Annotated in this window: 56 protein-coding genes (2 of these 56 only partly in view); 34 read left to right on the top strand and 22 right to left on the bottom strand. The window is 67.7% G+C overall.

The genetic code is table 11. The features are described 5' to 3' along the window. Positions 1 to 167, bottom strand: partial view of an ArsR/SmtB family transcription factor gene (locus ACFWFP_RS23515; RefSeq protein ID WP_378632642.1) — the 5' portion only. The gene continues 166 nt to the left of window position 1, outside the view; the window shows 167 of its 333 coding nt (coding positions 1-167); the start codon lies at positions 165 to 167; its stop codon lies off the left edge, out of view. 93 nt (positions 168 to 260) lie between these two features. Here ACFWFP_RS23515 and ACFWFP_RS23510 point away from each other — a divergent pair, with 93 nt between their 5' ends. The 7 genes from ACFWFP_RS23510 (at position 261) to ACFWFP_RS23480 (ending at position 7760) form a co-directional block, all read left to right on the top strand. Then, positions 261 to 1844, top strand: a complete 1584-nt coding sequence (locus tag ACFWFP_RS23510; RefSeq protein WP_379298330.1) for an ABC transporter substrate-binding protein — start codon at positions 261 to 263, stop codon at positions 1842 to 1844. Beyond that, positions 1844 to 2836, top strand: coding sequence for an ABC transporter permease (locus ACFWFP_RS23505; protein ID WP_379298373.1), 993 nt, complete (start codon positions 1844 to 1846; stop codon positions 2834 to 2836). The genes ACFWFP_RS23510 and ACFWFP_RS23505 overlap by 1 nt, the downstream gene beginning before the upstream one ends. Beyond that, entirely contained in the window at positions 2829 to 3734 is a 906-nt protein-coding gene (locus tag ACFWFP_RS23500; RefSeq protein ID WP_379298328.1) for an ABC transporter permease, read from the top strand. The genes ACFWFP_RS23505 and ACFWFP_RS23500 overlap by 8 nt, the downstream gene beginning before the upstream one ends. 76 nt (positions 3735 to 3810) lie before the next feature. After that, positions 3811 to 4737, top strand: coding sequence for an ATP-binding cassette domain-containing protein (locus tag ACFWFP_RS23495; RefSeq protein WP_379298326.1), 927 nt, complete (start codon positions 3811 to 3813; stop codon positions 4735 to 4737). Then, entirely contained in the window at positions 4737 to 5378 is a 642-nt protein-coding gene (locus ACFWFP_RS23490; protein ID WP_379298324.1) for an ABC transporter ATP-binding protein, read from the top strand. The genes ACFWFP_RS23495 and ACFWFP_RS23490 overlap by 1 nt, the downstream gene beginning before the upstream one ends. A 52-nt stretch (positions 5379 to 5430) precedes the next feature. Continuing rightward, positions 5431 to 6828, top strand: a complete 1398-nt coding sequence (locus tag ACFWFP_RS23485) for an FAD-binding protein (protein ID WP_379298322.1) — start codon at positions 5431 to 5433, stop codon at positions 6826 to 6828. Between the two features lie 212 nt (positions 6829 to 7040). Next, positions 7041 to 7760: a hypothetical protein gene (locus tag ACFWFP_RS23480; protein WP_379298320.1), complete on the top strand. Its 720-nt coding sequence runs from the start codon at positions 7041 to 7043 to the stop codon at positions 7758 to 7760. Between the two features lie 47 nt (positions 7761 to 7807). On the opposite strand, the gene ACFWFP_RS23475 is transcribed toward ACFWFP_RS23480, so the two are convergent. Continuing rightward, on the bottom strand, positions 7808 to 8947 hold the full coding sequence (locus ACFWFP_RS23475) for a cytochrome P450 (protein WP_379298318.1): 1140 nt from the start codon (positions 8945 to 8947) through the stop codon (positions 7808 to 7810). 181 nt (positions 8948 to 9128) lie between these two features. Between ACFWFP_RS23475 and ACFWFP_RS23470 the strand changes: the two genes are divergently transcribed. Genes ACFWFP_RS23470 through ACFWFP_RS23445 form a run of 6 tightly spaced genes read left to right on the top strand, consistent with a single transcriptional unit; the run spans position 9129 to position 14724 of the window. Then, on the top strand, positions 9129 to 10157 hold the full coding sequence (locus ACFWFP_RS23470) for a 3-oxoacyl-ACP synthase III family protein (RefSeq protein WP_379298316.1): 1029 nt from the start codon (positions 9129 to 9131) through the stop codon (positions 10155 to 10157). A 6-nt stretch (positions 10158 to 10163) separates the two neighbouring features. Beyond that, positions 10164 to 11030, top strand: coding sequence for a hypothetical protein (locus ACFWFP_RS23465; protein ID WP_379298314.1), 867 nt, complete (start codon positions 10164 to 10166; stop codon positions 11028 to 11030). After that, positions 11027 to 11386, top strand: coding sequence for a hypothetical protein (locus ACFWFP_RS23460; RefSeq protein WP_379298312.1), 360 nt, complete (start codon positions 11027 to 11029; stop codon positions 11384 to 11386). The genes ACFWFP_RS23465 and ACFWFP_RS23460 overlap by 4 nt, the downstream gene beginning before the upstream one ends. Positions 11387 to 11444: 58 nt before the next feature. Beyond that, positions 11445 to 12464, top strand: a complete 1020-nt coding sequence (locus tag ACFWFP_RS23455) for an NAD-dependent epimerase/dehydratase family protein (RefSeq protein ID WP_379298310.1) — start codon at positions 11445 to 11447, stop codon at positions 12462 to 12464. Next, a complete protein-coding gene (locus tag ACFWFP_RS23450) occupies positions 12461 to 13213 on the top strand; it encodes a glycosyltransferase family 2 protein (RefSeq protein ID WP_379298308.1) in 753 nt (250 codons plus the stop codon). The genes ACFWFP_RS23455 and ACFWFP_RS23450 overlap by 4 nt, the downstream gene beginning before the upstream one ends. After that, positions 13210 to 14724 (top strand): class I adenylate-forming enzyme family protein, encoded by a 1515-nt coding sequence (locus tag ACFWFP_RS23445; RefSeq protein ID WP_379298306.1) that lies wholly within the window; start codon positions 13210 to 13212, stop codon positions 14722 to 14724. Before ACFWFP_RS23450 ends, ACFWFP_RS23445 begins: the two co-directional genes overlap by 4 nt. Positions 14725 to 14804: 80 nt before the next feature. On the opposite strand, the gene ACFWFP_RS23440 is transcribed toward ACFWFP_RS23445, so the two are convergent. Beyond that, complete coding sequence (locus ACFWFP_RS23440; RefSeq protein WP_379298304.1) at positions 14805 to 16085, bottom strand: hypothetical protein; 1281 nt, start codon at positions 16083 to 16085, stop codon at positions 14805 to 14807. Between the two features lie 233 nt (positions 16086 to 16318). On the opposite strand from ACFWFP_RS23440, the gene ACFWFP_RS23435 reads away from it, so the two are divergent. From ACFWFP_RS23435 to ACFWFP_RS23425, 3 genes are all read left to right on the top strand, one after another. Continuing rightward, positions 16319 to 16999, top strand: a complete 681-nt coding sequence (locus ACFWFP_RS23435) for a DUF4352 domain-containing protein (RefSeq protein ID WP_379298302.1) — start codon at positions 16319 to 16321, stop codon at positions 16997 to 16999. Positions 17000 to 17109: 110 nt separating this feature from the next. Continuing rightward, positions 17110 to 17388 (top strand): hypothetical protein, encoded by a 279-nt coding sequence (locus ACFWFP_RS23430; RefSeq protein ID WP_056813016.1) that lies wholly within the window; start codon positions 17110 to 17112, stop codon positions 17386 to 17388. Beyond that, on the top strand, positions 17385 to 17708 hold the full coding sequence (locus tag ACFWFP_RS23425; RefSeq protein ID WP_378916768.1) for a hypothetical protein: 324 nt from the start codon (positions 17385 to 17387) through the stop codon (positions 17706 to 17708). The genes ACFWFP_RS23430 and ACFWFP_RS23425 overlap by 4 nt, the downstream gene beginning before the upstream one ends. Before the next feature lie 81 nt (positions 17709 to 17789). On the opposite strand, the gene secA is transcribed toward ACFWFP_RS23425, so the two are convergent. Next, the gene (gene secA / locus ACFWFP_RS23420) at positions 17790 to 20585 is read right to left on the bottom strand and encodes a preprotein translocase subunit SecA (RefSeq protein WP_379298299.1); all 2796 of its coding nucleotides are present in this window, start codon (positions 20583 to 20585) and stop codon (positions 17790 to 17792) included. Positions 20586 to 20812: 227 nt separating this feature from the next. On the opposite strand from secA, the gene ACFWFP_RS23415 reads away from it, so the two are divergent. From ACFWFP_RS23415 to bluB, 6 genes are all read left to right on the top strand, one after another. Further along, positions 20813 to 22225, top strand: a complete 1413-nt coding sequence (locus ACFWFP_RS23415) for a wax ester/triacylglycerol synthase family O-acyltransferase (protein WP_379298297.1) — start codon at positions 20813 to 20815, stop codon at positions 22223 to 22225. A 10-nt stretch (positions 22226 to 22235) separates the two neighbouring features. Beyond that, the gene (locus ACFWFP_RS23410) at positions 22236 to 22781 is read left to right on the top strand and encodes a DUF6912 family protein (RefSeq protein WP_379298371.1); all 546 of its coding nucleotides are present in this window, start codon (positions 22236 to 22238) and stop codon (positions 22779 to 22781) included. Positions 22782 to 22881: 100 nt separating this feature from the next. After that, positions 22882 to 24039, top strand: coding sequence for a ferredoxin reductase (locus ACFWFP_RS23405; protein WP_379298295.1), 1158 nt, complete (start codon positions 22882 to 22884; stop codon positions 24037 to 24039). A gap of 142 nt (positions 24040 to 24181) precedes the next feature. Then, positions 24182 to 25585: a fatty acid desaturase family protein gene (locus ACFWFP_RS23400; RefSeq protein ID WP_379298293.1), complete on the top strand. Its 1404-nt coding sequence runs from the start codon at positions 24182 to 24184 to the stop codon at positions 25583 to 25585. A gap of 94 nt (positions 25586 to 25679) precedes the next feature. After that, positions 25680 to 26924: a fatty acid desaturase family protein gene (locus ACFWFP_RS23395; protein WP_379298291.1), complete on the top strand. Its 1245-nt coding sequence runs from the start codon at positions 25680 to 25682 to the stop codon at positions 26922 to 26924. A 14-nt stretch (positions 26925 to 26938) separates the two neighbouring features. After that, on the top strand, positions 26939 to 27583 hold the full coding sequence (gene bluB, locus ACFWFP_RS23390) for a 5,6-dimethylbenzimidazole synthase (RefSeq protein ID WP_379298289.1): 645 nt from the start codon (positions 26939 to 26941) through the stop codon (positions 27581 to 27583). A gap of 48 nt (positions 27584 to 27631) precedes the next feature. Here bluB and hpf read toward each other — a convergent pair whose 3' ends face one another. The 6 genes from hpf to ACFWFP_RS23360 form a co-directional block, all read right to left on the bottom strand. Continuing rightward, the gene (hpf, locus tag ACFWFP_RS23385; RefSeq protein ID WP_379298369.1) at positions 27632 to 28261 is read right to left on the bottom strand and encodes a ribosome hibernation-promoting factor, HPF/YfiA family; all 630 of its coding nucleotides are present in this window, start codon (positions 28259 to 28261) and stop codon (positions 27632 to 27634) included. Positions 28262 to 28516: 255 nt separating this feature from the next. Then, positions 28517 to 29161: a ComF family protein gene (locus ACFWFP_RS23380; protein ID WP_379298287.1), complete on the bottom strand. Its 645-nt coding sequence runs from the start codon at positions 29159 to 29161 to the stop codon at positions 28517 to 28519. A 33-nt stretch (positions 29162 to 29194) separates the two neighbouring features. Next, positions 29195 to 31012, bottom strand: coding sequence for an MtrAB system accessory lipoprotein LpqB (gene lpqB / locus ACFWFP_RS23375; RefSeq protein WP_379298285.1), 1818 nt, complete (start codon positions 31010 to 31012; stop codon positions 29195 to 29197). Continuing rightward, positions 31009 to 32892, bottom strand: a complete 1884-nt coding sequence (gene mtrB, locus ACFWFP_RS23370; RefSeq protein ID WP_379298367.1) for an MtrAB system histidine kinase MtrB — start codon at positions 32890 to 32892, stop codon at positions 31009 to 31011. Before mtrB ends, lpqB begins: the two co-directional genes overlap by 4 nt. A 70-nt stretch (positions 32893 to 32962) precedes the next feature. Continuing rightward, entirely contained in the window at positions 32963 to 33640 is a 678-nt protein-coding gene (gene mtrA, locus ACFWFP_RS23365; RefSeq protein ID WP_056813049.1) for an MtrAB system response regulator MtrA, read from the bottom strand. Positions 33641 to 33717: 77 nt separating this feature from the next. Then, positions 33718 to 34365 carry a dTMP kinase gene (locus ACFWFP_RS23360; protein WP_379298282.1) on the bottom strand — a complete coding sequence of 216 codons (648 nt, stop codon included), beginning with the start codon at positions 34363 to 34365 and terminating at the stop codon, positions 33718 to 33720. A 108-nt stretch (positions 34366 to 34473) separates the two neighbouring features. On the opposite strand from ACFWFP_RS23360, the gene ACFWFP_RS23355 reads away from it, so the two are divergent. Next, the gene (locus tag ACFWFP_RS23355) at positions 34474 to 34674 is read left to right on the top strand and encodes a hypothetical protein (protein ID WP_379298280.1); all 201 of its coding nucleotides are present in this window, start codon (positions 34474 to 34476) and stop codon (positions 34672 to 34674) included. A 60-nt stretch (positions 34675 to 34734) separates the two neighbouring features. Here ACFWFP_RS23355 and ahcY read toward each other — a convergent pair whose 3' ends face one another. The 9 genes from ahcY to cofD all read right to left on the bottom strand — a co-directional run bounded on the left by ahcY (position 34735) and on the right by cofD (position 42891). Then, positions 34735 to 36219, bottom strand: coding sequence for an adenosylhomocysteinase (ahcY, locus tag ACFWFP_RS23350; RefSeq protein WP_379298278.1), 1485 nt, complete (start codon positions 36217 to 36219; stop codon positions 34735 to 34737). A 58-nt stretch (positions 36220 to 36277) separates the two neighbouring features. Further along, complete coding sequence (locus ACFWFP_RS23345) at positions 36278 to 37435, bottom strand: alkane 1-monooxygenase (protein ID WP_379298276.1); 1158 nt, start codon at positions 37433 to 37435, stop codon at positions 36278 to 36280. A 131-nt stretch (positions 37436 to 37566) separates the two neighbouring features. Further along, positions 37567 to 38226: a TetR family transcriptional regulator gene (locus tag ACFWFP_RS23340; protein ID WP_379298274.1), complete on the bottom strand. Its 660-nt coding sequence runs from the start codon at positions 38224 to 38226 to the stop codon at positions 37567 to 37569. Further along, positions 38223 to 38405 carry a rubredoxin gene (locus tag ACFWFP_RS23335; protein ID WP_379298273.1) on the bottom strand — a complete coding sequence of 61 codons (183 nt, stop codon included), beginning with the start codon at positions 38403 to 38405 and terminating at the stop codon, positions 38223 to 38225. The genes ACFWFP_RS23340 and ACFWFP_RS23335 overlap by 4 nt, the downstream gene beginning before the upstream one ends. Next, positions 38402 to 38575: a rubredoxin gene (locus ACFWFP_RS23330; RefSeq protein ID WP_379298271.1), complete on the bottom strand. Its 174-nt coding sequence runs from the start codon at positions 38573 to 38575 to the stop codon at positions 38402 to 38404. Before ACFWFP_RS23330 ends, ACFWFP_RS23335 begins: the two co-directional genes overlap by 4 nt. Then, a complete protein-coding gene (locus ACFWFP_RS23325) occupies positions 38572 to 39810 on the bottom strand; it encodes an alkane 1-monooxygenase (protein WP_379298269.1) in 1239 nt (412 codons plus the stop codon). Before ACFWFP_RS23325 ends, ACFWFP_RS23330 begins: the two co-directional genes overlap by 4 nt. Positions 39811 to 40007: 197 nt before the next feature. Beyond that, positions 40008 to 40541, bottom strand: a complete 534-nt coding sequence (locus tag ACFWFP_RS23320) for an NUDIX hydrolase (RefSeq protein ID WP_379298267.1) — start codon at positions 40539 to 40541, stop codon at positions 40008 to 40010. After that, entirely contained in the window at positions 40538 to 41908 is a 1371-nt protein-coding gene (locus ACFWFP_RS23315; RefSeq protein ID WP_379298265.1) for a coenzyme F420-0:L-glutamate ligase, read from the bottom strand. Before ACFWFP_RS23315 ends, ACFWFP_RS23320 begins: the two co-directional genes overlap by 4 nt. After that, entirely contained in the window at positions 41905 to 42891 is a 987-nt protein-coding gene (gene cofD / locus ACFWFP_RS23310; protein ID WP_379298263.1) for a 2-phospho-L-lactate transferase, read from the bottom strand. Before cofD ends, ACFWFP_RS23315 begins: the two co-directional genes overlap by 4 nt. Before the next feature lie 562 nt (positions 42892 to 43453). Between cofD and ACFWFP_RS23305 the strand changes: the two genes are divergently transcribed. The 9 genes from ACFWFP_RS23305 to ACFWFP_RS23265 all read left to right on the top strand — a co-directional run bounded on the left by ACFWFP_RS23305 (position 43454) and on the right by ACFWFP_RS23265 (position 52900). After that, positions 43454 to 43687, top strand: coding sequence for a WhiB family transcriptional regulator (locus ACFWFP_RS23305; RefSeq protein WP_133733920.1), 234 nt, complete (start codon positions 43454 to 43456; stop codon positions 43685 to 43687). Between the two features lie 122 nt (positions 43688 to 43809). Continuing rightward, positions 43810 to 44292: a metallopeptidase family protein gene (locus ACFWFP_RS23300; protein WP_266292638.1), complete on the top strand. Its 483-nt coding sequence runs from the start codon at positions 43810 to 43812 to the stop codon at positions 44290 to 44292. 80 nt (positions 44293 to 44372) lie between these two features. Beyond that, positions 44373 to 44750: a DUF3499 domain-containing protein gene (locus ACFWFP_RS23295; protein ID WP_084472805.1), complete on the top strand. Its 378-nt coding sequence runs from the start codon at positions 44373 to 44375 to the stop codon at positions 44748 to 44750. Positions 44751 to 44802: 52 nt separating this feature from the next. Next, positions 44803 to 46182: a phosphomannomutase/phosphoglucomutase gene (locus tag ACFWFP_RS23290; protein WP_379298261.1), complete on the top strand. Its 1380-nt coding sequence runs from the start codon at positions 44803 to 44805 to the stop codon at positions 46180 to 46182. Positions 46183 to 46318: 136 nt separating this feature from the next. Further along, positions 46319 to 47539 (top strand): tobH protein, encoded by a 1221-nt coding sequence (locus ACFWFP_RS23285; protein WP_379223435.1) that lies wholly within the window; start codon positions 46319 to 46321, stop codon positions 47537 to 47539. Beyond that, complete coding sequence (gene manA / locus ACFWFP_RS23280; protein ID WP_379298259.1) at positions 47539 to 48759, top strand: mannose-6-phosphate isomerase, class I; 1221 nt, start codon at positions 47539 to 47541, stop codon at positions 48757 to 48759. The genes ACFWFP_RS23285 and manA overlap by 1 nt, the downstream gene beginning before the upstream one ends. Before the next feature lie 161 nt (positions 48760 to 48920). Continuing rightward, positions 48921 to 50711: a zinc ribbon domain-containing protein gene (locus ACFWFP_RS23275; RefSeq protein WP_379298257.1), complete on the top strand. Its 1791-nt coding sequence runs from the start codon at positions 48921 to 48923 to the stop codon at positions 50709 to 50711. Between the two features lie 55 nt (positions 50712 to 50766). Further along, positions 50767 to 51681: a cation diffusion facilitator family transporter gene (locus tag ACFWFP_RS23270; RefSeq protein WP_379298255.1), complete on the top strand. Its 915-nt coding sequence runs from the start codon at positions 50767 to 50769 to the stop codon at positions 51679 to 51681. Positions 51682 to 51946: 265 nt separating this feature from the next. After that, positions 51947 to 52900 carry a cation diffusion facilitator family transporter gene (locus ACFWFP_RS23265; RefSeq protein ID WP_379298253.1) on the top strand — a complete coding sequence of 318 codons (954 nt, stop codon included), beginning with the start codon at positions 51947 to 51949 and terminating at the stop codon, positions 52898 to 52900. Here the strand turns inward: ACFWFP_RS23265 and ACFWFP_RS23260 are convergent. Continuing rightward, the gene (locus ACFWFP_RS23260) at positions 52891 to 54360 is read right to left on the bottom strand and encodes a phytoene desaturase family protein (protein WP_379298251.1); all 1470 of its coding nucleotides are present in this window, start codon (positions 54358 to 54360) and stop codon (positions 52891 to 52893) included. The genes ACFWFP_RS23265 and ACFWFP_RS23260 overlap by 10 nt on opposite strands. Before the next feature lie 122 nt (positions 54361 to 54482). Next, positions 54483 to 55070 carry a TetR/AcrR family transcriptional regulator gene (locus ACFWFP_RS23255; RefSeq protein WP_379298249.1) on the bottom strand — a complete coding sequence of 196 codons (588 nt, stop codon included), beginning with the start codon at positions 55068 to 55070 and terminating at the stop codon, positions 54483 to 54485. Between the two features lie 109 nt (positions 55071 to 55179). Here ACFWFP_RS23255 and ACFWFP_RS23250 point away from each other — a divergent pair, with 109 nt between their 5' ends. Together ACFWFP_RS23250 and ACFWFP_RS23245 are read left to right on the top strand one after the other, a co-directional pair. After that, positions 55180 to 55596: a DUF4267 domain-containing protein gene (locus tag ACFWFP_RS23250; RefSeq protein ID WP_379298247.1), complete on the top strand. Its 417-nt coding sequence runs from the start codon at positions 55180 to 55182 to the stop codon at positions 55594 to 55596. A gap of 74 nt (positions 55597 to 55670) precedes the next feature. Continuing rightward, positions 55671 to 55889 (top strand): DUF4287 domain-containing protein, encoded by a 219-nt coding sequence (locus tag ACFWFP_RS23245; protein WP_379298246.1) that lies wholly within the window; start codon positions 55671 to 55673, stop codon positions 55887 to 55889. Positions 55890 to 55902: 13 nt separating this feature from the next. Here ACFWFP_RS23245 and ACFWFP_RS23240 read toward each other — a convergent pair whose 3' ends face one another. Next, positions 55903 to 56333, bottom strand: partial view of a cation:dicarboxylate symporter family transporter gene (locus ACFWFP_RS23240; RefSeq protein WP_379298244.1) — the end only. 934 nt of this gene lie beyond the right edge of the window; the window shows 431 of its 1365 coding nt (coding positions 935-1365); its start codon lies off the right edge, out of view — the gene reads right to left on this strand; it ends in the stop codon at positions 55903 to 55905.

Here is a 56333-nt window from a genome sequence, read left to right as displayed (position 1 = left end):
TCGCCGACGCTGATGCCGGGTGAGCGGTGCAGGCACAGCAGGATTTCCAGGCGACCGGGGTCGGACAGCAGGTCGAAGCGCTGCGCCCATTCCCTGATCTCGACGTCGCCGATCGCGCGACGGCCGAGTTCGACCGGCGACCCGTGCAGTGTGCGTGGCTCTCCCATGGCGGTGCCCAGCTTAATCGCCGAGTGGACAGGACGGCACCGCCCGCGACTATTATCTGTTCATCTGTTCAGATAAACATGTAGGGATGATGGATGCGCACTCGGCCGCTGTTCGCTGTAGGGGCCGCGTTGGCGGTCGTGCTGACCTCGTGCGGAGCACCCGACAGCGGGTCCACCGACTCACTGGTGCTCGCCGATGCGTACGAGCTGGGCGGATACAACCCGGTCGCGGGGTACGGCGCGGCCGGTGAGGCCAAGGTCTACGACGGATTGCTGCGGCTCACCGGCGGCACCGGCATGCCCGGTTTCGAGCCCGCCCTGGCAACGGCATTGCCGACGCCCGACGCCGACGCGACTGTCTGGACGGCGCCGCTGCGCCCCGGTGTGCGGTTCAGCGACGGGTCCGCGTTCGATGCCGCCGACGTGGTGGCGACCTACCGCGCGATTCTGGATCCGGCGTCGGCCTCGGAGGTGCGATCGTCGTTTTCGATGATCGACCGGGTCGACGCTGTCGATCCGCTGTCGGTGCGGTTCACCCTGCGCCATCCCTATGCCGCGTTCCCGACCAAGCTGCTGATCGGGATCGTGCCGTCGGAATCCGTCGCGACGCCGGGACCCGCGACCGAATCGCCGCTCAATACCGCCCCGATCGGCACCGGCCCCTATCGGCTCACAGCATTGGAGCCGACAAGGGCGGTGTTCGAGGCGAACGACAGCTATTGGGGTGGCGCGCCTTCGGTCAAGCGGCTGACGGTGCTCTACGTGCCCGACGACAACACCCGCGCGCAGCGGATGGCCGGCGGTGAACTCGACGGAACGTCACTGCCGCCCCTGCTGGCTGCCACGTTCGAACGGACAATGTCGGTGCAGGCCAACACTTCCGCGGATTGGCGCGGTGTGTCGATGCCCGAGCGCGATCCGGTCGCCGGTGACCCGGCCGTCCGGCTGGCACTGAACTACGCGGTGGATCGCCAGGCGATGATCGACAACATCCTCGGCGGCTACGGCCGACCGGCCTACACCCCCTTCGCCGAGGTCTACGGCGAATCCCACAACCCGGCAGTCTCTTTCGCCTTCGATCGCGGGCGTGCCGAGCAGGTCCTCGATGCCGCGGGATGGCGGGCCGGCGCCGACGGCGTGCGCGCGAAAGACGGTGTGCGCGCGCGCTTCACCGTGATGTACAACTCCACCGACACGGTGCGCCGTGACCTCGCACTGGCTTTCGCCTCCGACGCGCGGCGGGTGGGCGTCGAGGTCGATCTCGAGGCACTGTCGTGGGATCGGATCGAGCCGCGCATCGACCAGGCCGCGATCCTGCTCGGCGGCGGTAGCGAGCCCTACGATCCCGACACCCAGGCCTACAACACCCTGCACTCGCCGCTGCTCGACCCGGGCGCGGGCAGCCCCTACGACAATGCGAGCAGGCACGCGAATCCCGCGATCGACGCCCAGCTCGACATCGCCAGGCGCAGTACCGATCCCGCGGTGCGCGCCGCCGCGTACCGGGAGGTGCAGAGCCGGTACGCCCAGGATCCGAGCTACGTCTTCCTGGTGCATCTGGATCACACCTATGTGGTGAAGGATTCTTCCTGGACGATGTCGGGGCCGATTCTCGAGCCGCACGCGCACGGCGTCACCTGGGGGCCGTGGTGGTCGCTGCATACCTGGACCCGCTGATGGGGCGCAGTCGCGTTCGCGGACGCGGCCTCCGGGCGATGGTCGGGTGGCGATTGGTGGCGTTGATTCCGGTGCTCGCCGCGGTGTCGGCCGCGCTCTTCGCCGCGGCGGCGGTGTCGCCGTTCGATCCGCTGGTCGGCTATCTCGGCGCTCGCTACGAGACGACGAGCGCGGCGGATCGGGCGTTGCTCACAGATCGACTCGGGCTCGACGCCTCGTGGTACCAGCTGTACGGACGCTGGATCGGCGACCTGTTCAGCGGCGATCTCGGCGTGTCCCGCGGGTTCGCGCAGCCGGTGAGTACCCTGCTCGCCCACCGGATTCCGTGGACGGTACTGCTGGTCGTGGTCGCGATGAGCGTGGCGGTCGCCGTCGCGCTCGGCGCGGGCGTCTGGGCCGGTATGCATCGCGGTGGGGTGCTCGATCGGCTGGTCACCGCGTCGTGTGTGGTGATGCAGGGGCTGCCGCCGTTCGTGGTGTCGCTGGCCGCGATCGGGGTGTTCGCGGTCGGACTCGGCTGGTTGCCGCCCGCCGGGCTCACCGACGCCGGGGCCGAGGTCGGCGTCGGCCAGGTGGCGCGACATCTCGTGCTGCCCGTCGCCGCGTTGGCCGTCTCGCAGGTGCCGTGGTTGTTGCTGGCGGTTCGGGAATCGGTGTCGGGCAACCGCGGTGAGGACTTCGTGGTCGGCGCCGCCACACGCGGCATCGACACCGCGACGATCACCCGCAGGCACATCCTGCCGGCCTCGCTGGCCCCGTTCGTGACGATTCTCGGCGCGCGACTGCCGGAGGTCGTGGTCGGGGCGGTGCTGGTGGAGGAGATCTTCTCGTGGCCGGGGATCGCGGGCGCGTTCGTCCAGTCGGCGAAAGATCTGGATATGGCACTGCTGGCCGTTCTCACTGTCGGTACGACCTGCGCGGTGATGCTCGGGTCGCTGCTCGCCGATGTCGCGGTGGTGCTGCTCGATCCGCGGGTGCGCGCCGATGGGTGAGCGGTATCGCCCGCGCGCTCGCGACCTCACGCGCGAAGCTGCCCAGCGGCGGCGCGGTGCCGGCTGGGCGTCGGCGGGCGGTGCGCGGCGGCTGTGGGTCGCGCTGGCGGTACTGGTCGCGGTGGTGCTGTACGCGGTGATCGTGCCGTGGATCGGGGGGGTCGACGATCGGCTGACCGACTTCGCGAGCGCGCGGCAGGCGCCGTCCGGGCAGTGGTGGTTCGGGACCGACTCGGCCGGGCGGTCGCTGTTCGTGCGCATCGCGGCGGCCTTGCGGACCTCACTGGTGGTCGCGGCGTGTGCGGCCGCGGTGTCGACGGTGATCGGAGTGCTGGTCGGTGCGGTCTCCGCGCTGGCCGGTGGGTGGGTGGATCGGGTGATCATGCGCTGCGCCGATACCGCGAACGCGCTGCCGCATCTGCTGCTCGGGATCGTGATCGTGGCGCTGTTCCGGGGGAACGCGCTGGCGGTGGTGTTGTCGATAGGGCTCACGCACTGGGTGCAGGTGGCGCGGATCGTGCGGGCGGAGAGCTTGAGTCTGCGCGAGCGCGAATACGTCTGCGCCGCAGTGCTCGCGGGCGCGAGTCGCACTCACCTGCTGGTCAAGCATCTGCTGCCCGCCGTCGCTCCGCAGGCGTTGATCGCGGTGGTGCTGCTTCTCCCGCATGCGATTTGGCACGAGTCGACCTTGTCGTTCCTCGGGTTCGGACTGCCGCCGCACGAACCGAGCCTGGGCACGCTGCTGGAGGAGGCCCGCACGTCGCTGCTGCTGGGCGGGTGGTGGACGCTGGTTTTCCCCGCTGGATTCCTGGTGCTGACGACGGTGGCGGTCGCTGTCGCGGGATCGTCACTGCGCGGGTTGCTGGCCCCACCGAAACCCGCACGGATGCCGCGATGAACCGAGCACGGCGGGACTCGCCGGTGCCGGAATGCCATGGCCGACGTCGCGCTGCGGCGACCGCACAGGAGGCCACATGAACAGCGCGAGATCTCACGAGTCGGATACCTGCCTGTCCATCGACGCGCTGACCGTCCGCATTCCGGTAAGTCGCGGTGCCGTGGTGCACGCGGTGACCGACCTGTCTCTCGACATCGCGGCCGGCGCGATCACCGCGCTCGTCGGCGAATCCGGTTGCGGGAAGTCGATTGTCGCCAGTGCCGTGATGGGTGTGCTGCCACGCGAGGCCATCACCACCGGGTCCGTTCGCCTGCGACTCGGCGGTGCGGACCCGGCCCCCGAACCTCTCGACATCCTCGCCGGCCACCTGCCGTATCGCGGCCGCCACATCGCCCTGGTTCCCCAGTCCCCGAGCACCTACTTCTCCCCCGTACGGACCGTCGGATCCCAACTCGCGGAGACGATCACCGCGCTCGGCACCGCGCACACCCCCGCCGACCTCGTCGAGCGCGCCGGGCTCTCCGCCGCCGCGCTCGACCTGTTTCCGCACGAACTCTCGGGCGGCATGGCCCAGCGGGCAGCCGTAGCGGCCGCCTTGGCGGGTGACCCCGAGGTGATCATCGCCGACGAACCCACGTCCGGACTCGATCGCGCACGCACCGACCAGATCGCAAAACTGTTGCGCGAGTGCGCCGATGATGGTGCCGCGGTCCTGCTGATCACGCACGATCTCGGGCATCTGATCCGCGCGGGCATCGCCGACACTGTCGCGGTGATGTACGCGTCACGCCTGATGGAGGTCGGCCCCGGTGCGCACGTGCTCGACGATCCGTGGCACGACTACACCCGCGACCTGCTCGCCGCCCTGCCCGAACGCGGACTGCACCCGCTCCCCCATCCCCCGCGATCGCTGACGAATCTGTCCGAGATCTGCCCCTACGCGGGTGGCCCGACGCAGTTGATCCCCCAGCTGCCGCGCATGATTCGCCGACGGAGGTCCTGATGCTGATCGCCGACTCCACGACCGCGGGCTACGGCTCGCGACCCGTCATCCGCGGGGTCGACCTGCGGATCGCCCCGGGCGAGATCGTCGGGATCACCGGCGACTCGGGATCGGGGAAAACCACGCTCGCGCGAACCATGGCCGGGCTGCTGACGCCCACCTCCGGCACCGTCACCGTCGACGGACAGGCGCCCCGCCGGGCTCGCGGCACCCTCGCCATGGTCTTTCAATCCCCGCGTGCCGCAACCAATCCCCATTTCACCGTCGCCCAGATCATCGCCGAACCCGCCCGCATCCGCCGCACCACGGTCCCCGATCTCACCGCGCTGGCCGCCACCGTCGGTCTCACCCCCGATCTCCTCGACCGCCGCCCCCACGCCCTCAGCGACGGCCAGCTCCAACGCGCCTGCCTGGCCCGCGCCCTCGCCCAGAACCCCCGCTACCTCATCCTCGACGAAGCCACCGCCATGCTCGACGCAGCCACCACCGCCACCGTCATCCGCCTGGTCATGACCCGCGCCGAAGACAACCTCGGCGTCCTCCTGATCAGCCACGACGAGCCCCTCCTCGAGGCCGCCTGCACCCGCATCGCCACGATGCACGAAGGCACACTCACCCCACGACAAGCATCTCCCCAATAACCCCACGATTACCTCAGGCTGCGCACAGGAACCGGTTTTAGCGTGAGCCCCTGTGACATTCACGCCACCGAACCCAGTCAGCGCGTGCCGCAGCCTCAGCGGTTGGGCCCGCACCGCACCGACCGTCGCCGAAGTGCTGCGCACCCCCGACATCGCGGTGATCGCCGAGCGGGTGCGGACCGCGGGGCCGCGCGGGGTGATCGCGCGCGGGCTCGGACGTAGTTACGGGGATCCGGCGCAGAACGCGGGCGGGCTGGTGGTCGACATGACCGCGCTGGACCGGATCCAGAGCATCGATCCCGACAGCGGGATCGTCGAGGTCGACGCGGGCATCAGCCTGGACACGCTCATGCGGGCGGCGCTGCCGTTCGGGCTGTGGGTCCCGGTGCTTCCGGGTACCCGGCAGGTGACGGTCGGTGGGGCGATCGGGGCGGATATCCATGGCAAGAACCATCATTCGCAGGGCAGCTTCGGCAATCATGTGGTGTCGATGGATCTGCTGACCGCCGACGGCTCGGTGCGCACCCTGACGCCGGAGGGGCCTGACTCGGAGCTGTTCTGGGCAACAGTCGGCGGGATGGGGCTCACCGGCATCGTCGTCGGCGCGCGAGTTCGGTTGAAGCACACCGAGACCGCGTATTTCCTCGTCGACAACGACCGCACGCGCGATCTCGACGAGACGATGGAATTGCTGACCGGCGGTTCCGACGATGGGTACGACTATTCGATGGCGGTGCCGGACACCATTTCCACCGGCGCGAAACTCGGGCGGGCCGGATTCAGCCGGGGCTCGCTGGCCACTCTCGATCAGTTGCCATCGAGATTGCGTAGCAAACCCTTGAATTTCGATGCCCCACAATTGTTCACAGTGCCTGATATCTTTCCGAACGGCATGGTCAATTCGGTGACAACCCGGATCGCCGCCGAGGCCGCTCATCGCCTGTTTCCCCGGCGGGCGCGTGGCCGCGTCCAGAATCTGACGCAGTTCTATCACCCGCTCGACCTGCTCGGTGAGTGGAATCGGGCATACGGCAAGCGCGGGTTCTTGCAGTATCAGTTCTCGATGCCGTTCGGGGCCGAGCAACAGCTGGCCGACGCAGTGCGCACCATCGCCGAATCGGGGCACCACTCGTTCCTCAACGTCTTCAAGCGGATGGGAGCGAGCAACCCGGCGCCGCTGTCGTGGCCGCATCCCGGATACATGCTGAGCTTGGACTTCGCGCTCACCAGCGGACTCGACCGGTTCTGCGTCGACCTCGACGAGCGGGTGCGGGCGGCGGGCGGACGCCTGTACCTCGCGAAGGAATCCCGGACCACACCGGAGATGATCGCGACGATGTATCCGCGGCTCGACGAATGGCGTCGGGTCAGGGACCGCGTCGACCCGGATCGGGTATTCGCCTCCGACCTCGCACGGCGGTTGCACCTGGTGACAGGACTTCGTCATTGATGTGCTTCAGATCACGACGGGTGAATGGCGAGTGAAAGCTGTTAACAGCTAATCGAATTCACCGGCAATGACGCACATCACTGTCCGTTTTGAACTCTTAAGACTTTTTAAGTTACATTTCAGCAACAAACAGTTGGACACTTGATCATGGGTGCTCGATCGAGGGCCTGCGCTCCCCAGGGAGCATCGCCATTGAGGGAAAGACTGCATTCATGAACATCAGCAAGGTTGCCGCAACCTCCGCACTCGTCATCGCCGCGCTCGGCGTTGCCACCGGCACGTCGCACGCCGCACCGGCGCCTGCGCCCGCGCCCGTAGCGGCCTTCCTCGACGGCGTGAACCAGGGCGTGAACCAGGTACTGCCCGGCATCAACTGGAAGACCGGCATCGAGGGCGACGCGGTCGTCGTCGAGACCGACGCGGGCTCGCTCACCACCGAGAACAACCAGTTCCAGGTGCGCGACAACCAGGGCAACATCGTCGCCGCGCTGCCGCTCGCCTACACGATCGACGACCTCGAGTACCCGATCGACGCCGCCATCGACGGCACCCGCGCCACCCTGACCCCGCGCACCGACGCGGCCTCGGCCCGCCCGTCGACCCTGCTGAAGGACGTCGTCCGGCAGGACGCCTTCGACGACGCCGTCGGCGCCGCAGCCACCCAGTTCGGCATCATCACCGCCATCGGCACCCTCGTCGGCACCCTCACCGGTGGCCTCGCGGGCTGCGCCATCGGCGGCGTCGGCGGCCTGGTCCTCGGCGTCCCGGTGCTCGCCCTCGGCGGCGCCACCGGCCTCGCGGGCTGCCTCGCCGGTGCCGCCGTCGGCATCCCGCTGGGTGCGGCCGCGGGCCTGGTGCTCACCGGCGTCCCCGCCGCGATCGCCATCGGCATCGGCTTCCACAACCGGATCAACGCGCCCGAAAACCAGTAGCGGCAGTAGCGACGGCCCCGCCCACCCGGACGGGGCCGTTGTGCTGTTCAGCGCGCGAGGCGGATACGCAGCGTCTCGTAGGTGGGGATGAAAACCTTTCTGCGATAGCGGCGTTCGATGATTTCCCACGGGCGACCGGCCGCGGTCAAGGCTTCGAGTAGCGCGGTGAGTTCGGAGTGGACGAGCTGGGCGCCCAGGCACAGGTGGCGCCCGCCGCCGAACCAGAGCTGGCGGGTTTCGGGGTTGTAGTCCCGGTCGACGCGGAACTCGCCCGCGGCGTTGTTGATGGTCCAGGTGAGGATCTTGACGTGTTCGCCCGCGCGCAGGTCGCGGTCGGCGACCCGGACGTCCGCGGTGACCGAGCGGCCGACGAGGTAGGCCGGGCTCGTGACGCGCAGGGTCTCGCGGACCGCGTCGGGGAGGCGGTCGGGAGCGGCGAGCAGGGCGCGGTGCTGGTCGGTGTCGTGCATGATCGCGACCATTCTGGTCATGGCGCTGGCGAGCGTGTCGGTGCCCGCGACGGCCATCAGGATCGCCAGGCCACCCGCGTGCTCCACGTCGAGGCCCAGTTCGCGGCAGCGGCCGAGGGTGGTGTCGGGATCGGCGCGGGCGTACGCGTCGGGCACGTTGACGGCGAGCTGGGTGGCCAGCTCACGGGCGCGGGCCAGCGCCACCGGGTCCAGCGTGGTCGAGGCCATCGTGCCGAAACCCAGGTTGACCAGCTCTTCGACATGATGGAACAGGCGAAGGAACAGCGCGTCCTGATCGTCGGTGTAGTCGCCGCCGATGGCCGCGGCGATGTCTTCGGGGCGCATGCCGACCAGGTCGGAGACGCTGCGGCCGACCAGGATCTGCGCGCGGGCGGCGATGTCGACGGTCTGCCCCGCCGCGAGCCGTTCCCGCAGGTCACGCAGGTCGGGGCCGATCACGCGCTCGACCAGCGCATCGGTGTGGCTGAGGGTGAACAGGTCTCGCACCTTGGTCCGCAGGTCGGTGTGGCCTGGACCTTCGAACAGATCATCGACCCAGTCGCCGATGACCTGTGCCCACCAGTGCCCGGCCGCGCCCTCGGACACGATGCTGAAATGGGTGCTGTCGTTGTAGATCTGGCGCGCCACCCGGGGATCGGCGACGAACCAGCCGAGTCGGGGAACCTTGCGGATCGGCCGCGCGAACCGTCCCAGCACCAATAATCCAGGCAACCAGGGTTGACCAGCGGCGAGTAAGGTTAGTTCATGGCGTCGGGCAGAGCTCCACACCCCGGCAGAATCTAATCGAGTCGGCCCGATTAGTGAAGGTCTGTGGCTAGGATCGGCGAGATGCGCTGGTGGTGATCTGTGCATCACGCGATATCTGGAAGTGAACAAGATGGTGAGTTCGACAATCGAAGCCGTCGGCGCGTATCTGCCGACCAGAGAAGTGACGACGGCGCAGTTGCTGGCTCAGCTGGCCGTCGACGCGCCGCTGGATCTGGAGAAGGTCAGCGGAGTCACGGCGCGCAGGGTGCGCGGCGAATCCGAGGACTCGTTCACCCTCGCCCTGGCCGCCGCCCGCAGCGCACTGGACAATTCGCGCTACGACGCCACCGACCTGGACGTGATCATCTCCTGCTCGATCACCCGGACCCGCGGTGAGGACTTCTGCCTGGAACCGTCGTTCGCCCTGATGCTGCGCACCGCGCTCGGGGCGAACCGGGCGATCCACTTCGACGTGTCCAACGCGTGTGCCGGGATGATGACCGGAGTTCTCCTGCTGGACAGGATGATTCGATCCGGCGCGGCACGGCGCGGCATGGTGGTATCCGGGGAGTGCATCACGCCGATCGCCGATACCGCGGTGCGGGAGATCTCGCAGAAGTACGACCCGCAGTTCGCCTCGCTGACTGTCGGCGACGCCGGCGCGGCCGTGGTGCTCGACGGCACCGACGGGCCTGGCCTCGACTACGTGGAACTCAACACCAGTGCCGCTTTCGCGAAGCTGTGCCTCGGCATGCCCAGCGATCAGGGGCCGGGAGTCGCGCTCTACACCGACAATCGGGCGATGCACAACGAATCCCGGTACCTGCTGTGGACCTCGCGGCAGCTGGAGTTCCTGGCCGCCCGCGGGTCCAGCTTCGCCGAGGAGGGCTACGACTACCTGATCCACCACCAATTCAGCGGCCCCGCCGTGGAATTGATCAACAAGATCGCCGAGCGCGAATTCGACGCGGCGATGCCGCCGGGCCTCGCGGTGCTGGACAGATACGGCAACACCGCCTCGACCTCACATTTCGTGGTGTTGCACGACGCGCTGCGGCGGGGACTGATCGCGCCGGGGTCGAAAGTACTGCTGGTACCGGCGGCTTCCGGGGTGGTCGCCGGATTCTTGTCGGTGACAATCGGTGATCTGCGGGTATAGGACAGTATGGGAATCATCATTTCTTCGGCAGTGACGCGCAGCGGCGGAGTCAGCTCGGTGGGCCAGGCGGCCGACGCCGCGCGCGAGGCGTTGACGGGAGCCGGTTGTCCGCCGGAGCAGGTCGACGCACTGATCAACGTGGGGGTCTATCGCGATGCGAACCTCGTGGAACCGGCGGTCGCGGCGCTGATCCAGCAGGCCGCGGGGATCGGGTTGGACTATCGGCGCGGTGACGTGCCGTGTTTGTCGTTCGACCTGATGAACGGCGCCTGCGGGGTGGTGAACGCGATCGGGGTGGCCGCGTCGCTGCTGGCGGATCTGCCCACAGGGCACGTGGTTGTCGTGTCAGGTGACGCGCATCCGTCGGGTCTGGCCGATGTGGAGTTCGCGTTCGAGCCGGTCGGGGCGGCTTTCGTCCTCGAGAATTCCGCCGAAGCCGCGGGTTTCGGCGGAGTCCATGTGAGCGCTGGTGACGTACTGCCCGACCCGCAGGGGTACGTGAAGCTGTCCGCGATGGGAGCCGAGGGGCGATCCTCGCTGACAGTGGAATTGCTCGCCGGGACAGCCGAACTCGTCGAGCACGCCGCTGTCGCGGCGCGAGAAGCGCTGGCGGCGGACGGTATCGACGCCGGACAGGTGGTGCTGCTGTGCGGTAAGCCGACGGCGGATTTCGCCGGCGAATTGGCAGCCCAGCTCGGCGTGGGCGCGGTGGTGACCGACGACTTCGCCGCAGACGCGCACACGTCCGCGTTGACCGCCGCGTTCGTGGCGGCACGTGCAGCGGGACTGGCCGAGCGACCGTTGCTGTTCGTCGCCGCCGATGGTGGACCCACCGCGGCGGCAGTGACCTATCGAGGGGTTGGTGTGCGGTGACACGGTCTCTGCATGTTGTTCCGGATCCGGTGAACGCGCCGCGACATGGTCGCCATCGCGCGGCGGCCGACACGTCGATCGCGGTGCCCAGCTCGGGAACGGTGCTGGCCCTGCGGTCGATTCCGGTGATCGGCTGGCTGTTCCTGATCGTCGGCGTCGTGCGGCCGTTCCGGGCCCGGTGGTTGCGGGTGGCGTTCTGGATCGATGTGGTGCTGAGCGTCGGGGTGCACGCCGCGCAGATTCCGGCGGCCCGGAAAGTGGCCGCCGAACGGGGGATCTCGGGTCGTCGGGCGGCCGTGATGACCATGCTGCTCGGGGCTACCTGGTGGAAGACGCTGGGCGAGGGCGAACAGTGACCGAGGCGGCACCGTCCGGCCGCGGCTCGCGACATCGTCGACGGGACAGCGTAGCGCGATGACAGTGCTGGTGACCGGTGCGAGCGGGTTCGTCGGCGGCGCGATCGTGCGCGGGCTGGTGGCGCGTGGGGTGCCGGTTCGGGCGATGGTTCGGAATCCGGCGTCGGCGCCGTCCGGTGCCGAGGTGGCGGTGGCCGATCTCGCGGACGCGGGTTCGCTGGCCGCGGCGGTGGCCGGGGTACGCGCGGTCGTGCACACAGCGGCCCTGCTCGGTGAATTCGGCAGGCCCGCCGAGTTTTTCGCGGTGAACGTGGCCGGTACCGATCGGCTGATGCAGGAAGCCGCGGCGGCCGGAGTGCGACGGTTCGTGTTCATCGGAAGTCCGAGCGCGTTGATGGCGCCCGATGGCGGGGATCAGGTGGGGATCGACGAGACCATGCCCTACCCCGCGCGATATCTGAACAGCTATTGCGAAACCAAGGCTGTTGCCGAGCAATTGGTGCTGGCGGCCGATACACCGGAGTTCACGACCTGTTCGTTGCGACCGCGGGCGGTGTGGGGACCCGGCGACCGGCACGGGCCGATCGTGCAGATGCTGGCGAAGTTGCGGGCGGGGCGGCTGCCGGATCTGTCCGGCGGGCGCGATGTCCTGGCTTCGCTGTGCTACATCGACCACCTCGTCGAAGCCGTCGCTCTCGCGCTGACGGCCGAGAAAGTCGGTGGGCGTGCGTATTTCATCGCCGACACGGAGCCGGTGCCGGTGTGGGCGACCCTGGATGCGGTGGCCGCACGGTTCTCGTTGGCCGGACCGCGCGTGCGGGTGCCCGCGCCGGTGCTCGGCGGGGCCCTGGCGGCGATCGAAACACTGTGGCGGATACCGGCGGTCGCGCAACGGTGGACTCCCCCGCTGTCGCGGTACGCGGTCGCCCTCGTCACCCGTTCGGCGACCTATGACATCTCCCGCGCCTCCCGGGAACTGGGCTACCGACCGGATGTGCCGTTCACGACCGGCCTGGACAACTTCCACCGCTGGGTCGACCAGGTCGGCGGACTGGACCGGCTGCTGGAGGACGCGTGAGCGACCTGTGGGTGGTGATTCCCGCCTTCGACGAGGAACGCGGCATCGGCGCGACCCTGGATGCCATCGCAGCGCAACAGGACACGGATTTCACGGTTGTCGTGGTCGACAACAACTCCACCGACCGCACCGTCGAGGTGGTACGGAACTTCGCCGCCGCCCATCCGCTGCCGCGCATCGTGGTGATCGACGAGCAGCAGAAGGGCACCGGCGCCGCCGCCGACACCGGGATGCGCTACGCGATTTCCCGGGGCGCCACCTACCTCGCGCGCACCGACGCCGACTGCCTGCCCGCCCCCGACTGGACACAGCGGATCAAGGCGGGGTTCGGCTCCGGGCTGCGGCTGGTCAGCGGTCAGCTGATTCCACGCACCGACGAAGGCGTTTCCTGGATCGACCGCACGATCATTCGGGTGGCATTGGAAGTGGCGTCGGCGTTCGGCAAGGTGCGCTCGGGCAATCGGGATCCGAAATATCTCGGACCGTATGTGATGACGCCGGGGTGCAACATGGCCATCACCGCCGAATTGTATGTCGCCGCAGGCGGATTCCCACGCACTGCGATCGAGGATCTGCACGAGGACCGGGCGCTGGTCAACGCGGTGCGCACGATCACCACCGACTACGGTCTGCGCCGTGATGTGCGGGTGCACGGCTCGAATCGGCGAGTGCGCGCCTGGGGTATTCGCAAGACGCTGGCCTGGTACGCCGATCATCGGTATCGGCCCGACGTGGTCGATATCCGGTGACCGACTTTCTCGCCCGCCTTGCCGCGCAGGCCGACCGGATTCCGGAGGCGTCGGCGCTCGGCACGGTCGGCAAACGTGCGCTCACCTATCGGGAACTGGTGGATTCCCTCGGCAGGGTGGCACACAATCTCGGTGAGGCGGGGTTCGCGCCGGGCGATCGCATGCTGTTCTCGATCCGGCCGAGTGTGCCGTCGGTGATGTTGATCTTCGGCGTGATCGCAGCGGGCGGGACGATCGTGTTCGTCGACCCCGGCGTCGGGCCGGAGCTCTTCGCCACCCGGGTCGGCCAGGTCGAACCAGCGTGGGCCGCAACGGAATCACTGCTGTATGCGGTGAGTGGTCCACTGGCCGGATTCGGGCGAAAGAAGGGGCTGGAACTGCCGCGCTTCGGCGCGCTCGACGTTCGCCATGTTCACAGCGGAGTGTGGTTGCCCGGTACGCCGTTCGGGTCGATTCCGTTGCGGCGGTTCACCGGTGACGCACGCGAGACCGCTCTGCCTAACGCGGATCCCGATGCGGCGGCGTTGATCGTCTTCACCTCGGGGACGACCGATGATCCGAAAGCCGTTGTGCACACGCGTGCTTCGCTGAGCGCGGGACTCGCCGCGATGGGCGGAAACACCAGCCTCGCGCCCGGCGCGTTCCTGCACACCGAGCAGCTCATGATGGGGCTGCCGGCATTGATGGCGGGGGCGCGGTGGGCGATGCCGCGCTACCCCCGGTTCGGGACACAGATCGATCCCGTCCGATTCACGCGGAATCTGCGGAGCGCGACGCACGCGTTCTACACCCCGGCCGACCTCGCTGTCGCGCTCGACGCGATCGAAGCCGGCGACCTCGAGGCCCCGCCGAATCTACGTCAAGTGGCCCTCGGTGGCGCACCGGTCACGTCCGCACTGCTTCGCCGGGCACGGAAGTCGTTGCCCGGCACCGAGTTTCTCGCGATCTACGGCATGACGGAGATCCTGCCGGTCGCGGTCGCGACCGGCACCGCCAAGCTCGCGCACGACGGGGATCTGCTCGGCGCTCCGGTGCGGGGCGTGCGGGCACGGATCGCCGACGACGGGGAACTCGTGCTGTCGGGTCCGAACCTGTGCCGCGGGTATCTCGGCGCCGAGCCGCTGACCGAGATCGCGACCGGGGATCTCGCCCGGTGGGACGGAACGGAACTCGTCCTCACCGGACGCAAGAAGGACATGATGATCCGGGGAAAGACCAACATCTACCCGGGGTTGTACGAGCCGGTGATCACCGCCATCGACGGCGTGCGCGAGGCGATCATGGTGGGCCTGCCGGATGAGATCGGCGATGAGCGGATCGTGCTCGCCGTCGTCACCGATCCGGAGTCCGGGGACGTCGTGGCGCGTCTTCGCGCACGGCTGCCGCAGGTCATCGACACCACAGCCGTGCCCGACGACATCGTGGCGGTGGACCGAATTCCGGTCAGTGGACGGACGAACAAACCCGACAGGGCCGCGCTGCGCGAACTGGTGCGCGGATTGCTCGCCTAGACCACGTGCTACCGCACAAGGTGCGAGCCGATCGACGGCCGCTCGAGCGCCCGCCGCGCAGGACCGAACGCGCGAGCGGCTCAGCCGACGACGGACCCGATGGTGCGGTCGGCGAGCAATTCGATCTTCGCCGACGGGAGCATGGCGTCGACGTAGCAGAAGGTGATCGACATCGTGGTGCCGAAGGTGGCGACCGCGACGGTGAGGGCGCTGGCGCACGAGTTGGTGCCCGCTACGGTCACCGCTGAGATACGCAGGGTATCAGGGGTTTCCGGTGGGACGAGGCGACCCAGGTTGCTCAGGGTGACATTCCACGGGGCACGGCGATCGATGAGTTCGATGGTGCGCCTGCCGGATTCGAGGGATCGGGGGCAACCGTAGCGGATCGCGGCGAGCGCGGTCAGGTCGCTGTTCTTCAGCAGCCGCCGGTTCAGTTGGGTTTTCGCCACGCGCGCCGCGTCCCAGACAGAGTGGGCCGGGCCGTAGGGAACAAAGGCGGGGACCACCGCCGTGAACATGCCGGGCTCGTCGTCGGCCGGGGGCGGGTCGAGGCGCGAGCGGACATCGACCGGAAGGCCGATGCCCGCGACGCCGGAGGATCGGGGGGCGAGTTCACCGAGGGCATTCGCCAGCGCGGCAACCAGCGCGGCGTTGACGGTGACCCCGTGCTCGTGGCAGCGGGCGCGCAGGTCGGCCAGGGCGTCACCCTCGATCGTGCGGATCACGGTGCGGGTGCGGCGGATCGGGAGCGGTGGCGCGGTGCCGGGCAGGCCGGTCGGGCGGCGGGCCATGGCGGCGAGTTGGCCGGTGAAGTTGGTGCGCAGGCAGCGCAGGAGACGGGTGTGCGCGGGTGGGATGAGGTCGTCGGGAGCCGGGATCGGCGGGCGTGAGGCGGCAGGAACGGGAGACCCGAAGGCGTAAGCGAGGATTCGCCAGCCCAGCGACGTCATCGAGCGGCCGTCGAGCAGCACATGGGACAACACCAGGATCAGGTCGTGGTGTTCCTCGGAAGTGCCTGGGCGCCACGACAAATCGATGAGACGTCCGGGTGCCGTCGCGAGGTCGATGGGTTCGGCCAACTGCTCGTCGAAGATCGCGCGCCATTCGTCGGGGTCTTCGACGAGCCGGTGCAGGACCGGTAGGTGCGGGTCGGCGGACGGGGTGAAACGAGGGCCCTCGACAACCGTTGCCCGCAGCAGCGGAAACTCCGCGATCAGCGCGTCGGTCGCCGCTTCGAGACGGTAGGGCCCGATCGGGCCACGCACCCGCAATCGGACCACGCAATTCGCCGGCGACAACTGGTCGACGAGCCAGAACCACCGCTCCGCCGCCGACAGCGGCCGCGCGACCTCGTTGCCCATTATTCGAGCGTACGGCGTGAGCGGGCCGCCTCGTGCGCCGGTGACCGAGCCGGAACTTGTTGGCAACCACGGCCATAAACCGTCTCTCGGTATGCGTAACCCCTATATCTGCTGTTCAGAACCGGCCGATCCCGCGAACACCGGCGACGGCCGGAGCGGCGCTGCCAGAATTCGGCTGGAATCCGCCGAACGAATTCCGCACGGTGGACGACCGCCGAATCGGGAGGACTAGCTTGTCGAATCCGCAGGAACCGCCCCAGGGACAACCGAACTCTGGCAACCAGCCGCCGTATGGCGGTCAGCCCTACGCCGGTCAGCCCTACGGTGGTCAGCCGTATGGCGGTCAGCCGAACTACGGCGGACAACCGTATCCGCCACAGCCGCCCGAGAAGAAGCGCAAAGTGTGGTTGTGGGTCCTGCTCGCCGTGCTCGCGTTGATCCTGGTGATCTGCGGCGGATGCGTCGCCGTCTTCAACAAGGCGGGCGACGAGATCAACGAGAACAGCGCCAAAGCCTCCTCGGCCGCGCCTGCCGGTTCCGAAGTTCGAGACGGCAAATTCGCCTTTGTGGTCACCGAGGTGGATCCGCCGGTAGCAACCGTGGGTGACAACGAGTTCAGCCAGCAGACCGCGCAGGGTGAATACATCCTCGTCCACGTCGACGTCACCAATATCGGCAGCGAGGCTCAGTCGTATTTCGGCGACAACCAGAAGCTGATCGACACCGCGGGTAAGGAATACGCCAACGACACCATGGCCGAGGTCGCGGTCAACTCGGACCTGGCCGTCCAGATCAATCCCGGCAACAAGAAATCGGTGGTCATCGCCTTCGATGTGCCGACCGGGACCCAACCGGCGGCGATCGTGTTCCACGATTCGGCGTTCTCCAACGGAGTGCGCGTCGCGCTGAAATAGTTCACTCGCGAGACCCGATCGCCCCTACCCCGCCGTATTCCGGCGCGGGTGGGGGCGATCTCGCGTTGCCCGCACTTCCACCAGCCGTACTACATGCGTATTATGGACTTATGGGTTTCGAGTGGCCTGATTGGGCGATCGCTCACCTGATCGGCATCGAACCCAGCGAGGTTCGGCAGGTCCTCGCAGCGTCACGACGGTGGCCACGCCCGGCCTTCGACGGCCAGGTGACCGTCCTGACGGTGTGGGGGCGCACCACAGCGGGCCGCCCGTTGATCGTGGTGATGCGACAGCGGGAGGACTGGACGTGGGTGATCATCGGCGCACGCACGATGCGCGCCGAGGAACTGGCGCAATTCGAGCAGTGGGAAAGTGAGACCCGATCATGAGCGAGCCAGGACTTCCGTCCAGCAAAGAAGAACTCGCCGACTTCATGGATCGGCTGAGTTTCTCCGACGAGCCCACCGACGCCCCGCCACGCCTTCCCGTCAACGAAGACATCATGGTGACCACGTCGATCCGCCTGCCCCTCGGCCTGCACAGCCGCCTGAAATCCCTCGCCGACGAACGCCGGGTAGGTGTCTCCACCCTCCTGCGCGAATGGGCCGAAGCGGCCGTCGCCGAAATCGAAGACGAAGACCAGATGATCTCCCTGGCCGAAGCCAAACGCGCCCTCTCCCGAGTCCACCCGATTCATCGGGCGAGCTGACGCCCGGACCGGTAGACGCACAGACGACCGAAGCCCGCGCGGAAAGCGGGGGCTTCGGTCGTCTTGATCAGCCAACTCACCTCAGCGGCGGCGCTTGCCCTTCGAATCGCGGGCGGCTTCGCGGCGTTCACGGCGGGTGCCGGACTGCTGCTGGCCGCCGTATTCCTGGGCGTCGGAACGGGATTCGGCGCGGCCGTCTTCGGCGGGGCCCGAGTAGTTCATGGCTCGGGGGGCCTGGTCGCCGATTCCCTTGGCGCGCAGGGCAGGCGGGGCCTGGGTCTCCGCGGGAGTGTCCTGCGGCCGGGTACCGACCGGGGAGCGCAGGCCCTTGTCGACCGAGACGCCTTCGGGCTGGGGCTGCTGGACCTCTACCTGGAGGTTGAAGAGGAAGCCGACGGACTCCTCCTTCAGCCCTTCCAGCATGGCGGCGAACATGTCGAAACCCTCGCGCTGGTACTCGACCAGCGGATCGCGCTGGGCCATGGCGCGCAGGCCGATGCCCTCCTTGAGGTAATCCATCTCGTAGAGGTGTTCGCGCCACTTGCGGTCGAGGACCGAGAGCAGCACCTGACGTTCCAGGTTGCGCATGGCGCCTTCGCCCGCGAGGCCGTCGATCTCCTGTTCGCGCTTCTCGTAGGCGGTGTGGGCGTCGTCGAGAAGGGCCTCGCGGAGTTCGTCGCGGGTGAGTTCGCCCGCGTCGCCGGTGGCGGTCTCGCCGGTGAGTTCCTTGTGGTCCAGGGTCACCGGGTAGAGCGTCTTGAGAGCGGTCCAGAGCTTGTCCAGATCCCAGTCCTCGACATAGCCCTCGGCGGTGGCACCGTCGACGTAGGCGGTGGTCACGTCGGTGATCATGTTCTGAACCTGACCCTCCATGTCCTCGCCACGCAGGATCTGGTTGCGCTCGCCGTAGATGACGGTGCGCTGCTGGTTCATGACCTCGTCGTACTTCAGAACGTTCTTGCGGATCTCGAAGTTCTGCTGCTCGACCTGGGTCTGGGCGCTCTTGATGGCCTTGGAGACCATCTTCGCCTCGATCGGCACATCGTCGGGCAGGTTCAGCCGGGTCATGATCGACTCGAGCGCGGCACCGTTGAACCGGCGCATCAGCTCGTCGCCCAGCGACAGGTAGAAGCGGGACTCACCCGGGTCGCCCTGACGGCCGGAACGACCACGCAACTGGTTGTCGATACGACGCGACTCGTGCCGCTCGGTGCCGAGCACGTAGAGACCACCCGCTTCACGGACCGTCTCGGCATCGTCCTCGGTCTGCTTCTTCACCTGCTCGAGCGCGGAGTGCCAGGCGGCCTCGTACTCGTCGGGGGTGTTCACCGGGTCGAGGCCCTGCTTGCGCAGCAGGATGTCGGCGATGATGTCGGCGTTGCCGCCGAGCACGATGTCGGTACCACGACCGGCCATATTGGTGGCCACGGTGACCGCGCCGGGGCGACCGGCCTCGGCGATGATCTGGGCTTCCTGCTCGTGGAACTTCGCGTTCAGCACCGAGTGCGCCACACCGCGTTTGGTGAACTGCTTGGACAGGTACTCCGAGCGCTCGACGCTGGTGGTACCGATCAGGACCGGCTGGCCTTTCTCGTGCCGCTCGGTGACGTCGTCGACGACCGCGGCGAACTTGGCTTCTTCCGACTTGTAGATCAGGTCGGCCTGGTCCTTACGGACCATCGGCTTGTTCGTCGGGATCGGGACCACACCGAGGTTGTAGATCGAGTGCAGCTCGGCGGCCTCGGTCTCGGCGGTACCGGTCATGCCGGAGAGCCGGTTGTAGAGGCGGAAGTAGTTCTGCAGGGTGATCGTGGCCAGGGTCTGGTTCTCCGGCTGGATCTCGACCTTCTCCTTGGCCTCGATCGCCTGGTGCATGCCCTCGTTGTAGCGGCGGCCGACCAGGATGCGGCCGGTGAACTCGTCGACGATGATCACTTCACCGTCGCGGACGATGTAGTCCTTGTCGCGCTGGTAGAGCTCCTTGGCCTTGATGGCGTTGTTCAGGTAGCTCACCAGGGGCGAGTTCGCGGCTTCGTAGAGGTTGTCGATGCCGAGCTGATCCTCGACGAACTCCACGCCCTGCTCGTGGACACCGACGGTGCGCTTCTTGATGTCGACCTCGTAGTGGACATCCTTCTTCAGCAGCGGCGCGATGCGCGCGAACTCGGCGTACCACTTCGAGGAGGCGTCGGCCGGGCCCGAGATGATCAGCGGGGTGCGGGCCTCGTCGATGAGGATCGAGTCGACCTCGTCGACCACGGCGAAGTTGTGACCACGCTGGACGAGATCGTCCAGCGAGTGGGTCATGTTGTCGCGCAGGTAATCGAAGCCGAACTCGTTGTTCGTGCCGTAGGTGATGTCGGCGGCGTAGGCCACTCGACGCTCGGCCGGAGTCATACCGCCCAGGATCACGCCGACCTCGAAGCCGAGGAAACGGTGCACACGGCCCATCCACTCGGAGTCGCGCTTGGCGAGGTAGTCGTTGACCGTGACCACGTGCACGCCGTCGCCGGAGATGGCGTTGAGGTACGCGGGGAGTACACAGGTGAGCGTCTTGCCCTCACCGGTCTTCATCTCCGAGATATTGCCGAGGTGCAGCGAGGCGCCGCCCATGATCTGGACCTTGTAGTGCTTCTGATTCAGCACTCGCCACGATGCCTCACGGGCCACGGCGAAGGCCTCGAGCAGCAGGTCGTCGAGGGTTTCCCCGTCCGCGTAGCGCTGGCGGAACTCGTCGGTCTTGGCACGCAGCTCGTCGTCGGTCAGCGCTTCGATCTCGTCGCCGTACGCGATGACCTCATCGGCGAGGTTCGAGAGCCGCTTGACCATGCGACCTTCACCAATCCGTAGCAACCTCGTCAGTGTCAGCGCAGGCACGGGTCTCGTCAGTCCTCTGGTCGGAGTTGTGTTCAACGGCGATGGTAGTCCGCAGACCACCGTACCCGGCGGCGCGGACCCGTGCCCGACGTACCGGCGCAGTCATTACCCCAGGTCACGACGCTCGGCGAGCCTCCTTGCCCGGCACCGCGATTCACCTGCCGTGACGTAGGATGTAGCGCGTGCCCGATCAGCGCCATACGGCACCGGAAGGAGCTTCGGAGCGCGTGATCACGAGATTGACGCCGCAGGACGCGTCGTTCTATCGGCTCGAGTCGAGCAGCAACCCGATCCACATCGGCTCTCTCGCGATTCTGAACAACTCCTCCCCCGACACCGCGGGCCAGGTACTCGACTACGAACGCCTCGTCGACCTGGTCGAATCCCGGCTGCCGATGGTGCCGCGTTACCGCCGCAAGGTGCGCGAGATCCCGCTCGCCATGGGCAGGCCGGTCTGGGTCGAGGACAGCCGATTCGACATCAGCTATCACATCCGGCGCTCCGCGCTGCCGAGTCCCGGCAGCGACTGCCAGCTCTACGATCTCGTCGCCCGGCTCGCGTCGCGACCGCTGGACCAGGGACGACCGCTGTGGGAGATGTACCTGATCGAGGGCCTCGCCGACGGACGCGCCGCGGTGTTCACCAAGTCGCACTCGGCGCTCGTCGACGGTGACACCGCCCTGGAGATCGGGCACGTGATCCTCGACAACTCCCCGCTGCCGCGCGAACTGGCCGACGACTCGTGGCGGGCGCCGCGCGAACCCACCGATGTGGAACTGCTCGCCGGGGCGCTGTCGCAGCTGGCCGCGCAACCGCGCGAGGCCTACAGCGTGATGCGCGACGCCGGATCGAACGCGTTCGGGGTGGTGCGCGGCACGCGGATGGCGGTGAAGGCCGCGGCCAACGTGGTGCGCGCGGCGACCTCGAGCGCGGCGCCGGACAGCCCGCTCAACGCCCGCACCTCACGCAGCCGCCGCTTCGACGTGGTGCGCACAGATCTGGACGACTACCGCACGATTCGCAGGCATTTCGACTGCTCGATCAACGACGCGGTGCTCGCGGTGGTCACCGGGGCGCTGCGCAACTGGTTGCTCTCGCGCAACGAGGCGCTGGTCGAGTCGACCAATCTGCGCGCGGTGGTACCAATGTCGGTCTATGTCGACGGCGACAATCAGCTGACCCCGGCCAGCGAGGTGTCCTCGTTCCTCATCGATCTGCCCGTGGGCGAACCGAATCCGACGATGCGGCTCTCCCACATCTCCCATGCCACCGAAGCGACGGGCAGGCAGCGTCGCGGGGTGCGGGCGCGCACGCTCGTGCACCTGGCCGGGTTCGCGCCCGCGAGCCTGCACGCGATGAGCGTGCGGGCGGCGAGTACCTTCGCCGACAACAGTTTCAATCTGGTGATCACCAACGCGCCGGGACCACAGACCGCGATGTACATCGGCGGGGCGCGCATGCTGGAGATGTATCCGGTATCGCCGCTGCTGCGCAATCAGACGTTGAGTTTCGGGCTCACCTCGTACGACGGTCAGGTCTTCTACGGACTCAACGCCGACCGCGACGCCATGGCCGATATCGATGTCCTCGCGGCATCGGTGCACGAATCGATGGAGGAGTTGCTCGGTGCCTGTCTCTGAGAACGACACGATGCGCGTCTACATCCCGGCGACGATTCCGCTGCTGCGCCTACTCGTCGACGAGCAGCAGCTGCTCCCGCTCGGCGCGACCGCGTTCGCCGTGACGCCCGCCCTGCGCGAGGCCTACGCGGCGGGCGACGACGACGAACTCGCCGAAGTGGCGATGCAGGAAGCCGCGCGGGCCTCCATGCGATTGATCGGCGCCGAGCGCGACGGACTCGACGATCTCGACGACGACGCCGAGGGCGCGGCCGCCACCCCGGGTGGCCCGGTGTATCGGCGCGCGGTGATCGCGGCGGATGTAGCGGGGGCGAAACTGCGGCCCGATCTCGACGATGCTGTGGTGAAGCTGGCGGGGCCGGTCACCTTCCGACAGGTCGCGGCGGTGCATGTGGACCTGGCCGAGGCCGAGCCGCAGGTGGCCAAGGCTGTGGACGTCATCGACGCCGCCGACCTCGGCGATACCGACGCGGAATTCGTGCTCGGCGACGCGGAGGACCACCAGCTTGCCTGGTACGCGCCACAAGAACTGCCGTTCCTGCTCGAGCTGTTGTAATCTGCGGCCTGCGGCGCCGGGGTTGCTCAATGTTCACAACTGGCGCTGAACCTACGATGCCGTAACCTGGCTGCGAGAGGGCTACCCCACGGTGGACCGGATGCACGACAGGGAGAAATCGCACAGCATGGTCATCGACAAGTTCCGGGAATGGCTCGAAGCACCGGCGGCGCAGGTCGCCGACCGCGGCGGCAAGCTGAACGTCTTGCGCGGCGCGGTCGCCCGGGTCACCACTCCCCTGCTGCCCGACGACTATCTGCATCTGGCCAACCCCCTGTGGTCGGCGCGCGAACTACGCGGGCGCATCGTCGAGGTCCAGAAAGAGACCGCCGACTCGGCGACCCTGGTGATCAAGCCGGGCTGGGGCTTCGATTTCAAGTACCGCCCCGGGCAGTACATCGGCATCGGCATCCTGATCGACGGCCGCTGGAACTGGCGTTCCTACTCGCTGACCTGCCCGCCGGACTGGACCGGCGAGGGCGGCAAGCGGCTCATCTCCATCGCGGTGAAGGCGATGCCGGAAGGCAAGTTGTCCAGCCACCTTGTCAACGGGGTGGCCGCGGGCACCATCGTGCGGCTGGCCGCGCCGCAGGGCGGGTTCGTGCTGCCGGAGCCGCCGCCGGCGAAGGTGCTGTTCCTCACCGCGGGCAGCGGGATCACCCCGGTCATGTCGATGCTGCGCACGATGGACCGGCGCGACGGCGTCAAGGATGTGGTGCACGTGCACTCCGCGCCCACCGACGCCGATGTGATGTTCGGCGCCGAACTGCGCGCCCTGCACGACAAGCATCCCAGCTTCGTCTCGCACCTGCAGCTCACCGACGCCCACGGCCTGTTCTCGCTGGCCAGTCTGGACGAGCTCTACCCCGACTGGCGCGAGCGCGAGACCTGGGCGTGCGGACCTGCCCCGATGCTCGACGCGATCGAAACTCACTGGAAGAACGCGGGTGTGGCCGACAAGCTGCACATCGAACGCTTCGAGGTGGAACGCTCCGCGATCGGCGAGGGCGGCACGGTGACCTTCGGCACCACCGGACGCGCCCTCACTGTCGACGGCGCCACCAGCCTGCTCGAAGCCGGTGAGTCCGTCGGCGTGCAGTTGCCCTTCGGCTGCCGGATGGGTATTTGCCAGACCTGCGTGGTGACGCTGTCCGCGGGACACGCCCGCGACCTCCGCAACGGCGACGAACGTCAGCCCGGCGATAAGGTGCAAACCTGCATCTCCGCTGCCGCCGGCGACTGCACCCTCGACATCTAGGTCGGCCCGCCGCAACGACAACCGGGTACCCTCGGAGTTATGCGTCGGTCATAAACCCGTGACCAACGGCAATCTTTGCGGCCCCTGACTTCGATCAATTCCGGCCGGGCGCGACTTAGGACCACTCACAGGAGGACCCCCGGTGGCTATCACCGATATTCAGGCCTTCGCCCATTTGACGGCGGCCGACATCGAGACACTGGGGAAAGAACTCGATTCGATCCGCCGCTCGGTGGAGACCTCCCGTGGCGAACGCGACGCTCGCTACATCCGCCGCACCATCGCCGCCCAGCGAGCTCTCGAGGTCGCCGGGCGCGCGGTGCTGTTCGGCAGCCGCAATCGCTGGGCGTGGCTGGGCGGCACCGCGATGCTCTCCGTCGCCAAGATCATCGAGAACATGGAGCTGGGCCACAATGTGAGCCACGGCCAATGGGATTGGATGAACGATCCCGAGATCCACTCCACCACCTGGGAGTGGGACATGACGGGCACCTCGGCGCAGTGGCGCCGGGCGCACAACTATTCGCACCACACCTACACCAACGTGCTCGGCAAGGACGAGGACCTCGGCTTCGGCATTCTGCGGATGACCCGCGACGAGGCGTGGCGTCCGGTGCATCTGATCCAGCCCGCCGCCAATCTGCTGTTGGCCGCGACCTTCGAGTGGGGTATCGCGCTGCACGATCTCGGCATCGAGAAGGAGCTGGCCGGGATCAAGGGCGCCGGGATGATCTCGCCGCCCGATATCGACTTCTACCGCAAGGCGGGCCGTCAGGTCGCCAAGGATTTCGTGATCTACCCGGCGCTGACCGGCCCGGCCTGGAAGTCGACGCTCAAGGCCAACGCCACGGCCAACCTCGTCCGCAACCTCTGGTCGTACGCCGTGATCTTCTGCGGGCATTTCCCCGACGGCGCGCAGAAGTTCACCGCCGAGCAGCTCGACGGGGAAACCCAGGGCGAGTGGTACCTGCGCCAGATGCTGGGCAGCGCCAACTTCAAGGCCGGCCCCGTGATGGCGTTCATGAGCGGCAACCTCTGCTACCAGATCGAGCATCACCTGTTCCCCGACCTGCCGAGCAATCGGTACTCGGAGGTGGCGGTCCGGGTGCGCGAGCTGTGCGACAAGTACGACCTGCCCTACACCACCGGATCGCTCGGCAAGCAGTACCTGCTGGCCTTCCGCACCATCCACAAGCTGGCGCTGCCGGATCGCTTCCTCAAGCGCACCGCCGACGATGCGCCCGAGACGTCATCGGAGCGCAAGTTCGCCGGTATCTCGCTGCCCGACAGCCTGCGAGTCGATCCGGAGACGGGCAAGCGTTTCGGTCTGCGCTCGGCGCTGCACGATGCGAAGGTCTCGCTCGAGATCAAGGCCCGGCACGAGAAGGAAGTGCTGCGCGAGGCGAAGACGGCCCTCAAGGCGCGGGCACGGCAGGAGAAGCTGGCGCTGCGCGAGGCCAAGCGCGCACTGGGCGAACGCGCCGTGCGCGAACGGGGTGTGCTGCGCGACAAGGCAGCTCGCCACATGGCTCGCCGCGCCCGATAACATTTACGTTTCGATTACGCAATAGGACTTATCACACATTTCGCCCCGAAAATCGCCAACCTACGCTCTCGTAACTTACGGTACTGTAGCCGCCATGGCGATCTCGGATGTCAAGGAATACGCGCACCTCACCGCAGCGGATGTCGAAGCTCTAGGCGCGGAGTTCGATGCGATCCGCCGGGAGATCGAATCCTCGCGCGGAGCGGCGGACGCGCGCTATATCCGCAATGTCATCCGGCTACAACGCGCCCTCGAGATCAGCGGCCGCACGGTGCTGTTCGCCAGCTTCCTGCCCCCGGCCTGGCTGGCCGGTGTCGCCCTGCTCGGCTCCGCCAAGATCATCGAGAACATGGAGATCGGGCACAACGTCATGCACGGGCAGTGGGACTGGATGAACGATCCGGAAGTCCACTCCACCTCGTGGGAATGGGACAACGCGGGCCCGTCGGCACACTGGAAGATCACCCACAACTTCCTGCACCACAAGTACACCAACGTGCTCGGCATGGACGACGACATCGGCTACGGCCTGCTTCGCGTCACCCGTGACCAGCGCTGGATGCCGTTCTACCTGGGCAATCCCATCTACAACTTCCTGCTGCAGGCGCTGTTCGAGTACGGCGTCGCGATCCAGCACCTCGAGCTGGGCAAGGTCGCCAAGAAGAAGTGGGCCAAGGACTCGCCCGAGTGGAAGCAGTTCGAGACCGACCGCGCGCTGGTCCTGAAGAAGATCGGCAAGCAGGCCGCCAAGGACTACCTGGTCTTCCCACTGCTCACCGGCCCGTCGTTCGTCACCACGCTCACCGCCAACATCGCGGCCAACGTGATGCGCAATGTGTGGACCAACGCGATCATCTTCTGCGGTCACTTCCCCGACGGCGCCGAGAAGTTCACCAAGGCCGACATCGAGAACGAGACCAAGGGCGAGTGGTACCTGCGCCAGATGCTGGGCAGCGCCAACATCAGCGGCGGACCGCTGCTGCACTTCATGAGCGGCAACCTCAGCCACCAGATCGAACACCACCTGTTCCCCGACCTGCCGAGCAACCGCTACGCCGCCATCGCGGTGCGGGTGCGTGAGCTGGCCGAGAAGTACGACCTGCCCTACACCACCGGCTCGCTGCCGGTGCAGTACTTCAAGTCGTGGCGCACCATCCTCAAGCTGTCGCTGCCGAACAAGTACCTGCGCCACACCACCGACGACGCGCCGGAGACCAAGTCCGAACGCCTCTTCGCCGGCAACACCACCCCCTCGATCGACCCGATGACCGGGCGTCGCCAGGGACTGCGCACCGCACTGGCCGCCGGCCGCAAGCTGGCCCGCCGGACCGTGGCCTGACCGGCTGCGGTTGTATGGTCGGCGTGAGTGCCGATCAGCTGAGCGTCTACGACGCGATCCGTTTGCGTCGTGACGTGCGCGCCGAATACACCGGCGAGCTCGTCGACGACGACACCCTCCTGCGGATCCTCGACGCCGCGCATCGCGCGCCCAGCGTCGGGAACTCACAACCGTGGGACTTCGTGGTGGTTCGCCAGGCGCAGACCCTGCGCCGTTTTGCCGACCACGTGGCGAGCAAGCGGGTCGAGTTCGGTGCGTCGCTACCCGCCGAGCGCGCGACGACATTCGCGCCGATCAAGATCGACGGAATCGTCGAGAGCGGCACGGGTGTCGTTGTCACGCACGATGATTCGCGGGGCGGCCCACAGGTGCTCGGTCGGGCGAGTGTGCCGGAGACCGGCGTGTACTCCACCGTGCTGGCGATCCAGAACCTGTGGCTCGCGGCGACCGCCGAGCAGGTGGGGGTGGGCTGGGTGTCGTTCTATGATCCGGAATTCCTGCGCGAACTCGTCGGCCTGCCCGCCGGGATCCACCCGGTGGCCTGGCTGTGCGTGGGTCCGGTCGACGCATTCCAGCAGGTGCCGGACCTGGAACGGTTCGGGTGGCGGTCCGGGCGATCGTTGACCGAGGCCGTACATCACGAGACCTTCGGTGGCTGAACAGGATCCGGACACCCGCACAGCGGATGCCCGGATCGGTCTGCGGTTCTAAGCCAGCTTGATCAGGCCGTAGTCGAAGGCGTGTCTGCGGTAGACCACCGACGGGCGGTCGGTCTCTTTGTCGTGGAAGAGGAAGAAGTCGTGGCCGACCAATTCCATCTGATAGAGGGCGTCGTCCACCGACATCGGCGTCGCGGTGTGCACCTTGGTGCGCACGATGTGGCCGGGGCCCGACTCGTCGACTGCCTCGTCGTGGTCGTGGGCAACGGAACCGTCCGGCGGGGCGAACAGCGACTCGTCGACCAGTGTCGCAGTGGCCTGCGCGACCGAGACCGGCGTCTTGTCGCCGTAGTGCACGACGCGCCGCTTGTCCTTGGACCGGCGCAGCCTGCTCTCGATCTTCTGGGTGGCCGATTCGAGCGCGGCATAGAAACTGTCGGCGCACGCCTCGGCGCGCACGATCGGTCCACGGCCGCGCGCGGTGATCTCCACCCGCTGGCAGGCCTTGCGTTGACGACGGTTGCGTTCGTGGAACAGTTCCACATCGAAGAGGAAGATCGACGGGTCGAAGCGCTCTAACCGAGACAGCTTCTCCGACACGTAGATTCGATAGTGGTCAGGGATTTCGACGTTACGACCGGAGACCACCACTTCGGCGTTCGGGGTCTCGAGGTCCATCGTCTCGGTGGCACCGTTCTGGAGTGCCGTGGGTTCAGCATCTCGCACTGATGCCCGTGAAGAAGTCGTCACGCGTACCTCCCGGATATGGCCGCACAACTACTAAGCGTAGGGCGGCGGGATTGAGCTGTGCCGATCGGGAATCGCCCGGCACCTGTCTCCGCGGCACCACCTCCCAAGCTTGTGTTCGGTGTGTGCTCGCGACGCTAGTCCGCCATCGGCAAGTCCGCCACTGTTCACGCGAACTTTCCTCAGTCAAGCCGCGCAGGTCACCACAACAGCGCGCGGAACTATGCCGATCCGACTGAGAACACGTGTCGATTCGCAGACGGTGGCGCCGGTGGTGAGCACGTCGTCTATCAGCACTACCTGGGCTTTCGCACCGATCGCGACCCAGCGGTCCGGATCAGCGACGGTCATGATCTTGCCGCGCACATTGTGGCTACGCTCATGCGTCGTCAAGCCCACCGAATCCCGGACACCACGGCCCATCCGCAGCAGCGGCACGCTCCGGCAATCGATCAGCCACCGGGCCGCGACCGCGGCCGAGCGGGCCACCGGGTCACCACCGCGGCGCCGCGCCGCCGCGCTTCTGGTCGGCGCGGGCACGAGCAACAGCGGGCGATCGGGGGCGCGCAACCGGGCCAGTGCGTGGGCGAGCGCCAGCCCGAGCGGGGCGGCGAGGTCGCGCCGGTTCTGTTCCTTGGCGGCCAGCACCGCCCGCTTGCCGACGCCGGCGTAGGGGCCCAGCGCCCAGCACGGAACACCGGGATCAGCGCGCGGCCGCACCCGGACGGGATCGCGGCCGAGTTCGGCCGCGCACTCGGCGCACCACCGTTCCCCGAGCGCACCGCAGCCACCACACCGGTCGGGCAGGATCAGGTCCAGCAGAGTCCCCATAGCGGGAGAGCATGACAGCGGGCACCGACATGCTCAGCTCGGCAGGACCGGCACAACCTGTTCTCCGGTCAGTCCGGGTACCTCACGCCAGAAACGGTCGTTACGGGTCGGATCGGCGGTCTGTAGCTGCAGCACGGCCCGGGAATCGGCCACGTACTGCGTGGCCGGAGCCGCCGTCACCACCCGCACCGGCGGAGTGAGGTTCTGCGAGGTCACCGCGCTGAACTGGGAGCCATCGATGGAGACGGTGAAGACCGGGTCGACATTGCCCTCGCGGGCCACCATGATCGTGTCACCGGTGACCCAGCTCAGCGACACCGCGCGCGAGCTCAGACCGAGCGCGAGCGGCAGCGGGGAGGTGAGCGAGTACTTCCCGTCGGGGCGACGTTGGACCACCGCCACATAGACCTTGCCGTCGGCGATCAGCGCCGCGCGCACGCCGGTGCGCGAGATCACCACCTCGCTGATCGGCGGGCGTGGCGCGCCCGCGCCGTCGAACAGGGCCGAGATATCGACATCCTCGGTGGAGACATTGCCGGTGGCACGGTCGGTGACCGCCCGGATGACCCGGTCACCGTCGATCACCGTCCAGGCGGCGCCGCCGTCGCTGGTCCAGGACGGGCGGGCGATGCTGGCGCCCTCGGCGACCGCGAAGGCCTTGGCGCCGTAGTTGCCGATGAGCAGGGTGCGGGCCGGTTCCGGCAGCGGTTTGCCGGAGTCGGCGACCGCGGCGACGAACTGGCCGTCGGCCGAGATGCCGACGGACTGCAGATTGGTCGCCTCGCCGAAGGAACCGCTCGGTGTGACGATCCCGTCCGGGGTGACCTGCACCAGGCTGCCGTTGCGCAGAGCGTGCAGGCCGATCCGGTTCTGGCCGGGCGCCGAGGCGCTGTACTGGTCCACATCGGCGACCGACCAGCCGTTGGCCGCGTACCGGTCGTCGAGCGGTTTACCGTCGGCGAGCAGCACGTACGGTCCGAGGATGTCGGCGCCGGACAGGGTGAGCACCACCTGCGCGGCGAGCAGTTCGCGGTCGCGCTGGCCGAGTCCGCCGATCCCGGCGAAGTCGATGCGCACTCCCCCGATGCCGATACCGACGTCACCCGGTTCGTTGTTGGCCTTGGTGATCGGGCCGCGCAGCGCGACCGGCTGCGCCAACTGGTTGCGCACCACCGGAGCGATCGTGGACTGCGGGCCTTCGGCGAGCATGCCGATCAGTCGCTCGGTGAGCTGGGCGCGCGGCACCGAGATCCAGCGCGGATCCGGGACCAGCAGCGAATTGCCCGGGTCGATGTAGTTCAGCACGTAGCGGTGGTAGGACTTGACGAACGCGTCGTTGCCCATCACGACGCCCGGTGGCAGCTCGGTGATCCGCCACTCGCCGTCGATCTTGCTCATCTCGATCTTGTTCTCGAGGGTGCCCTCGGTGGCGCGGTAGCCGCCGTCGCGGGCGAGCTCGCCGACCTTGCGGGCGCGCAGCACATAGCTGGCTTTGTCGCCCGACCGCGACTCGCGCAGGGTGTCAGGGCGATCGTCGACGATGGTGGTGCTCGCCTCGTCGTTCCAGCTGCCCGCCGTCTCGGGCGCCATGTACTGGCGGGCCGCGGCGTGCCGGTTGGTGGGGTCGGCGCTGGCGGTGAGGAAGTCGCCCAGCAGCAGGTCGGGGTCGCGGCCGGAGGTCGGCGGGGTCGGGCCCTCCGAGGTCGGGGCGCGGTTGATCGTGCCGAGTGCCTGCGGTGCGGAGGACTCCGGCAGGCTGGCACACCCGGTGAGCACCATCAGCCCGGCCAGAACCGCCGCGACCAGTGCGGCGCCGTGCCGATCCCGACGATCACCACGCGCACTAGTCATGACTTCCCGTCTCTGGTCTCGGTGGGCGTCGACTCGTCGCGGTCGGCGTCGGCGGGGGCGGCATCGCGGCCGTTGGTCGCCGGATGCGCGCCTGCCGTGGGCGGTTCGATACCGGGCTCACCCGCCGAGGGGTCGTCCTGCGGTTCTACCCCCGGCTCGACAACGGTCAGTTCGACAACAGTCGAGTCGGATCCAGCCGACTCGGCTCCGGTCGGCTCCGCGCCGATCGGCTCCGATCCCGTCTCCTCGACAGTGGTGGGCCCGGCAGGTTCGGCTTCGACGGTCGCCGGCTCGGGTTCGGCTTCTGGCAGCGCGGGGACCTTGCGCAACATCGGTTCCAGAGCGAGCGGGCTCTGGCCGAGCTTGCGACCGCGCACCATCGGGAGCAGCAGCCGGAAGCTCGCGCCGACGCCGGGATCGCCCCACGCCTCCAGCCTGCCCTCGTGCAGATTCGCGTCCTCGACACTGATCGACAGGCCGAGCCCGGTGCCACCCGAGCGACGCACCCGCGAGGGGTCGGAGCGCCAGAACCGGTTGAACACCAGCTTTTCCTCGCCCGGCCGCAGCCCGACGCCCTGATCGCGCACCACCGTCGCGACGGCGTTGGCCTCGGCGTCGCCGCGCATGCGGATCAGCACCGGCTTGCCCTCGGAATGGTCGATCGCGTTGGCGAGCAGGTTGCGCAGCACGCGCTCGACGCGGCGCGGGTCGACCTCGGCGACCACCGGCTCCTCCGGCAGATCGATCACCACCTCGATCTCGGCGTCGCGGGCCAGGTGGCGCACCGTGGAGATCGCGGCACGCGCGCACATCCGCACATCCAGCGATTCGACCTGCAGTTCGGCCACGCCCGCGTCGTGGCGGGAGATCTCGAGCAGGTCGTTGAGCAGGCCCTCGAACCGGTCGAGCTCGTTGACGAGCAGCTCGGAGCTGCGCGCGAGGGCGGGATCGAGATCATCGCTGGAGCCGTGGATGAGGTCGGCCGCCATGCGCACCGTGGTGAGTGGGGTACGCAGTTCGTGGCTGACGTCGGAGGTGAAGCGGCGCTGCAGATTGCCGAATTCCTCGAGCTGGGTGATCTGGTTCGACAGGCTCTCGGCCATCTCGTTGAACGCCTGCGCCAGCCGGGCCATGTCGTCCTCGCCGCGCACCAGCATGCGTTCTTTGAGGCGGCCGTCGGCGAATCGGCCCGCGATCCGCGCCGCCGACCGGATCGGCAGCACCACCTGCCTGGTCACCAGCGCGGTGATCGCGGCGAGCAACACCAGCAGCACGACGCCACCGATGAGCATCGTGCCGCGCATCAGCGACAGGCTCGATTCCTCGCTGGCCAGCGGGAAGATCAGGTAGATCTCCAGGGTCGCGACCTCGGCGCTCGGGCTGCCGATGATCAGCGCGCGCCCGCGGTAGCCGTCGGGGTCGGCGACGGTGGTGAACTGGTAGGAGACCTGGTTGCGCTGGACGAATCGGCGCAGCTCCTGCGGGACCTCGGCGAGCGGTCCGGCCGCGATCTCGTGTGGCGGAGTGCCGCCGACCATGGCCAGCGCCGAGTCGAAACTGCCCGCGGCGCCGCTGGACTGCCCGGTGCCGCCACGGCTGGACAGCGCGGCTCGCGCGTCGGCGAGTTGCTGGTCCTGGCTGTTGCCGGACTGGACGCCCGACATCTTGTTCTCGATCGTGCTGCGGGCACGATCCATCTCCTCGACAGCCGCGTTGATCTTGGCTTCGAGGAGCCGGTCGGTGATCTGACCGGTCAGCACGACCCCGAGGATCGTGATCACGATGAGCGAGAGGGTCAACGTCGAGACGATGACTCGCAACTGCAGCGATCGGCGCCACAGGTGGCCGAGTGCGGTCCCGACGGCCTGGAACCAGGCCATGATCGGGCTCGCCCATCGCCGCAGCTGCGCCACTGGACCAGTGGTCACAGCGGCGCCCCGCAGTGACCGATCACGGCGGTCCGGCCTTGTAACCGACACCACGCACGGTGAGCACGATCTCCGGGTTCTCCGGATCCTTCTCGACCTTGGCGCGCAGTCGCTGCACGTGCACGTTCACCAGACGGGTATCGGCGGCGTGCCGGTAGCCCCACACCTGCTCGAGCAGCACCTCGCGGGTGAACACCTGACGCGGCTTGCGCGCGAGCGCGACCAGCAGGTCGAACTCCAGTGGGGTGAGCGAGATCTGCCCGGGGCCGCGGGTCACCTTGTGCGCGGGCACGTCGATGACGATATCGGCGATCGAGAGCAGCTCGGCGGGCTCGTCCTCGGTGCGGCGCAGGCGCGCTCGGACGCGGGCGACGAGTTCCTTGGGCTTGAAGGGTTTGACGATGTAGTCGTCGGCACCGGACTCCAGGCCGAGGACCACATCGACCGTATCGGTCTTGGCGGTGAGCATGACGATCGGAACGCCGGAATCGGCCCGCAGCACCCGGCATACATCGATGCCGTTCATGCCGGGCAGCATCAGGTCGAGCAGTACCAGGTCGGGGCGGATCTCCCGCACCGCTGACAGGGCCTGTGTGCCGTCGCCCACCACATGCGGGTCGAACCCTTCCCCGCGCAAGACGATGGTCAGCATCTCAGCGAGTGCCATATCGTCGTCGACGACCAGAATCTTGGGCTTCATAGTCCTATGTTGTCATCTCCCAGGCCAGGATCGGGCCGCCACGCCATTAATGGTGCGAACCCGTCGCGTATCCAACCTTATCCGGAAAAGATTTCCGAGCAGAGGGTGAGTAACGCGGGCCTATCGTCATCGGATCGGTATGTCCACCACCGGCCGAACCAGTCGCGGTCGGCGAGTTCACGATAGACCTCGCCGGTGCGCCGCTGCAGACCGCCGTCCCGTTCGTAGGCGTCGAGGGCGCGCGCGTCGTCGAGTTCACCTCGCCGACGGGCACGTTCGGCCGCCACCTCGGTGGGCACGTCGAGCAGCACGGTGAGGTCCGGTGCCGGCAGTTCGAGCCTGCCGAACTCCAGATCACCCACCCACGAAACGATTTCGCCATCGGCGTCCTGGTGCGCCCGCGCGGCCGAGTAGGCGGCGTTGGAGGCCACCCACCGGTCCAGGATCACGATGTCGTTGCCGCCCAACAGGTCCGACAGCTCCGCGCGCGCCGCGGCCCGGTCGAGCGCGAACATGATCGCCATGCCGTTGATCGACCCGGCCAGGTCACCGTTGCCCCCGCGCAACGCCTGCGCCGCCAGATCGGCGTGGATCGAATGTCCGTATTGGGGAAAGGCCAGACTGTCCGCCCGCAGCCCCTTCGCGGACAATTCGGCGATCAGCCCATCGATCAGCGTGCGTTTGCCCGCCCCGTCGAGCCCTTCCACCGCGATCAGTACACCCATGCGGTGAGATTACCGCGCTCGCGCGCGGACCCGCGCAGCGCGAGCCCGCGCCGTCACCCCAGAACTGCGGTCTGGTCGGCGGCCCGCTCGGCCGACGAGGATCCCCCCATGAAAACGATCGTCCGCACCACCGCCGCCACGCTCGCCATCACCGCCGCCCTCGCCTGCGGCACCGCGTCCGCGCAGGCAGCCGCACCGGCCGCCGCACCGGACGCGGGGTCCTCGACCGCCTTCAACTCGGTGATGTGCGCGCTGCTCGGCGTCAGCAGCGAGCACAACATCTTCTGCACCGGCCTGATCATCGGCTAGCGGGCGCACAGCACAGTGGCCCGCCGACCGGATGGTCGACGGGCCACTGTCAGGTCGGGATCAGTAGCGGTAGTGCTCCGGCTTGTACGGGCCTTCCACGTCCACGTTGATGTATTCGGCCTGATCCTTGGTGAGCTTGGTCAGGGTGCCGCCGAGGGCCTCGACGTGGATCTTGGCGACCTTCTCGTCGAGGTGCTTGGGCAGGCGGTAGACCTCGTTGTCGTACTCTTGCGGCTTCGTCCACAGTTCGATCTGGGCGATGACCTGGTTGGAGAAGCTGTTCGACATGACGAACGAGGGGTGGCCGGTGGCGTTGCCCAGGTTCAGCAGGCGGCCTTCGGACAGCAGGATGATCGCCTTGCCGGTTTCCTGGAAGGTCCACTCGTCGACCTGCGGCTTGATGTTGATCCGGGTCGCGCCCGAACGCTCCAGCGCCGCGATGTCGATCTCGTTGTCGAAGTGGCCGATGTTGCCCAGGATCGAGTGATCCTTCATCGCCTTCATGTGGTCGAGGGTGATGATGTCCTTGTTGCCGGTCGAGGTGATGACGATGTCGGCGTCGCCGATCGCCTGCTCGACGGTGACCACGTCGTAGCCGTCCATCAGCGCCTGCAGCGCGTTGATCGGGTCGATCTCGGTGACCTGCACGCGCGCGCCCTGGCCGGCCAGCGACTCCGCGCAACCCTTGCCGACGTCGCCGTAACCGCAGATCAGCACCTTCTTGCCGCCGATGAGCACGTCGGTGCCGCGGTTGATGCCGTCGATCAGCGAGTGGCGGGTGCCGTACTTGTTGTCGAACTTGGACTTGGTGACCGAGTCGTTGACGTTGATCGCCGGGAACACCAGCTCACCCGCGGCGGCGAACTGGTACAGCCGCAGCACGCCGGTGGTGGTCTCCTCGGTGACGCCCTTGACCGACTCGGCGATGACGCTCCACTTGGTCTTGTCGGCCTCGAGGCTCTCGCGCAGCAGGTCGAGGAACACCGTGTACTCGGCCGAGTGGTCCGCGTCGGCGGGCGGAACCACGCCCGCCTTCTCGAACTGCGCACCGCGCAGCACGAGCATGGTCGCGTCGCCACCGTCGTCGAGGATCATGTTGGCCGGCTCGCCGGGCCAGGTGAGCATCTGCTCGGCGGCCCACCAGTACTCCTCCAGCGTCTCGCCCTTCCAGGCGAAGACGGGGATGCCCTTGGGCTCGTCGACGGTGCCGTTCGGGCCGACCACGATGGCGGCGGCGGCGTGGTCCTGGGTGGAGAAGATGTTGCAGGAGGCCCAGCGCACGTCGGCGCCGAGAGCAACGAGGGTTTCGATCAGGACGGCGGTCTGGACCGTCATGTGCAGCGATCCGGAGATTCGCGCGCCCTTCAGCGGCGCGACGTCGTGGTATTCACGGCGCAGCGCCATCAGGCCCGGCATCTCGTGCTCGGCGAGGCGGATCTCCTTGCGGCCGAATTCGGCCAGCGAGAGGTCTGCCACCTTGTAGTCGATGCCGTTGCGGACGTCGGGGGTGAGCTCGGTGCGCGCGGGGAGTTCTGAGGTCGTCACGCTGGCTAGGTTACCGTCTGGGGCCGCGCGAGTTCCCCTCCTCTGTCGAGGTGGAGTCTCAGGCCGCCGCGCGGTATCGGGCCAGCAACCGTCGCGGCTTCGCCGGCGCGACGTTGGCCAGGCTCAGGTCGCCGCCGTAATGGGCCGCGACCTTGGGGTCCATCACCGCACGCCACAGCGGCGGAACAGCGGCCAGCAGGATCATGGTGGCGTATCCGGCGGGCAGCTGCGGGGCTTCTTCGGTGCTGCGCAGGGTCTGATAGCGGCGCCCGGGGTTGGCGTGGTGGTCGCTGTGGCGCTGCAGGTGGAACAGGAAGACGTTGGTGACCAGACGATCGGAATTCCAGCTGTCGCGCGGGGAGCACCGCGCGTAGCGGCCGTTGGGCTTGCGCGCGCGCAGCAGTCCGTAGTGCTCGACGTAGTTGACGGTCTCGAGCAGCGCGATGCCGATCGCGGCCTGGAGGGCCAGCCACGGCAGGATGGACGGGCCGAACCCGAGCGTCAGCGAACCGAACAGCACCGCCGTCATCGCCCAGGCCTGCAGGATGTTGTTGTCGGCGCTCCACCAGCCGCGACCCTGCCGGTGCAGGCGGGCGCGCTCGAGTTGCACAGCCGACCGGAAGCCACCGATCACGCTGCGCGGCAGAAACTCCCACAGCGACTCGCCCAGCCGGGCGCTGGCCGGATCCTCGGGAGTCGCCACGCGGGCGTGGTGTCCGCGATTGTGCTCGACGAAGAAGTGCCCGTACCCCGATTGGGCCAGCGCGATCTTCGACAGCAATTTTTCGGCACTCTCCACCCGGTGGCCCAATTCGTGGGCGGCGTTGATGCCGATGCCGCTGACGAAGCCGACCGTGGCGGCCAATCCGAGCTTGTCGACCAGGGCCAGCTCGGGGCTCGTCCACATGAAGCAGGCCACACCGAGGCTGATCAATTGGATCGGCAGGAACAGGTAGGTGCACCACCGGTAGTACCGGTCGGCGGAGAGCGCCGCGTAGTCCTCGTCGCGGGGGTTGTTGCCGTCCTCGCCGACGATCCAATCCAGCACGGGAATGGCGATCAGGACGATGACAGGTCCGATCCACCAGAACACTTCAGCCTTGGTATGGAACACCAGCTGGGAGGGCAACAGCGCGCTCGCCGGGGCGATCAGCCCTAAAGCCCAGAGATACCGTTTGGGATCACGAAAACCCCCCGGTTTGCCAACCGTTTGCACACCCGCTCCGCTACAAAAAGACCAATCGCCGACCGATGTGAATACTGACAGACCGTAGGCGCGTTACACAGCGGCAGATCCTCAAACGTGGTGATGGTTACACAAGAGCGAATCAGAGCTCATGACATCTCTCAGTGATCTACTTCACCGGATGGGATACGCATCCCCCGTACCTGCACAATTGCCTCGACGTACGGGCTGAGCAGTGCGCTCATCTCGGCCGAGGCGTCGCGCTCCGGTACGGGCGGATTCGGAATATAGCTCAACGCTATCCGCACCAGCGCGTGCGCGAGCACATCGGCCTCGGCGTCGGTCGCGTTCACCCAGCTGTGCACGAAGACCTGGGTCAGGCGCGCGGTGGCGTGCTCGAGCAGCGGGGCCGCGTCGAGCGTGATCAACCGCAACAGGTCCGGCTTCATCTCCCCGCTCAGCAGCGAACGGACCAGTGGGTCGCCCGCGGCGGAGAGGAAGAAGCCGCTCATCCCGACCCGGATCGCGGCGCGCGCGTCGCCGACATTGGCGTCGAGCGCCTCGCGCACATGATCGACGAGGTCGTCGGCCAGGCGCAGCGAGTAAGCCTGCGAGAGCCCCGCGCGCGAACCGAACTCGTTGTAGAGGGTCTGCCTGCTCACCCCGGCCCTGGCCGCGACGTCACCGAGCGTGACCTTGGACCAGTCACGCTCGGTGAGCAGTTCGCGCATCCCGTCCAGGACCGAGTTGCGCAGCAATTCGCGCGCGGCCTCCTGGTACGGGATGCGCGAACCGGTGCGCGGGGTACCCGCGACGCTCACGAACGTTCGATCTCGACCATGAAGAAGTCGGATTTGCGGGCACCGCAGTCCGGGCAGGTCCAGTCGTCGGCGATGTCTTCCCAGCGGGTGCCGGGGGCGATGCCGTCGTCGGGCCAGCCCTGGGCCTCGTCGTACTCGAAACCGCACTGTGCGCACTGGTACAGCTTGTAGTCGGTCACTGCGAAACTCCTACCGCCTCGAAGTCGATCTTCTCCCGCACCCCACAGTCCGGACAGCACCAGTCGTCGGGAACGGCCGTCCACAGTGTGCCAGGCGGAAATCCTTCGCGTGGCGCGCCTTTGGCTTCATCGAAGACGAAATCACACACCGGACATCTGTAGGCGCTCACGACCCCACCTCGGTTCCGTACTTTTCCAGCACCTGCTCGCGGCGCTTGGGTTCGATGTTGGCGAGGGTGACGTCCCCGCCGTAGTGCGCGAGTACGCGCTTGTCCATCACCTTGCGCCAGATCGGCGGGAAGTAGCCGAGCAGGATCATGCTGGCATAGCCACTGGGCAGGTTCGGCGCACCATCCCAGCTGCGCAGCGTCTGGTAGCGCCGGGTCGGATACGCGTGATGGTCGCTGTGACGCTGCAGGTGGTAGAGGAAGATGTTGGTGACGATGTGGTCGCTGTTCCAGCTGTGCTCGGGCGCCGGTCGTTCGTAGCGTCCGCTCGCGGTCTTCTGCCGGACCAGGCCGTAGTGCTCGAGATAGTTCACCGATTCGAGCAGGCTGAAACCGATCACGGCCTGCAGGATCAGATACGGCAGCACCTCGATGCCGAACACGGCGATCAAACCGAGCCACAACACCACCGACATCGCCCAGGCGTTGAGGACGTCGTTGCGCAGCGTCCACGGACTCTTGTCGAGCCGGCCCAGACGTTCCTTCTCGAGATGCCAGGCCGAGCGCAGGCTGCCCCAGACCGTGCGCGGCCAGAAGGCCCAGAAGGACTCACCGATGCGCGAGCTCGCGGGGTCCTCCGGAGTGGCGACCCGCACGTGGTGGCCACGGTTGTGCTCGATGTAGAAGTGCCCGTAGAACGACTGGGCCAGCGCGATGCGCGCGAGCCAGCGTTCCAGTCCGACCTTCTTGTGACCGAGTTCGTGCGCGGTGTTGATGCCGATGCCGCCGATCATGCCCACGCTGATCGCGATGCCGATCTTGTCGACCACATTGGCGCCGCCGGGGAAGCCCAGCCAGTGCAGGTTCGGCGCGGTGATGATGTAGCAGGCGAAGATGAGCGAGGCGTACTGGAACGGCAGGTACAGGTAGGTGAGGTAGCGGTAGTACTTGTCGTTCTCCAGGTACTCCATCACCTCGTCGGGCGGGTTGTCGCCGTCGGGACCGAAGAACAGGTCCGCCAGCGGGATCACGAGGTAGACCAGCACCGGCCCGAGCCAGAACGGGATCTCGGCTATGCGATGCCAGCCGAGCTGGTTGAGGCCCCAGATCAGGGGGATCGCGATCGTGAACAGGCCGGTCGGGGCGAACAACCCCCACAGCCACAAATATCGCTTGGAATCTCGCCACTGCGGCGGTGCGACCCGCTGCTCGGACGCGTTGGCATCAGTCGACATCATCGTCTCCAGTTCCGAGGCACATCTCACACATGTGATGTGCGTAACTCTCTGTCACAGACGATATGTCCGGATGCGTCCGCTGTCTAGACAAATTGGCCAATTTGTAAAGCAGTGACGGCCCGATAACGCGGACGGCGACCGTGCCCGAACTGGACACGGTCGCCGTCGTTACAGGTCAGTGACCTTTTCAGGGGCCTTTACATTCGGCCTCTGACCGGAAGTAGCACGTCAGCGCCGGGCGGTAGCCCGTCGACCGGCCACCACCGCAGATCGGTCGATTCGGCGCTGCGGACCGGTACCGCGCCGGGGGGTGCCACGATCTCGAAGAGCAGGTCGAGATGCCGCGTCGGCACGCCGAGCGAGCAGGTGATCGGGTGCGCCTGCGCGCCGTAGAGACCCGGCGTGAGAATCAGGTCGCTGATGCCGGATTCCTCCACCGCCTCCCGCAGCGCCGCGTCCTGCACGGTCTTGTCGTCGGGTTCGCAATGGCCACCGAGCTGGATCCAGCGACCGACGCGTGGGTGCAGGGTGAGCAGGATGTCGCGGCGGTCGTGCGACAGCACGATCGCCGACGCGGTGATGTGGCCGGGCGCGTGTTCGCGCAGACAGCCTCGCGGCGCCGAGCCGAGGAAGGCCAGAAACGCTTCGCGCAGTGAGTGATCCGCGCGGGTCCCGGGTTCCCAGTGCGTGAGCAACTCGGTCGCCGACGCGTGCAGCGACTCCGCGCTCACAGTTCCACCAGGCCCGCGCCTGCGGAGCCGACGGTGCGCGCGACGGGCTCCTCCAGTGGATGACCGATCGCGATGGCGCCCAACGGCATCCAGTCCTCGTCGAGCCCGAGGACCTCGCGAACGATCTCGGGCGCGAAGATGGTCGAGCCGATCCAGCAACTGCCGAGGCCGTCGGCGGCCAGCGCCACCAGCAGTCCCTGCACCGCCGCGCCGACGGCCACCGTGAACATCGTCTGCTCGGCGGCTTGGCGACGAGCATCGGGATAGCCGTGGGCGCCGTCGGGCACACAGAACGGGATGATCACCTCCGGCGCGTCGAAAAGGATTCGGCCACGCGCGATTCGGCGCCGCACACGGTCGGGGTCGAGCCCGTCGGCGGTGAGGTCCGCGCGCCACTTCTCGGTCATGGCATCGAGCAGCCGCGCCCGCAACGCCGCCTCGCGCAGCCAGACGAAGCGCACCGGACGGGTGTGGTGCGGTGCGGGCGCGGTGAGGCCGACCGCCACGGCGGCGCGAATCCGTTCCGGGTCCACCGCGTCGGCGGCGAACGCGCGCACCGAACGACGCAGCGGCACAGCCTCTTTGCGGCCCTGCTCGAGCGCCTCGGCGGTGCCGAGCCAGAACAGGTCGTCGATGCCACCGCGCAGCAGCGCCGCCGCGGTGGAACCGTCGTCGTCGGTCCGCAGCCCGCGCACCACCGCCACCGGGACCCCGCCGAGCTTGCCCTTGACCAGATCGGCGGCGGCGGCGAGCTCATCGGCGATGGCCACCTGCGTGACGTGCAGTTCGTTGCCCTGCCCATCGACAGAGCCTGCGTAGTCGTGGAGCACCCGCAGCCCGGCCGACCCGATGGCCGCGTCGATCTGCCCGTTGCGCCAGGCCCGGCCCATGGTGTCGGTGACGACGACAGCCACCTCGACGCCGAGCCGCTGGGCGAGCGCGGTGCGCAGGGCCTTCGCGCTGCCGTCGGGATCGACAGGCAGCAGCACCAATTCACCCTCGGCCACATTGGAGCCGTCGACACCGGAGGCCGCCTGCACGATGCCGAGCCGGTTCTCGGTGATCAGGGTGCGGCCCTTGCGCGCGAGCACCCGCACGGCTTCGTCCTCGACGAGCTTGCGACGGGCGGTGTCGCGCTCCTCGGGGTCGATCGGCGCGACGACGATGCGCCCCTCGACCTTCGACACGATCTTGCTGGTGACCACGATGATGTCGCCGTCGGCGAGCCATGGCGCCTGTGCCGCAAGGTGTTCGGCGATGTCGTCGCCGGGGCGGAACTCCGGCAGCCCGGTCACCGGGAGGATCCGCAACTCGTCGGCGGCGTGGTCGGGCAACACGGCGCCGGTGTCGTTCTCCTGCGCGCTCACGGCTTCACTCCCGCCAGTTCCAGTGCGGCGCGCGCCATTTCGGCGGTCGCCTCGGGGTCGCTCATCAACAGCGGGACGCTGCGCACCTCGACGCCGGGAACATCGGCGGAGTCGGTGGAGTGCACCAGCCACCCGTCCAGGATGCCGGTGGCCGAGCGGGCGCCGTAGTGGCGGCCGATCGCCTCCGCGGTGGACTCGACGCCGATCGCGGTCAGGCACTCATCGGCCATGCCGCGCAACGGCTTTCCGTCGATCACCGGCGAGAGGCCGATCACCTTGGCTTCGCTGGTGCGCAGCGCGCCCCTGATTCCGGGCACGGCGAGGATCGCGCCGATGCTCACCACGGGGTTCGACGGGGCCAGCAACACGGCGTCCGCGGAGCCTATGATTTCGGTCACATTCGGCGCCGGCGAGGCTTGCTCGGCGCCGATCGAGGCAAATCCGTGTGTCGGGAGCGCCGCGCGATACCGCACCCACCATTCCTGAAAGTGGATCGCGCGACGTTCGCCAGCGTTGTCGGGATCGCTGACCACCACGTGGGTTTCGCAGCGATCGTCGGTAGCCGGAATCAGCTTCACTCCCGGCTGCCACCGGTTGCACAGCGCTTCGGTGACCGCGGACAGCGGATATCCGGCGCGCAGCATTTCGGTGCGAATGAGATGGGTGGCGATATCGCGATCGCCCAGGCCGAACCAATCGGGCTGGGCGTTGTATTTGGCCAGCTCCTCTTTCGCGTGCCAGGTTTCGTCGGCGTGGCCCCAGCCACGCTCGGTATCGATGCCACCACCGAGGGTGTACATGCAGGTGTCGAGGTCGGGACAGATGCGAAGGCCATGCATCCAGACGTCGTCGCCGACGTTGACGATGGCCGAGATGTCGGCTTCGGGCAGCAGCTGCCGGACGCCTTGGAGGAACCGGGCACCGCCGACACCGCCGACGAGAACGGCGATCTTGGGCTCGCGCACCGCGTGTTGTGCAGTCACAGGGTCACAGCCTAGTGAGTGGCGGTTGCCGGTTGCTTCCGCGCTGAATTTCAGCGAAGTTGCTGATCATTTGCCACAGCACATAACAAGATCAACACGAAAGGCGGGTGCGGAGTGTAACGGAAGGGTGACGGCGGGTTGACCACCGGCAAGTGCGGCGTGTCTAATCACAGACATGTCATTCCGGTCACCGCGAGAGGGCATAGCGCGGGGGCGTTTGCGAGAGGGTTCCAAGTCACCGGAAACGGTCGCAGCGCGAGGACATAGCGCAGGGGACGTTTGCGAGAGGGTTCCCGCTCGCCGGAAGGCAGGCTCGGGGAAGCCCGCGAGACTACGTCGCGGTGTTGGGCCGTCGGAGATCTCATCGGACCGACGGAAAGAATCATTCTGCGCTAACACATAGTGAGGAGGCGGAACGATGACCGAAGATCTGGTCTCGCCGACCGATTCCACAGCAGGCGCAGCTCACGCTGTCTGCGCTGACATGAGCTGGCAGGAACCGGACGTGGAAAGCGAAGTCGCGGCTCCCCGGCTGAGTCTGGTCGTGACGGGCTTCGACGAAATGTTCGAGTCGATCGAAGAGCAGTGGCAGGAACGCGCCCTCTGCGCTCAGACCGACCCCGAGGCGTTCTTCCCCGAGAAGGGCGGCTCGACGCGTGAGGCCAAGCGAATCTGCTTGGGTTGTGAAGTACGTGACCAGTGCCTGGAATACGCACTGGCACATGATGAACGCTTCGGCATCTGGGGCGGTCTCTCGGAACGAGAGCGTCGCAGGCTCAAGCGCGGAATCGGTTAAGTGACTGTTCGAAAGTAGACTCTCTCCAGGCCTGGCCCGGAGCCACGCAGGCGCAGTACGTCGGTGTCTCCGGGCGAACGCCCTTCGATCTTCACGGTGGTTGCGAGAGAGGTGAAAGACCCATGGCACGTTCCCGGCGTCATTCTCCGGCACCCACCGCTCGTTCGGTGACCCGCCGCGGCCGCGGTGTCCGTGGCCCCATGCTCCCGCCGACGGTGCCCGCGTGGCGCACCAGGGGCCAGAAATTCGATCGGCTCGTGCTCGAAGCGTTCGCCCCCTTGGACACCCGCTGGCACGATCGCCTCACCAAGCTCGATATCGCCGTCGACGATGTTCCGAAAATCCGTCCACTGCATCCTGATTCGGTCACCTGGCCGGATGAGGTGGTCGCCGACGGCCCGGTGCCGCTGTCGCGGCTGATCCCCGCGGGCGTCGACCGCCACGGTGCGGCCACGCGCGCCAGAGTGGTGTTGTTCCGCAAGCCGCTGGAATTGCGCGCCGCCGATCCCGACGATCTGGTCGAGTTGCTGCGCGAGGTCCTCGTCCAGCAGATCGCGACCTACCTCGGCGTCGACCCCGATCTGATCGATCCCGATCCCGAATAGGCGTACCTCTGCCTTCCCCTTTAGGCGTGTCCGTATCCACTTTCGGGCCGCGGAGGGCTAATCTCGACGTCGTGATCCCTATGCGTCGTTGCTGCCGACCCGGCTGCAAGAACCCGGCTGTAGCGACGCTGACTTATGTGTACTCCGACTCGACCGCTGTCGTCGGACCCTTGGCCACCGTCGCCGAACCGCACTCCTGGGATCTCTGCGAAACGCACGCCTGCCGCATCACCGCGCCCAAGGGCTGGGAACTGGTCCGCCACGAAGGCGGCTTCTCCTCGAGCACCCCGGACGACGACGATCTCACCGCACTGGCCGAAGCCGTGCGCGAAGCGGGCCTGCGTCGCCGTCCCGCCGCCGAAGCCGACCAACCCGGCTACCGCGACAACGCGCCCGCAGCCCCGCGCACCGCGCGCACGGGCCGCCGGGGCCACCTCCGGGTTCTGCCGGATCCGTAGCTAGTCCGGCCAGGATCCCGAAGAGTCGGTGCAGCCCGCTAGGGTTAGCCACATGACGACCCTCGCGCGCTCTGGCGAACTCGTGAATGCCGTGATCAAGGCTTATGACGTCCGCGGGGTGGTGGGCGAACAGATCGACGAGGCGTTCGTCGGCGATGTCGGCGCGTCCTTCGCTCGCCTGATGCGCGAAGAGGGCGCCACCCGCGTCGTGATCGGACACGACATGCGCGAGTCCTCCCCCGCGCTGTCCCAGGCATTCGCGCAGGGCGTGCGGGCCCAGGGCCTGGATGTGGTGCACATCGGTCTGGCCTCCACCGACCAGCTCTACTTCGCCTCGGGCAAGCTCGGCTGTCCCGGCGCCATGTTCACCGCCAGTCACAACCCGGCCGAGTACAACGGCATCAAGCTGTGCCGCGCGAACGCGTTGCCCGTCGGCCAGGACACCGGGCTGGCGACCATCGCCGCGGAGGTGATCGAGGGTGTGCCCGCCTACGACGGCGCGCCCGGCACCGCGACCAGCACCGATCTGCTCGCCGACTACGCGGACTACCTGCGCGAACTGGTGAACCTCGACGAGATCCGCCCGCTCACCATCGCGGTCGACGCGGGCAACGGCATGGGCGGCCACACCGTGCCCGCCGTCCTGGGCACCCTGGGCCCGATCACGATCGTGCCGCTGTACTTCGAACTCGACGGCTCGTTCCCCAACCACGAGGCCAACCCGCTGGACCCGAAGAACCTCGTCGACCTGCAGGCGCTGGTGCGTTCCAGTGGCGCCGACATCGGCCTGGCCTTCGACGGCGACGCCGACCGCTGCTTCGTCGTCGACGAGCGCGGCGAGCCCGTGTCCCCCTCGGCGATCACGGCGATCGTGGCGCAGCGTGAGCTGGCCAAGGAGCCGGGCGCCACCGTGATCCACAACCTGATCACCTCGCGTGCGGTGCCCGAACTGGTCGAGGAGCTGGGCGGCAAGCCGGTACGCACGCGGGTGGGGCACTCGTTCATCAAGCAGGAGATGGCCTCGACCGGCGCGGTGTTCGGTGGCGAGCACTCCGCGCACTACTACTTCCGCGAATTCTGGGGTGCCGACTCGGGCATGCTGGCCGCGTTACACGTGCTGGCCGCCCTCGGTGAGGGCGAGCGGACGGTCTCGGACCTCATGGCCGCCTACGACGTGTACGCCGCCTCGGGCGAGATCAACTCGACCGTCGCCGACGCCGCCGACCGCACCGCCGCCGTGCTCGCCGCGTTCGCCGAGCGCACCGAATCGGTGGACCGGATGGACGGCGTCACGGTCGACCTGGGCAACCACGCCTGGTTCAACCTGCGCGCATCGAATACCGAACCGCTGCTCCGACTCAATGTCGAGGCCGGATCGCGCGACGATGTAAACGCACTCGTGACCGAGATCCTGAGCATCGTCCGCGCCTGACTGGGAAGATGAAACCAGTACCCGTGGAATCACATGCCCGGTATTCGGCGACGGCAGATCACGAGCATTGCCGGTGCCCGGCTGGAATAGTGGAGTCACAGACGACACAGCGCGATGAGGGGAGGTGGATTCGGCGATGATCGCTGGAACACCGGTCTTCGACCTCGACGATGCCGAGTCACTGGCGGCGGCCGACACCGGCGGCGCCCTGCGCTCGGCGGCCTCCGGCGGCGCCCAGGTTCGTGCCACCGCGGCGGCGGTCGCGGAAACCTCGCTCATCGAACGGCTCTCCGACCTGCGCCCGCGCAGCCTGGTGCTGGTCGCGGGATCGGGTCGCGCCGCGCGCGCGGCCGGACTGCTCGTCGCCACGCTCGGCGACCGGGCAGGGCTGCCGATCGTGCCCGTCACCGCGCTGCCGCCGTGGGTCGGTCCGCTGGACGTGGTCCTGGTGGCCGGCGACGACGCGGGCGACCCGCGGCTGATCGACGCCGTCGACCGTGCCCTGCGCCGCAGCGCCGAAGTGGTGATCGCCGCGCCCAACGAGGGTCCGTTGCGCGCGGTCGCCGCCGGTCGCGCCATCGTGCTCGAACCGCGGGTACCCGTGCTCGACCACAACCGGCTGCTGCGTTTCCTCGCCGTCGGCATCGCCGTCCTGCGTGGGGTCGACGCCCAGCGCAGCGGCCCGGCCACGCCCGATCTCACCGCGCTGGCCGACATGCTCGACGCCGAAGCGCTGCGCGACGGCCCGACCAACGAGGTCTTCCACAACCCGGCCAAGACCCTCGCCGCGCGGATGCACGGTGTGGGTGTCGTCCTCGCGGGCGACTCGCCCGCGGCGGTCGAACTGGCCGGTCACGGCGCCGAGGTGCTGTTGCAGTCCGCGGGCCGGTTGGCTTCGGCCGCCGATCTCGCCGACGCCGTCGCCGCGGTCGGGCGTCTGGCCGCTGCCACCGGCGGCACCGCGCCCGGCTTCGATCCGCTGTTCCACGACGAGGAACTCGACGGTCCCGCGCCGGTCGACCGGGTCCGGGTGCTGGCCTTGAGCGTGCATCCCGACCAGGCCGCCGCCCGGCGCAAGCTCGCGGTCTTCGAAGGCGCGGGCGCGGGCCTGGTCGACGCCGATCTGGTCCACGCCGATGTCGACGTGCTGCAATCCCAGCTCGCCGACCCCGGCGCCGCACCCGCGATCGAACGCACCGCCGCCGACTCCGCCGCGGGGGGCGGACACGGCAGCGAACTCGAGCAGCTCGCGGTGCTCGCGCTGCGGCTGGACATGGCCGCGGCCTATCTCCGACTCACCGGTGCGCGCGGTGCCGCCGCGCCCGAACCGGATCGATACGACGGGGGACGCTACTAGTGCAGGAACTCGTTGGTGCGCTGCGTTCTTACGCATGGGGGTCGCGCACCGCGCTCGCTCAGCTGTGCGGACGGCCGGTGCCCTCGGCCCATCCCGAAGCCGAACTCTGGTTCGGCGCGCACCCGGCCGATCCCGCGCACGTGCAGACCGGCTCGGGCACGCGATCGCTGCTCGAGGTTCTCGTCGCCGACCCGGCGGGCGAATTGGGCACGGTGGCCGATACTTTCGGCGCCCGGTTGCCGTTCCTGCTGAAAATCCTCGCCGCCGAGGAACCGCTCTCGCTCCAGGCGCACCCGAGTTCGGCGCAGGCGCGTGCCGGTTTCGAACGCGAGAACCGCACCGGCGTGGCGCTGGATTCGCCGCTGCGCAACTACCGCGACGACAGCCACAAACCCGAACTCGTTGTCGCGCTGGAACGTTTCGAGGCGCTGGCCGGGTTCCGCGATCCGCACCGCACCGTCGACCTGTTGCGCGCGCTGGATGTGCCCGGCCTCAACGTCTACGCCGAACTGCTTGCCGCCCAGCCCGATTCGGCCGGTCTGCGGACCCTGTTCACCACCTGGATCACGCTGCCGCCCGCCGCGCTGTCGAAGCTGCTGCCCACGGTGCTCGAGGGCTGCGTGACCTACCTGTCGGGTAAGGGGGCGCGTGCGTTCACCGCCGAGGTGCGCACCGCGCTGGAACTGGCCGAGGTCTACCCCGGCGACGCGGGTGTCCTGGCCGCGCTGCTGCTCAACCGGCTGACCCTGGAACCGGGCCAGGCGCTGTTCCTCGCGGCCGGCAATCTGCACGCGTACCTGCGCGGGGTGGGCGTGGAGATCATGGCCAATTCCGACAACGTGTTGCGTGGCGGGCTCACCCCCAAGCACGTCGACGTGCCCGAACTGCTGCGGGTGCTGGACTTCGAGCCGATCGACCTGCCGGTGATCGAACCCGAACCCGGCAGCGACGGCGGTATCCGGTACCGCACGCCCGCACCGGAATTCGCCCTGTGCCGCTTCGACCTCAGCGCCGACGACGAGCCGGTCGTGCTCGCCGATGCCGGGCCCGGCATCGTGCTGTGCACCGCGGGCACGCTCGAGCTCTCCGAGAACGGGCACACGCTCGTCGTCGAACGTGGCAGCGCGGCCTGGATCTCCGCCGCCGACACCGACATCAAGGCGCGTGCGCTCCGCGGCCCCGCCCAACTGTTCAGCGCCTGCGTCGGCGACGGGAGCTGAAAAGCCGCCGAGACCAATCGAAGGCTTCACGCTGTCGGTGGCCGGGGTTACGGTCGACGTGTTGCGGGAGCATAGCGACACGTCGCTGATGGCGATGTTGTTCAGGAATCAACGCCACCTTCTCGACTGCGGGGCATCACTGTGAGAGAAAGGGGTAACCGATGACCAATACCAGATCTACCGCACTGCGCCAGTTTTCGTTCACCACTCGTCCCTTTGTAGCGGTCGACGACGTCACCGGTGAGTCGATAGGTCTCGACGACATCGACATCCGCGTCGGATGGATGCTCGAGCTGATCCACGCCGCCCAAGCGGAGTTGGTATCACGGTTGTGGCAACCGACTACCTTCGATGCCCTAAAAGCCGACCGCGACCCCCGAGGCCGCAAGCTCCCACTTCAAGGCCACGTCGCCGCCGCACGGTTGGGCTGGAACCCGATCTACCCCAGCGGGGTCTACGCGCCATCGCGGGTGACGCGGGTGGTGGCCTCCCAAGCGATGTCCACCCTGCGGACGTTGGCATACCGTGACACCGCGATCACAGCGTTGTCTGCCCGGTTCGATCCAGTCACCGGCGCATTGGCCGCACCTACCTCCGCCGCGGAGTACGTGCCTTCGGGTTTCGCCCGAGGCGTAGTGCGCCAGCTCGCCGCTCGTGCCCGTCGCGCCGGTGGGCCGAGCGCTGAACGTTTGCGGATCACTGAAGTGCAGGGTCCACCACAGACTTCGGTGATGGCCAGGCTTTCCGCAGCCGATAAACAACTCGCACAGGTCACCGTCACTGACGCTGTCATGGTGTTGACGATCAAACTACCTACCAGCGCCGCCCCGGCGGGGCGTGGGCAGTGGCGGTGGGTTCGGCTCAGTGCCGGGATCCCGGCGCACCTGAACCACAGGGCGGTCACCGAGTGGCACCTGCCGACTTTGGTCCTGGACCGTCGAGGCCTGCTACTGCGCTGCGCGGCGACCGAGCACGTCCCGGCGGCCGATTCGACGGGGACCACCGCGGTGGGTGTGGACTGGTCACCCACGACTCTCGGGGCCGCTGCTCTGGTCACCGAAACCCCCCAGGGGCTGGTCTCGGACTATCGCGGCTGGACCTACAACGACCGTGGCTTAGGTATCAAACTGGCGCGACTACAAGCCGAAGGTCAACTGCTGCAACGCAAAGCAGCGCGGTTGACCGTGCTCGCCGCGACCGCCGCGCCACAGGTGCGTACCGAACTGGAAACCAAGATCGCACTCCTCGACCGGCACCGCACCGCCCTCGGCATCAAACGAGGAAAGATCAACCGCGAACTTGCCTTTCATTTCGGTCGTATGGTCACCGACTACGCCACCGCGACAGCAGCGAAAGTGATCGCGGTCGAAGACCTCACGACGCTGGAACCGCGCAGACACGGTCGAGTGAACAACAACCGGGCAGCGCAGTCCGCACGTCGCAAGGCTGTCGAAGCCCTCACCCATACGGCGGCCGGAGTGGGCGTGGTCGTGATGTTGGTTCCCGCGCGCGGGTCGTCGGCGTTATGTCCGAGCTGTGACGAACCGGTCTCTCGCCCTGGTGGTTACCATCAGGCGTGGTGTGTGCGCTGTGAGGTCGGTGGCAATCGTGATCATGTGGCGGGTGTGAATCTGGCCAAACGCGGGTTGTTGGGGCGCGGTAATGCCGTTCGACAGCGCGGCCGGAATCCACAGGTCCGGGTTATCGAGCATGTCCCGGTGCGCCGATGCCGCGACAAGATCAGTCCGACACCGCGCAGGTCTCGGCATCGCCGGGTCCGTCGTAGTGCTCTCGCAGCGATACCGCGGGTGGGGGTGAAACAGAGAAAGTTGGTTCCTGCGCCACAAGCGTCGGTGTGGGGCACGGTCGAACCCGTAGCAGAGCAAGGAGTTACGGGTAGCCGTGAGGTACTTTTGTCTCCACCTTCTGTTACATCAGTGGCAAAGGTATGAGATTCAAGTAGACGCTGTGGCGAGTCGTGTTCAGTGAACAGAAGGGCGGGCCGGCATGTCGGCTGGTGGTGGCAAGAAGGCGATTCTCGCGGCATTGACGGCCAATGCGGGGATCGCGGTGGCGAAGTTCGTCGGCGCGTTCATCACGGGTTCGGCCTCGATGATGGCGGAAGGCGTGCACTCGGTCGCCGACACCTCGAATCAGGGCCTGCTGCTGTTCGGGCAGCGCGCCGCCGCCAAGGACGCCGACGAGCTGCACCAGTTCGGGTACGGCCGCAACCGCTACTTCTACTCGTTCGTCGTGGCGCTGGTGCTGTTCACCCTCGGTTCGGTGTTCGCGATCTACGAGGGCATCCACAAGGTCCAGCATCCCGAGGAGCTGAGTCAGCCGATCGTCGCGATCGTGATCCTGGTGATCGCGATCGGCCTGGAGACCTACAGCTTCCTCACCGCGGTGCGCGAATCCAAGCCGCTCAAGGGCAAGGCGAGCTGGTGGCAGTTCATCCGCAACTCGCGCAGCCCCGAGCTGCCGGTGGTGCTGCTCGAGGACACCGGCGCGCTGATCGGCCTCGTGCTCGCCCTCGGTGGCGTGGGGCTCACCATGGTCACCGGCGACCCGATCTTCGACGGCATCGGCACCCTGTCCATCGGCATCCTGCTCGGCGTCATCGCGATCGTGCTGATCATCGAGATGAAAAGCCTGCTCATCGGTGAAGGCGCCACCCCTGAACAGGGTCGCGCCATCCGCGAGAACCTGGTCGACGGCACTCAGATCACCTCGCTGATCCACCTCAAGACCCAGTACCTGGGCCCGGAGGAAATGCTGGTCGCCGCCAAGGTCGCCCTCGCGCCGAACCTGGGCATCGCCGATGTGGCCGAGGCCATCGACGCCGCCGAAATGCGTGTACGCGCGGCAGTCCCCACCGCCCGCCTGATCTACCTCGAACCCGATCTGTACCGAGTTAAATAGCGGCTGGCGCCGCGGTTCCCGGAGTTGTTGAGCGGCTGGCGCCGCGGTTCTCGGAGTTGTTGAGCGGCTGGCGCCGCGGTTCTCGGAGTTGTTGAGCGGCTGGCGCCGCGGTTCTCGGCGCTTAACTCCGCCTCTTCCCTCCCTCCGGGTACTCCTTCGTCGCACCCTCCACTCAGTCCAGAGGCGGAGGCGCGCCGAGAACGTGGGGGTCGGCGACACGGTGCGGGGTTCGGGTGTGGCTCGTGGTCGGCGGTAGCGTTTCGATATGGCCGAGCAAGGTGGAGACAGCAAGATCGCGATCCTCGCCGCACTCGGGGCGAACGCGGGGATCATGGTCGCGAAGTTCATCGGCGCGTTCATCACCGGCTCGTCGGCGATGCTGGCCGAGGCGGTGCACTCGGTGGCCGATACCGGCAACGAGGCGCTGCTGCTGGTCGGCCGCAATCGGGCCGACCAGCCCGCGGACTCGCTGCACCCCTTCGGGTACTCGCGCAATCGGTATTTCTATTCGTTCGTCGTCGCGCTCGTCCTGTTCGTGATGGGTTCGCTGTTCGCGATCAACGAGGCGATCCACAAGATCCGGTTCCCGGAGGAGATCGTTTCGGCCTGGGTCGCGATCGGGATTCTCGGGGTGTCGCTGGTACTGGAGAGCGCCAGTTTCCGTACCGCGCGCAAGCAGTCGGCGCCGCTGAAGGGCAAGAATTCGTGGTGGCATTTCATCCGCCACACCCGCAATCCGGAACTGCCCGTGGTGCTGCTCGAGGACGCGGGCGCGATCATCGGCCTGCTGTTCGCCCTGGCGGGGGTGAGTCTGTCGGTGCTCACCGGAAACGCGGTATGGGACGGTGTCGGCACGTTGTTCATCGGCATCCTGCTCGGTGTGAACGCGGTGATCCTGATCGTGGAGACCAAGAGCCTGCTGATCGGTGAGGGCGCGACGGCCAAGGACGACACCGCGATTCGGTCGGCGCTGCTGGCCGATCCGCGGATCGAGCGCGTGATCCGGATGCAGACCCAGTACCTCGGGCCCCAGGATCTGCTGATCAACGCCAAGATCGCGCTGCACGCCGGGCTCGACATCACGCAGGTGTCCGAGGCGATCGACGCCGCGGACGCCCGCATTCACGCCGCCGTGCCGAATACGTGCACGATCTATCTCGAGCCCGATGTGTTCGAGCCCGACCAGGTCCACGACGCGCCGATGAAGCCCTACCGGTAGGCGGGCGCCGCGCCACGCAACAGGTCGAGCGGGTCGGTGACGATGCCGAATCGGTTGCGCAGCATGTGATGCGCCGCGTGCAGCCCCGGCATCCCGTGGACACCGGGACCCGGTGGGGTCGAGGACGAGCACAGGTAGGTGCCCGGAATCGGGGTGGAGTAGGGATTCCAGCGAGCGAGCGGCCGGAACAGGGTCTGGCGCGTGGTCATCGCGCCCGCCGAGATGTCGCCGCCGAGGTAGTTGGCGTTGTGCGCGGGCATGAAGGCCGCCGGTGTCACATGTTTCGCCAGGATCAGGTCGCGGAAACCGGGCGCGAACCGTTCGACCTGGTCGATGACCTGGTCGCTGATATCGCGATCGGTGCCGTGGGGGACGTGGGCGTAGGTGTAGAGGGTGTGCTGCCCCTCGGGCGCCCGGGTGGGGTCGACCACACCGGGCTGAATAGCCAGTACGAACGGTTGATCGGCGAAAGTGCCCGTGGCGACCTGATGTTCGGCGTGCATGGCTTGCGCCCTGGTGCCGACCAGGTGCAGGGTGCCTGCCAGGTCGGCGCCCGGCGCGGCCCACGGCACCGGTCCCGACAACGCGAAGTCGACCTTGCACGCGGCGTTGCCGTACCGGAAACGCCCGAGGCCGTTGCGATATCGCGAGGGCAGACGGTCACCGGCGATGCGCAGCAGTTCGGCGGGCGAGGTGTCGAACAGCACCGTGCGCGCGGTGGCGAGTTCGGCGAACTCGTCGACCCGGTGCCCGGTGCGTACCTCACCACCGAGGCGCTCGATCTCGGCGATCATCGCGTTCGGGATGGCCTGGCTGCCACCGCGCGGGATCACCCAGCCGCCCACGTGCGCGAGGGTGCCGAGCAGCAGTGCCGCGCCGACGGCGGGGAAGGCGCGCGGTGAGGTGATGGCATGGGCGGCCACGCCGCTGAACATCGCGGGCGCGACGTCCCCGCTGAAACGGTTGTCCGACAGCGGCGACGCCTGTTCGAGCAGGCGGGTCGCGAACCTGATGCCGGTGCCGACGCGCAGTGGTGGGTGGCGCAGATCCGACATGGCCAGGTCGACGACGTCGGGCCAGCGCTCGACCAGCGGCGCGAACAGGTCCCGCCACGGCCGGCCGTCAGGCCCGAGGTCGGCGACGGTGGATTCGATGTTGCGCCAAGCCAATCCGGCGATGCCGCCGTCGAGCGGGTGCGCGTAGGACACGGTCGGGGTGAGCAGGTCGACGCCGTGCGCCGCGAGGTCGAACGCACGGAAGAACGGTGATGCCAACGCCATCGGATGCGCGCCCGCGCAGATGTCGTGATGGAATCCGGGCAGTGTCAGCTCGGCTGTGCGCGATCCGCCGCCCGCCTGGTCCTGCGCTTCGAGGACTCGCACCGACAACCCGGCGCGAGCCGCGATCACCGCCGCGGCAAGACCGTTCGGCCCCGACCCCACTACTACGACTTCCGCCATCCGCCGTCCCTTCGCCCTCGGCCGCTGTGCCGACCCGCGTCGTTGCTTCCAACCTACGCGGAGCGAGGGGCCCGTCGAGGTGCGCTCGGTCACCCGGCCGCTTCGGCGCGGCATCGCCTCGCTCAGGCCGGATCGGCTGTCGCTTCGCTGGTCCCGTCGACCAGCAGGGTGAGGCGTCGTTCCCGCAGTTCGGGGCGTAGTCGTCCACTCCGGTCGAGGGTGGCCAGACCGTGCAGGGATGCCCAGGCCACTTCGGTGCGGGCGCCGAGATCGTCGCCCTCGGCGTAGGGCGAGAACATCGCTTCCAGACCGGCGAAGGCGTCACGCAGCGGCTGCGGGGCCTCGAGTCCGAAGTTCAGGTCGGTCTTCTGCTGGAAGATGGCGTCGTAGCGGGCCGGATTGGCGGTGGCGAAGTCGAGGTAGGCGCGGGCGACGTTGGCGATCACCTCGGCATGGGTGGTCGCCGCCTCGCGGGCCAGCTTCAGTTGCTCGGCGAGTTCGACACAGCCCTGCAGGGCGACGGCGCCGACGATGGCCGCCTTGTTCGCGAAATGGCTGTAGAGCACGGGCTGGCTGTATTCGATGCGGTCGGCCAGTTTGCGGATGGTGACCGCGTCCCAGCCTTCGGCTTCGGCCATTTCGCGCGCGGTGTCGATGATCCGCTGATGCCGTTCGGCGCGTTCGCGTTCCTTGCGCTGCTGGGTGCTCATGCTCGATATTCTAGCAACGCTAGACAAGACAGCGAGGGTCAGGCTATTGTTCTCGCGAGATCTAGCGCCGCTAGATTTCGGAGCAAGCAACAAGATTCAGGAGCACCTCATGACCACCTCGCGTATCGCCACCGCCCTCTCCCTGCTCGGCGGGCTGTTCATCATCTACGTCGGCATCAACTATCTGGTCGCGCCGGAGCTGACGGCCGCGGGCTTCGGTCTGCCCGCCGTCCCCGAGGGCGACGCGGTGGCCTTCCTCAATCTCAAGGGCGTCCGTGACGTGGTGAGCGGCCTGGTGATCCTCGGCCTGCTGGCCACCAGGCAGCGCTTCGCGCTCGGCGTCGCCATGCTGGCCACCTCGCTCACGCCGTTCGGGGATATGGCCACCGTCCTGAGCTGGCACGGCTCCACCGCCACCGCGTTCGGCGTTCACGGCTTCACCGCCGTACTCGTCGCGCTCGCCGGTGTGCTGCTGATCCGCGAACGTCGCGTCGCCACCACCGATCGCCCGCTCGTCACGGCATGACCCCCTCAGCGATGAATTCCGGCCCACCGCACCGTCTTCACCGATAACGAACAACCATCGAGGAGGAACCACCCATGGCGAACGCGCCGCACGGCCCCACGTCCTACTTCCCCACCATCGAGACCAAGTACGGGCGCACCGTCGACGAGTGGTTCACCCTGCTCGCCGCGGCCGAGCCGACCGGGCACACCGCCCTGGTCACCTGGCTGAAGTCCGAACACGGCCTCGGCCACGGCCACGCCACCGCCCTGGTGCAGTTCCACCTCAACCCCGGCAAGTGGTCCAGGATCTAGCCTTTCGGCTGGCTCACTGCGCGTCGACCACCTGCGCCGGAGCAGGTTTCGTGATGTCGACGCGTTGGTCGTCGACATGGTCGTCGACCATCGTCTCCTCGTCGAACGGCAGTTCACGGTCGAGCACCCGCCGAGTCCGGTCCGCGTCGACCGTCTTGGTCCAGGTGCCGATGAGCAGCGTCGCCACCGCGTTGCCCGAGAAGTTGGTCAGCGCACGGGCTTCCGACATGAAGCGGTCGATGCCGACGATCAGGCCGACCCCGTCGAGCAGGTCGGGGCGATGGCTCTGCAACCCACCGGCGAGGGTGGCCAGACCGGCGCCGGTGACGCCCGCGGCGCCCTTGGACGCGATGATCATGAACAGCAGCAGGCCGACCTGCTCACTGAGCTCGAGCGGCTTGCCCATGGCGTCGGCGATGAAGATCGAGGCCATCGTCAGGTAGA

The organism is Nocardia sp. NPDC060249, from assembly GCF_042728755.1.
Classification (GTDB): Bacteria; Actinomycetota; Actinomycetes; order Mycobacteriales; family Mycobacteriaceae; genus Nocardia.
The sequence above is the reverse complement of the archived record's forward strand: the minus strand, read 5'-3'. Positions and strand labels throughout refer to the sequence as shown.

Bases quoted from the DNA above. Each gene is read 5' to 3' on its own strand.
- ACFWFP_RS23510 (WP_379298330.1), top strand. From the start codon at position 261: ATGCGCACTCGGCCGCTGTTCGCTGTAGGGGCCGCGTTGGCGGTCGTG.
- ACFWFP_RS23505 (WP_379298373.1), top strand. From the start codon at position 1,844: ATGGGGCGCAGTCGCGTTCGCGGACGCGGCCTCCGGGCGATGGTCGGG.
- ACFWFP_RS23500 (WP_379298328.1), top strand. From the start codon at position 2,829: ATGGGTGAGCGGTATCGCCCGCGCGCTCGCGACCTCACGCGCGAAGCT.
- ACFWFP_RS23495 (WP_379298326.1), top strand. From the start codon at position 3,811: ATGAACAGCGCGAGATCTCACGAGTCGGATACCTGCCTGTCCATCGAC.
- ACFWFP_RS23490 (WP_379298324.1), top strand. From the start codon at position 4,737: ATGCTGATCGCCGACTCCACGACCGCGGGCTACGGCTCGCGACCCGTC.
- ACFWFP_RS23480 (WP_379298320.1), top strand. From the start codon at position 7,041: ATGAACATCAGCAAGGTTGCCGCAACCTCCGCACTCGTCATCGCCGCG.
- ACFWFP_RS23470 (WP_379298316.1), top strand. From the start codon at position 9,129: ATGGTGAGTTCGACAATCGAAGCCGTCGGCGCGTATCTGCCGACCAGA.
- ACFWFP_RS23465 (WP_379298314.1), top strand. From the start codon at position 10,164: ATGGGAATCATCATTTCTTCGGCAGTGACGCGCAGCGGCGGAGTCAGC.
- ACFWFP_RS23455 (WP_379298310.1), top strand. From the start codon at position 11,445: ATGACAGTGCTGGTGACCGGTGCGAGCGGGTTCGTCGGCGGCGCGATC.
- ACFWFP_RS23440 (WP_379298304.1), bottom strand. From the start codon at position 16,085: ATGGGCAACGAGGTCGCGCGGCCGCTGTCGGCGGCGGAGCGGTGGTTC.
- ACFWFP_RS23430 (WP_056813016.1), top strand. From the start codon at position 17,110: ATGGGTTTCGAGTGGCCTGATTGGGCGATCGCTCACCTGATCGGCATC.
- ACFWFP_RS23425 (WP_378916768.1), top strand. From the start codon at position 17,385: ATGAGCGAGCCAGGACTTCCGTCCAGCAAAGAAGAACTCGCCGACTTC.
- ACFWFP_RS23410 (WP_379298371.1), top strand. From the start codon at position 22,236: ATGCGCGTCTACATCCCGGCGACGATTCCGCTGCTGCGCCTACTCGTC.
- ACFWFP_RS23405 (WP_379298295.1), top strand. From the start codon at position 22,882: ATGCACGACAGGGAGAAATCGCACAGCATGGTCATCGACAAGTTCCGG.
- ACFWFP_RS23395 (WP_379298291.1), top strand. From the start codon at position 25,680: ATGGCGATCTCGGATGTCAAGGAATACGCGCACCTCACCGCAGCGGAT.
- bluB (WP_379298289.1), top strand. From the start codon at position 26,939: ATGGTCGGCGTGAGTGCCGATCAGCTGAGCGTCTACGACGCGATCCGT.
- hpf (WP_379298369.1), bottom strand. From the start codon at position 28,261: ATGGACCTCGAGACCCCGAACGCCGAAGTGGTGGTCTCCGGTCGTAAC.
- ACFWFP_RS23380 (WP_379298287.1), bottom strand. From the start codon at position 29,161: ATGGGGACTCTGCTGGACCTGATCCTGCCCGACCGGTGTGGTGGCTGC.
- lpqB (WP_379298285.1), bottom strand. From the start codon at position 31,012: ATGACTAGTGCGCGTGGTGATCGTCGGGATCGGCACGGCGCCGCACTG.
- mtrB (WP_379298367.1), bottom strand. From the start codon at position 32,892: ATGGCCTGGTTCCAGGCCGTCGGGACCGCACTCGGCCACCTGTGGCGC.
- mtrA (WP_056813049.1), bottom strand. From the start codon at position 33,640: ATGAAGCCCAAGATTCTGGTCGTCGACGACGATATGGCACTCGCTGAG.
- ACFWFP_RS23360 (WP_379298282.1), bottom strand. From the start codon at position 34,365: ATGGGTGTACTGATCGCGGTGGAAGGGCTCGACGGGGCGGGCAAACGC.
- ACFWFP_RS23355 (WP_379298280.1), top strand. From the start codon at position 34,474: ATGAAAACGATCGTCCGCACCACCGCCGCCACGCTCGCCATCACCGCC.
- ACFWFP_RS23325 (WP_379298269.1), bottom strand. From the start codon at position 39,810: ATGATGTCGACTGATGCCAACGCGTCCGAGCAGCGGGTCGCACCGCCG.
- ACFWFP_RS23305 (WP_133733920.1), top strand. From the start codon at position 43,454: ATGTTCGAGTCGATCGAAGAGCAGTGGCAGGAACGCGCCCTCTGCGCT.
- ACFWFP_RS23300 (WP_266292638.1), top strand. From the start codon at position 43,810: ATGGCACGTTCCCGGCGTCATTCTCCGGCACCCACCGCTCGTTCGGTG.
- ACFWFP_RS23295 (WP_084472805.1), top strand. From the start codon at position 44,373: ATGCGTCGTTGCTGCCGACCCGGCTGCAAGAACCCGGCTGTAGCGACG.
- ACFWFP_RS23290 (WP_379298261.1), top strand. From the start codon at position 44,803: ATGACGACCCTCGCGCGCTCTGGCGAACTCGTGAATGCCGTGATCAAG.
- ACFWFP_RS23285 (WP_379223435.1), top strand. From the start codon at position 46,319: ATGATCGCTGGAACACCGGTCTTCGACCTCGACGATGCCGAGTCACTG.
- ACFWFP_RS23275 (WP_379298257.1), top strand. From the start codon at position 48,921: ATGACCAATACCAGATCTACCGCACTGCGCCAGTTTTCGTTCACCACT.
- ACFWFP_RS23270 (WP_379298255.1), top strand. From the start codon at position 50,767: ATGTCGGCTGGTGGTGGCAAGAAGGCGATTCTCGCGGCATTGACGGCC.
- ACFWFP_RS23265 (WP_379298253.1), top strand. From the start codon at position 51,947: ATGGCCGAGCAAGGTGGAGACAGCAAGATCGCGATCCTCGCCGCACTC.
- ACFWFP_RS23260 (WP_379298251.1), bottom strand. From the start codon at position 54,360: ATGGCGGAAGTCGTAGTAGTGGGGTCGGGGCCGAACGGTCTTGCCGCG.
- ACFWFP_RS23255 (WP_379298249.1), bottom strand. From the start codon at position 55,070: ATGAGCACCCAGCAGCGCAAGGAACGCGAACGCGCCGAACGGCATCAG.
- ACFWFP_RS23250 (WP_379298247.1), top strand. From the start codon at position 55,180: ATGACCACCTCGCGTATCGCCACCGCCCTCTCCCTGCTCGGCGGGCTG.
- ACFWFP_RS23245 (WP_379298246.1), top strand. From the start codon at position 55,671: ATGGCGAACGCGCCGCACGGCCCCACGTCCTACTTCCCCACCATCGAG.